We start from the raw sequence: 56203 nt of genomic DNA, 5'->3' as shown, positions 1-56203 counted from the left end.
ACCCGGGCGCAGCATCGGCTCTTGTGGGTGGTGCGGGCGCGGCTGGCGCGGCCCTCGGCGCCGCTGACCATTGACGATCTGCCGAAAGGCGGCGGTAAGCTGGAACTGAAAGCCGAACCGCAGGACGGATAGGGCAGGAGCCTCCGGCGGGGATATTTGAGCCAAGGCGAAGGAGGGGCGAGATGGGCGTGATGGTGGTGACCGGGGCGAGCGCCGGGATCGGGCGCGCGGTGGCAGAGGCCGCGCTGGCCGAAGGCTGGCAGGTCGCCTGTCTGGCGCGCTCGGAGGACAAGCTGGCGGAGGTCGCCGCGCAAGGCGACGGGCTGGCCGTGGCCTGCGACGTGAGCGATGCAGCAGCGGTGGAGCGCGCCTTCGCCGAGGTGGTCGCCAGGTTCGGCCGGATCGACGTGCTGTTCAACAATGCCGGGATGTTCCCGCCTGCGGCCTTGCCCGACGAGGTTACGCTGGAGGATTGGGACGCCTGTATCGCGGTGAACCTGACGGGGAAGTTTCTCTGCGCCCGGGCCGCTTTCGCGCAGATGCGCAAGCAGGCGCCGCGCGGCGGGCGGATCATCAATAACGGCTCGATCTCGGGGCAGGTGCCGCGCGCGAAATCGCTCGCCTATACGACCACCAAGCACGCGATCAACGGCATGACCAAGCAGATCGCGCTGGATGGGCGCGATTTCGACATCGCCTGCGGGCAGATCGACGTCGGCAATGCGCGCACGGGGCTTCTGGCCAACATGGATTCGGCGGCGACCAAGACGGCGGAGCCCACGATGGACGTGGCCAATGTCGCGCGCTCGGTGCTGCATATGGCCTCGTTGCCGCTCGAGGCGAATGTGCTCAACATGACGGTGATGGCGAGCGCGATGCCCTTCGTCGGGCGCGGTTAACGCACGAAACGGAAGATCGCGGCGGCGGCCCAGCCTGCGAAGACCGCAAGCGCCAGCGACAGCAGCCCGTAAAGCGCCGCATTCTCGTGCGCGAGCGTGTAGAGCCAGCGCTCCAGCCCGACTTTGCGCACCTCGATCGCGGATTGGTATTTGTCCACCAGCTTGCCGTCGCGCAGCAGGAAGATACGCGTCTTGTAATCGCCCTCGGTGAGGTTCGCAGGCAGCGCGAAATCGGCGCGGAACAGCGTGTTGTCCACGATATGCACGCCGCCGGTCTCGAGTTTGTAGAGCCCCTGTTCCTTTCGGATATCGACGAGCGCCTCGGTGAAGGGGATCGAATCGTCGACGGTGATCGGACCGGAGAAGGCGCGCATCGCGAGCGGAATCGAGATCCGCTGCTGGATGTCGGTGCGCCGATTGAGGATATCGCCGAGCGGGCCGGAAGTGGCGACGGCGTAATAGCTGGGGGCAGCGGCGACGCCGACCGAAGCCGTGTTCACCCAGATCCCGAATTCACGCGATTTCTTGCGGATGGTGACCGGGCCGAGCGGCCCTTCGAGCGTCACGATCACCGCGAGTTTCTGCCCTTCGGGCTCCGGCGTCTCGCGCTTGATCGCGCCATAGATCAGGATTTGCGACCCGTCGAAAGAGGTCGTGATCCCGATATTGTCGCGGCTGAGGCCCGCCACGATCTGCTCGTCGGGTTCGGGGCGATTGGTGATCGGCATGCCCGGACGCGCAGGCAGAACCTGTTGATCCTGTGCCAGAGCGGGCAGGGCGACGGCGCAGAGGCCGAGAGCGAGGAGGGCGGTGCGGATCATCATTCGCCCCCCGTCGCGATGGAGTAGAGGTTGCTTGGATGCAGCACGAGATCGAGGCCGAGCTTGCCCGCGACGATTATCACGAGAAGCGCCAGCAGGATGCGCAGCTGTTCTGCCTTGAGGCGCGCGCCGAGACGCGAGCCGATCTGCGCGCCGATCACGCCGCCGACGATCAGCAGGAGCGCCAGCATCACGTCCACCGTCTGGTTGGTGATCGCGTGCATCAGCGTGGTGAAGGCCGACACGAACAGGATCTGGAACAGCGAGGTGCCGATCACGACCTTGGTCGGCATGTTCAGCAGATAGATCATCGCCGGGACCATGATGAAGCCGCCGCCGACGCCCATGATCGCCGCGAGGATACCGACCGCGACCCCGACCAGCAGCGGCGGGATCACTGAGATATAGAGGCCCGAGGCGCGGAACTTGAACTTGAAGGGCAGCTTGTGGACCCAGGTGTGCTGCACGCGCTTCTTGCGCACGCCACCGCCCTTGCGCTGCTTTTGGATGGTGCGGATGCCCTCTTGCAGCATCAGAAGGCCGATCAGGCCGAGGAAGACAACGTAGCAAAGCTGCACCGCGAGGTCGATCTGGCCCAGCTCGGTCAGCAGATTGAAGACGTAGATGCCGCTTGCCGAGCCGAGCAGGCCGCCCACCAGCAGCACGAGACCCATCGGAATGTCGACCGCCTTGCGCTTGAGCTGCGCCAGAACGCCCGACACGGACGAGGCGACGACCTGGTTCGCGCCGGTGGCCACGGCGACGGAAGGCGGGATGCCGATGAAGAACAGAAGCGGGGTGATCAGGAAGCCGCCGCCCACGCCGAACAGGCCCGAGAGCAGCCCCACGATGCCGCCGAGCCCCAGCAGGGTGAAGATATTGACCGAGACTTCGGCGATGGGCAGGTAGATCTGCATGGACTGCACCCGCTGAGGAGGTTGCATCGTTAGTGTCCCCGAAGGGCAGGCGAAGTCAAACCCCGCCGTGCCGCAGGGTTACAACTGTTGCAGATATCGTCGCAAAACCTGTTCGAGCTTGGCCGCACCCATCGGCGCGATCGCTTTGGTCTGCTCGTGGCTGATATTTTCCTGCGCCATGCCCGCCCCCATATTGGTGATGACGGAAACGGCGGCCACGCGCAGCCCGAGGAACCGGGCGAGGATCACTTCCGGCACGGTCGACATGCCCACCGCATCGGCGCCGAAGACTTTCGCGGCGCGGATTTCGGCGGGGGTCTCGAAGGTCGGGCCGGAGAACCAGCAATAGACGCCTTCGGGCAGTTCGACCCCTTCGGCCTTCGCCGCGGCTTTGAGCCCGGCGCGGATGTCCGGGTCATGCGCCTCGGTCAGCGGCACGAAACGCGCATCCGAGGGCTCGCCGATCAGGGGATTGTTGCCCGAGAAATTGATGTGATCGTTCAGCATCATCAGCCCGCCGGGCTGGATGTCCTCGCGCAGGCTGCCAGCCGCATTGGTCAGCAGCAGGCTCTCGCAGCCGAGCTCCTTGAGGATTTCCAGCGGCAGGCGCATCTCGGCGGGGTTGCCGTGTTCATAATAGTGAACCCGACCGCCGAAGACGGCGACGCGAACGCCTTCGAGCGTGCCGATCACCAGCTTCGGATTGTGGCCCGAGACGCCCGCATGGGGAAAGCCCGGAAGCTCCGAATAGGGGATCGCCACGCCCTCGATCTCCTCGGCCAGATGGCCGAGGCCGGAGCCGAGGATCAGGCCGAGGCGCGGGGCCTCGTCGCCTGCGCGGTCCCGGATGAGGGCAGCAAGTTCAGCGCTCTTTGACATAGGGCTGCCCCCCTGCACGCGGCGGGATCGCCTTGCCGATGAAGCCCGCGAGAATGATCACGGTGAGGATGTAGGGCACCGCCTGCATGAACTGGATCGGCAGGGTGATGACGCCCAGATCGATATTCGGATAGCGGTTCGAGATCGCCTCCAACAGGCCGAACAGCATCGTCGCCCCAAGTGCCGGAACAGGCCGCCATTTCGCGAAAATCAGAGCCGCGAGAGCGATATAGCCGCGCCCGGCGGTCATTTCCTTCACGAAGCCAGCCGCGAGGCCGGTTGCCAGATAGACGCCGCCCAGACCCGCTAGCACGCCGGTGATGGCGACGGCGGTGTAGCGCATCCGAATGACCGAGATACCCGCTGTGTCGACCGATTCCGGGTTCTCGCCCACCGCGCGCAGGCGCAGGCCGAAGCGGGTGCGGAACAGCACCCACCAGGTGATCGGCACCATCGCGAAGGCGACATAGACGAGGATCGAGTGGCCCGAGATCAGGTTCGAGTAGATCGGACCGAGGAAGGGCACATCCTTCACCGCCTCGGCGCCGGGCAGGGTGATCGGATCGAAGCGCCCGTTGCCCGAGAGTTGCGGCGTGCGGCCGCCCTGATGGAACCAGCTTTGCGCGATCAGAACGGTAAAGCCCGAGGCAAGGAAGTTTACCGCGACGCCGGAAATCAGCTGATTGCCGCGGAAGGTGATCGAGGCGAGGCCATGCACGAAGGCGAGGCTCATCGAGCCCCCGACACCCGCAAGAAGGCCGAGCCACGCATTGCCCGTCACCGCCGCGACCGCGCCGGAGAAGAAGGCGGCCATCAGCATCTTGCCCTCGAGGCCGATGTCGAAGATGCCCGCGCGTTCCGAGAACAGACCCGCGAGGCAGGCGAGCAGCAGCGGCGTGCCGAGGCGAACGGCGCTATCGAGAATTTCGATGATCGTTCCGAAATCCATCTCAGGCCTCCTTCCGGGCGTTGGCGCGCGCGACGAAGAAGCTCTCGATCGGTGCGCGCAGCATGTTGTCGAAGGCCCCGGTGAACAGGATCACGAGCGCCTGGATCACGGTGATCAGCTCGCGCGGGATCGTGGTTTCCAGCGCCAGCTCGCCGCCGCCCTGGTAGAGGAAGCCGAAGAGAAGTGCCGCGAGGAACACGCCGAACGGGTGGTTGCGGCCCATCAGGGCCACTGCGATCCCGATGAAGCCCGCGCCCTCGACCGAGTTGAGCACGAGGCGATGTGCCTCGCCCATCACGTTGTTGATCGCCATCAGGCCGGCGAGGCCGCCCGAGATCAGCATCGCCGCCATCACGATCTTCACTGGCGAGATGCCGGCATAGCGCGCCGCCGACTCCGACCGCCCGAAGGCGCGGATCTCGAAGCCCAGTTTGGTGCGCCAGATCAGCACCCAGACGAGGTAGCAGGCGAGGATCGCCACAAAGAACGACACGTTCGCCGGGACCGATTTCGAGAAGAACTGACCGACGAGCGGGAAGTCATGGAAGGTCGGCAGATGGGTCGCAGGCCCGAAGCGCGCGGTGGCCGGGTCCATCGAGCCGCGCGGACGCAGCACGTTGACCAGCATGTAGTTCAGCACCGCCGCGCCGATGAAGTTGAACATGATCGTGGTGATCACGATATGGCTGCCGCGCTTGGCCTGCAGATAGGCCGGGATCGCCGCCCATGCCGCGCCGAAGATCGCGCCGCCCGCCATCGCCGCAATCAGCGCGATGGTCCAATGCGGCCACGGGAAGGCCAGCAGCACCAGCGCCACGCCAAGCCCGCCGAGCGTCGCCTGACCCTCGCCGCCGATATTGAACTGGCTGGCGTGATAGGCAACGGCGACCGCGAGGCCGGTGAAGATGAAGTTGGTCGCGTAGTACAGCGTGTAGCCCCAGCCATAGGGCGAGCCGAGCGCGCCCGAGACCATGACCTTGATCGCCTTGATCGGATCTTCGCCGATCAGCAGCACCACGATCCCCGAGATCACGAAGGCGATCAGCAGGTTGAGGAGCGGGATCAGGGCCACGTCGACCCATTTCGGTGTCTTTTCCATTATTGGCTCTCCTCGGGCGCGGCGATCGTCCAGCCGTCCATGCCGCGCACGTCCTCGCCGCCCATGCCCGCCATCAGGCAGCCCATGCCGGTCTGCGTGGCGGTCTCGACGGGGCCGATGCCCATGACCTGCCCGTCGAACATGACTGCGACCCGGTCCGAGAGCGCCCGGATCTCGTCAAGCTCGACCGATACCAGCAGGATCGCAGCGCCTTGGTCGCGCAGTTCGATGATGCGTTTGTGGATGAATTCGATCGCGCCGATATCGACGCCGCGGGTGGGTTGGCCGACCAGCAGCAGCGCCGGGCTTCGTTCGATCTCGCGGGCCAGCACGATCTTTTGCTGGTTGCCGCCCGAGAAGCTTTTCGCGGGCAGGGTCGGGATCGGCGGGCGCACGTCGAAGCGTTCCATCGCCTCGGCCGTGTGGGCCACGATCCCCGCATTGTCCATCACGAAGCGGTTCTTCTGATAGGCCGGATCGGAGTGATAGCCGAAGACCATGTTCTCCCACGCAGCGAAATCGAGGATCAGGCCGAGGCTGTGGCGGTCTTCGGGGACGTGCGAGATGCCCCGGCGGCGGCGCGACTGACCGTCGCTATGCTTGCCGGTGAGGTCGATCTCTTCGCCGTTGATGCGAATGTTGCCGGTGCCCTTGGCGAAACCGCCGAGGATTTCCAGCAGTTCGGACTGGCCGTTGCCCGCCACGCCCGCGATGCCGAGAATCTCGCCCGCGCGGATTTCAAGATTGATGCCCTTGAGGCGCTCGATCCCGTCTTCGTCTTTCACGCGGAGGTTCTCGACCTCCAGCACGGTTTTGCCGGGCTGTGCGGCGGTCTTGTCGACGTTGAGCAGAACCTTGCGGCCGACCATCAGCTCGGCCAGTTGCTCGGGCGAGGTCTCGGCGGTCTTCACCGTCGCCGTCATCTCGCCGCGGCGCATCACGCTGACCGTGTCGGTGATCTCCATGATCTCACGCAGCTTGTGGGTGATCAGGATGATCGTCTTCCCTTCCTTGCGGAGGAAATCGAGGATGCGGAACAGGTGGTCGGCCTCGGCGGGCGTCAGCACCCCCGTCGGCTCGTCGAGGATCAGGATATCCGCCTGACGATAGAGCGCCTTGAGGATTTCCACGCGCTGCTGGTGGCCGACGGATAGCTCTTCGATCTTCTCGTCGGGATCGACGTTGAGCTCGTATTCCTCGGCGAGGCGCTTGAGTTCCTTGCGGGCCTTGGAGAGCGAGGGGCGCAGCAGCGCGCCATCCTCGGCACCAAGGATGATGTTCTCGAGCACGGTGAAATTCTGCACCAGCTTGAAGTGCTGGAAGACCATGCCGATGCCGGCGCTGATCGCGGCCTGGCTGTCGGGGATATGGGTGTGCTTGCCTTTGATCCAGATCTCGCCCGCATCCGCCTTGTAGAAGCCGTACAGGATCGACATCAGCGTGGATTTCCCCGCGCCGTTCTCGCCGATGATGCCGTGGATCGTACCGGGCATGACCCGGATCGAAATGTCCTTGTTGGCCTGCACCGTGCCGAAGGCTTTCGAGATGCCTTTCAGCTCGATCGCGGGCGCGCCCGTGGGCGTGGCGGCAGCGTGGGCCGCTTCGGCCGCATCGCTGGCGTTTTCAGTGGCAAGGGCGGCAGTTGCCTGCCGCCCCGCGTTGTTCGACTCTGTTGTGCTCATCACTCGACCGGGCAGCTGTCGTCCGACATGTAGTCATGCACTTCGATCTTGCCCGACGCGATGTCGGCTTTCGCCTGCTCAACGGCTTTTTCCATCTCGGGCGTGACGAGCGACTTGTTGTTGTCGTCCATCGCGACGCCGACGCCGTTCTGGGCCAGACCCATCACCTTGATGCCCGGCTTCAGATCGGGGCCCGCCGAGAACGCGTCATAGACGGCGTTGTCGACGCGCTTGAGCATCGAGGTCAGGACCTTGCCCGGGTGCAGGTAGTTCTGGTTGCTGTCCACGCCGATCGACAGGACGTCGCCATCCGCGGCTGCCTGCAGAACGCCGATGCCGGTGCCGCCGGCGGCTGCGTAGATCACGTCCGCGCCCTGGCTGATCTGGGCCTTGGCGATCTCGCCGCCCTTCACCGGGTCGTTCCACGCCGCCGGGGTGGTGCCGGTCATGTTCTGGATGACTTTCGCGTCGGGGTTCACGGCTTTCACACCCTGAACGTAACCGCAGGCGAATTTGCGGATCAGCGGGATGTCCATGCCGCCGACGAAGCCGACGGTGCCGGTTTTCGACGCCATCGCGGCCATCATGCCGACGAGGTAGGAGCCTTGCTCTTCCTTGAAGACGATCGACTCGACGTTGGGCTGGTCGACGACCATGTCGACGATCGCGAATTTGGTGTCGGGGTAGTCGGGAGCGACGGTGTTGAGCGTGTCGCCGAAGGCGAAGCCGGTCATCACGATCGGGTTGGCGCCCGACTCGGCGAGTTTGCGCAGGGCCTGCTCACGCTGAGCTTCCGACTGCATTTCCAGTTCCTTGTAGGAGCCGCCGGTCTCTTCGGCCCAACGCTTGGCGCCGTTGAAGGCGGCCTCGTTGAAGCTCTTGTCGTATTTGCCGCCCAGATCGTAAATGATCGCGGGATCGGCCAGCGCGGCCCCGGCGCTCAGCGCGAGCGCGGTCGCGGCGCCAAGGAACTTGGTGAAATAGGTCATGGATTACTCCCGAACGTTATGGCCCTGTTGGATAAGCCTGTTGGCGCGCTCGGTTCAGCGCGCGGACAGGCCGATTTGGGCAGAGCTTGCCAAGGGGGTCAAGCGTCAAGTTGTGGATGACGCGAGGTCGCAAGACAAATTTGATTGAACGGTCAGCTTGTCGCTCTAGCGAGCGGCAAAGTGAGAACCAGCGCGTCGATGCGCTCGCCGTCCGGGCTGCGGTAATACCCCTTGCGACGCCCCGATTCCTTCCAGCCGGTCGCAGCATAAAGCGCACGTGCGGCGTCGTTCTCGGCGGAGACTTCGAGGAAGGCGCTTTCGGCCCCCAGCGCTTCGGCTTCCTGTGCGAACCGCTCCACCAGCGCGCGGCCGGTGCCGTTGCGGCGGCCTTTCGGGTCGACCGCGAGGGTCAGTAGCTCGGCTTCGCCCGCGATGACGCGTCCCAGCAGGAAGCCTCGATTTTCGTTCAACAGGAAGGTGCCGGGGCCGCGCATCAGATCCCGGAATTCGGCCTCGTTCCACGGGCGCGGTGTGGTGAAGCAGGCGGCATGCAGCTCGGCGAGGGCTTCGGCGCGCATCAGTCGAGGATCCTCGGCGGCGGGTCGGAGGGCGGAGCGGCATCGGCCGCGCGCAGGTAAAGCGGGGCGGGGCGCTCTCCGGGGATGAATTCGCGAGAGGCTGCGATCCGTGCGATGGCTTCGGCCGGTGCGAAGGCTGCAGGCGCGGCAGTGGAGCCGATCCGCTGGGCGACCTCTTCGGCGGCGGAGCCGATGCAGGTCAGACCGGGTTCGGCCAGACCTTCGGGCAGCGCGTCGAGCTCATGCAGATCCAGCGGGATGGCCTGTGCGGTGCGGAACCCATCGAGATAGACGCGTTCCCGAGGTGCTGCGACGGCGGCAAGCACCGGACCTTCGCTGCCGAATTGTGCGGCGTCGGTGATCGAGACGCCGAGCGCCGGGGCCCGCAGGCTCAGCGACAATCCACGCGCGGCGGAGACGGCGATGCGGACACCGGTGAAATTTCCCGGCCCGATCCCGACGCCGATCCGCGTCAGGTCGCGCCAGCCGACGCCCGCCTCTGCGAGCACCTCTTCGAGAAGCGGCATCAGCCGTTCGGCCTGTCCGCGTCCCATTTCCTCGTGTCGCGAAACGAGGCAGTCATCACCCGACAGCAAAGCGGCCGCGCAATGCGCGGCCGATGTGTCGAAGCCTAGCGTCAGATCAGGCATTGACCGGACGGACCTCTGAAACCTCGGGGATGTAGTGTCTGAGCAAGTTCTCGATCCCCATCTTGAGCGTCAGTGTCGACGAGGGGCAACCGGCGCAAGCGCCCTGCATGTGCAGGTAGACCACGCCACGCTCGAACCCGTGGAAGGTGATGTCGCCGCCGTCCTGCGCCACGGCCGGGCGCACGCGGGTGTCGAGCAGTTCCTTGATCTGCGAGACGATCGCGCCGTCCTCGCCGTCATGCTCGGCATGGCCCGAGGGCGCGGCTTCGCCTTCGATCACCGGGGCGCCGGATTGGAAATGCTCCATGATCGCGCCGAGGATCGCCGGTTTCGCGTGATCCCAGCTGGTCGCATCGTCCTTCGTCACGGTCACGAAATCCGAGCCGAAGAACACGCCGGTCACGCCGGGCACTGCGAAAACGCGCTTGGCCAGCGGCGATTTGGCCGCCGTCTCGGCGGTGGGAAAATCAGCGGTGCCGGTCTCCAGCACGGTCTGGCCGGGCAGGAATTTCAGCGTCGCGGGGTTCGGGGTCGTCTCGGTCTGAATAAACATCGCGTGCCTCCTTGGCTTGCCGCTCATATGCGCCTTCCGACAGAAATAATCAAGTAATCGCGGCTATGCGCTAGATGATGCGCGGCGCGATCTGGGCGGGATCGGTGACCTCCGGGCGCCAGAATGCCTCCGCGTCCGGCCCGATCCCCGCGAGAGCGGCCTCGAAGTCACGATGATTGACATGGCGCCAGAGCGCAAAGGCAGTGGCCTCGATGGCGTTATCGGGGGTCAGGTTGTGATGCGGGCGCAACGCCTGCGCTTCGCGGGTCATCTCGGTCCGGCTGCCGAAAGGGCGCGGCGTCGCCATCACATCCCAGTGATACAGGAAGATCGCGCGCAACACGGCAGGCAGGCAATCGGCGAAGGCGATGGCCTCGACAGGGCGCAGCCGCGCGCGGAAGGTTACAAAGACGCCCTCGATCGCCGTGTAGGTCATGTTGTCGGAGTCGAGGCCCATCCGATCGCGCGCATCGGCGAGGAAGGACGAGAACTCCTTCTGCGCATGGCGATAGGTCCAGGGCATCGGCATCGGTCAGGTGATCTGTTCGAGCTTTTCCTTCGACATCTCGCCCGGCACGATGGTCAGCGGGCAGGGCAGGGTTCCCGCCTGCTTGACCATCTGCGTGACCAACGGCCCCGCACCGCCTTTGCCGGAGCCTGCGCCGAGAACCAGCACGCCGATCTCGGGATGTTCGTCCATCACGCCGATGATCTCGGGCACCGGTTCGCCCTCGCGGATCACCAGTTCCGGCTCCACGCCCTGACGGTCGCGCATCCATTTCGCGAAGACCTCGAAATGCGCCTCGATCCGCTCGCGGGCTTCTTCGCGCATGATCTCGGCCACGCCGATCCAGTGCTGGTATTCGTCGGGCGGGATCACCGAGAGGATGATCACGCCGCCGCCGGTATGGTTCGCGCGCATCGCCGCGAAACGCATCGCGTTGAGGCATTCGCGGGTATCGTCGAGCACAACCAGAAACTTGCGCATGGCTCCTCCGGGACGGGGTGTCTGCGGATCATCGCCCGGCGCGAGGTCTTTGGCAACCGCGGGGGTGTCGAGGCTCAAAGCGGCGACCCTTGTGCCCAGTCCATATAGGCCTCGCGCGCCCGCTGCGTGCCCTTGCCGGGCGTGTAGCTGATATCGTCGAAGCCCGCGACCGGCGTGACCTTGGCGAAGTTGCCGGTCAGGAAGACCTCGTCGGCATTGCGGAAATCGTCGAGCGTCAGCACCGCTTCATGCACCGTCTCGCCGCCCTCGCGCAGCAGGCCCATGATCCGCTTGCGCGTGAGACCCGCGAGGAAGGTGCCGTTCGGCATGGGCGTGAAATACTCGCCATCCTTCACCATCCAGACATTCGCCGTCGCGCTTTCGGCGACATTGCCCATCGCATCTTGCACCAGCGCGTTGCCGAAGCCCTTGCGCTGAGCCTCGACCAGCATCCGCGCGTTGTTCGGATAGAGACAGCCCGCCTTCGCGTCTGTGACGTTATCGGCCAGAACGGGGCGGCGGAATTGCGTGGTGGTCAGCGTCGTCGACTTGCCGGGGTCGGGCATCGCCACCTCTTCGAGGCACAGCGCGAATCCGGTCTCGCCGGGCTTCGGCGCCACTCCCAGATCGGAACCCGCAATCGCCCAATACATCGGGCGCACGTAAACGGCGGCACCCTTGTCGTATTTCCGCAGGCCCTCGCGCGCAATCTCGACAATCTCCTCGGCGGCGAGGGTCGGCGTGATCATCAGCGCCTCGGCGGAGCGGTTGGTGCGCGCGCAATGCGCGTCGAGATCGGGAACGACCCCATCGAAAAGCCGCGCCCCGTCAAAGACTGAGCTGCCTTGCCAAAGCCCGTGATCGGCGGCGCGCATGACGGCGATATCGCCCTCGTGCCATGCGCCTTCGAACCATGTGCGGATGTTTTTGCCGAATGCCATCGGTGCCTCCTTCGTATCGGGCGCGATCCAACCACTCGCGCCTCGCGAAGTCCATACGACCGATTGTATCGGTGTCAGGTGTCGTGAGGTCCGGTCATGGGAGCGGGGCTGCGTTAACCGCATCGCAACTGCGACCTGCCTAGGCTTGCGGAAGTTTCGCCCCTTGCGGCTACCCGTAACTGGAGATTTGGCATGACCCCGGCCCGGCGCAGGCGTAAACGTCTCTTCGATCTGACGCTGGCGGTGCTGGCGCTGCCCGTGGTCTTGCCGCTGATCGTGCTGGTCTGGTTGGCGGTTGCACTGGTGCAGGGGCGACCGTGGTTCTACGGCGGCGAACGGATGCACAGTCCCACGCGCAGCTTTCGGATGTGTAAGTTCCGCACGATGGAGGCGGAGGCGGGCGATCACGGCGTCACCGCCGGACATAAGCGCGTGCGGATCACCCCGCTTGGGCAGATCCTGCGCCGGTGCCACGCGGATGAGTTGCCGCAAATCTGGAACGTACTTCGCGGCGATATGAGCTTCGTCGGACCGCGCCCTCCGCTGCGCGAGGTGGTGGAGCGTTTCCCACAGCTCTACGCGCAGGTGCTCGCAAGCCCGCCGGGGATCACCGGCCTCGCGAGCGTGCAGTTTGCGCAAAAAGAGGCGCGGCTGCTGGCGCGATGTCGGACGGCGGATGAGGCGCGGCGGATCTACGATCAGGCTTGCGTCCCCGAGAAAGCCCGGCTCGATCTGCTTTACCAAAGGCAGGCCTCGTGGCGGCTCGATCTGGCGCTGATCTGGCAAACTCTGCGCGGAGGGATTGCGTGAGGGAAGCGCTCACCGACAAGATCGCGACGCGCCTGATCGCGCTGTCGCGCCCGCGCAAGGCGGTCGTCATCGCGACGCTCGATGCGCTGCTCGCGATGGCGTGCCTTGCGCTGGTGTTGCAGCTCGCGCCTGCCTTGAGCCGCGGGGGCCTCGGGGGGAATGCCTGGCTCCTGGTCCTGACCGGGAGTGGTCTTGCCGCAGTGGCAAGCCTTGGCACCGGCTTGGCGCGCCTGCCCCTGAAGGACTTCGCCATGCTAGGGGCGGGAAAGGCGGTCGTCCTCTCCTGCCTCCTTGCACTCGCCCTCTGGGCCGTCCTCGGGTGGCAGGGCGGCGACACTGCGCTCTTCTTTGGTTGCGCATTTCTATCGGGCATCGTGGTCCAGCGCCGGGCGCTTCTGGCGCTGACGGGATGGCTATATCGACGCTCGAACGTCGTCTCGCGCATCGCGATCTACGGTGCTACGCCGGAGGGGATCGCGCTGGCACGGGCGTTGCGCGACCGATCCGGGTTTTTGACCTGCGCCTATCTCGACGACAGCCCGGTCTTGCGCGGCGCGACGTTGGACGGGGTGCCGGTTCTTGGCCCAGCGGTGCGCGAGACGCTGATCCGCAAATTCAATGTCGATCGCGTCGTCCTCGCCGATCCGCGCCTGCCCGAGCCGCGCAAGGCCGCGCTGGCGCGTGACCTCTCGCGCCTTGTATTGCGCTGCGAGGCGCTGCCGGATTTCGCCCTGCTGGTCGGCGGCGCGGATCTTGCCGCGCGGCTCGAACCGGTGCGCCCCGAGCGCTGGCTGGGCCGCTGCGAGATCACCGGGGGCGACCCGCCCGAGGCGGAGTTCTACCGCGGAAAATCCGTGCTCATCTCGGGGGCGGGTGGCTCCATCGGGGCAGAGCTCTGTCGTCAGATTCTCGTCTGTGGCCCGGCGAAACTCGTCCTGCTCGAACTCTCGGAGCCCGCGCTGTTCGCCCTCCTGTCCGACCTGACGCCGCTTGCCGCCCGCGCGGGTGTCGACCTCGTCACCCGGCTCGGCTCCGCCGGGGACACGGCGCTGGTTCGGGAGATCTTCGCGCAAGAGGCGATCGATGCGGTGTTCCACGCCGCCGCCTACAAGCACGTCGCTCTGGTGGAGGAAAACCCGCTTTCCGGATTCGCGAATAACGTCACCGCCACAGTCTGTCTCGCACGGGGGGCGCGGGCCGCGAAAGTTGCGCGGTTCGTGCTGATTTCCAGCGACAAGGCGATTGCACCAAGCTCGGCCATGGGCGCGTCGAAACGAATGGCCGAGCTGGTCGTGCAGGATCTTTCTACCCGCGCGGGCGCGACGGTTTTCTCGATCGTGCGCTTCGGCAATGTGATCGGCTCGTCCGGATCGGTCGTGCCGATTTTCGAGCGGCAGATCGCCCAAGGCGGGCCGCTCACGCTCACCGATCCTGACGCCACACGCTATTTCATGACCATCGCCGAAGCGGCGCGGCTCGTGCTGATAGCCGGACGCTGGGAGATCTCGGGGCGGGTCTATGCGCTCGATATGGGCGCACCGATCCGGATCGGCGATCTCGCCCGGCAGATGGTCGAGGCGCGCGGGTTACGGCTGCGCGGGCCCGACTGCCCCGACGGCGAGATCGAGCTGTTGCGGATCGGTTTGCGGAGGGGGGAGAAGTTGCACGAGGCCCCCGTGACCGGCGCGCATGGTCGCGTGACCGCGCATCCGAAAATCAGGCATGCCCCCGTTGCCCATCTCTCGGAGCGCGAGACCGCCCTGCTTTTGCGTGATCTAGATGTGGCAGTGGCGCAGCGTTGCCGAGAGCGGCTTGAGGAACTCATATCGACGCTGCGGCGAATTGAGGGCGATGCCCTAGCGCCGCTCGTTTTGGACGAAGCGTCGCGTCTACAAAGCGCGGACGCGCGGGAAATCGATGTCACCGCGAAGGGCTGGCGCCGGCAAAACGGAACGCCCGGAAGCGAAGTGGCAAGCGCCGTGAATGAGGACGCGGCGTTCGTCCCTGCTGAAACGCGCGGCGTCGCCGTGCCAACACGAATGCCGTTTCTTCCCGCCCCGCCCGGCGCGCGGGGCGCGTCAGGCGAAGGGGTCGCTCGGATAGCCGACCGCGCTTAGATAGAGCCCCTGCGGCGGGCAGACCGGTCCGCAAGCGGCGCGGTCGCGCGCGGCGAGCGCTTCGCCCACGCGCTCGGGCGGCCAGGACCCGGCGCCGACGCGCTCCAGCGTGCCGACGATCGAGCGGACCTGATTGTGCAGGAAGCTGCGCGCGCGCAGGTGAAACCGGACCTCGCGCCCATGCGGGATGTCGATCGCCTCGACCCTGATCTCGTCGAGCGTTTTGACCGGCGAGTTCGACTGGCACATTGTCGAGCGGAAGGTGGTGAAGTCATGATGCCCGATCAGATGCGCGGCCCCTTCGCGCATCGCCTCGATATCGAGCGGGTTGAGGACCTGCCAGACCAGTCCGCGGTCATGGGTTGCCGGCGCGCGGCGTTGCACGAGCCGGAACAGGTAGCGCCGCTCCTGCGCCGAGAATCGAGAGTGGAATTCGTCTTCGACCCGGGCACAGGTGAGGATCGCGACCGGCGCGGGGCGCAGGTGATAGTTCAGCGCCTCCGACAGCCGGAACGGGTCCCAATCCTTCGTCAGATCGGCATGGGCGACCTGCCCCGTCGCGTGAACACCCGCATCGGTGCGACCGGCCGCCGCGATCGTGTGGGGGCCGGGTTCGAGCTTCGCCAAAGCGGCCTCGACCGCGCCCTGCACCGAAGGCTGATCGGCCTGACGCTGCCACCCGGCAAAGGGGCCCCCGTGATATTCGATTTTGAACGCGTATCTCGGCATGGAGCGGCCATAGCCCGAGCGCGCCCCGTTTCGCAATCCCCTCCGGGCCACGCGCCGCGATTGCGGGCCCATGCACGGGGCGGCTTGCCCTCGTCATGGCCCGGAGCTACCGATGGCCGGTCGGGAAGAGAAGGGCGCGGATATGAGTTTGACGATCATGGCGGCGGTGCTGGGCGCGGCCTTCCTGCATGCCCTGTGGAACGCGCTGATCCGTCTGGGCGGCTCGAAAATCCGCGCCATGGTGATGCTGTCCATTGCCGAGGCTCTGATCGGGCTTGTCGTCGCTTTGTCGCGGCCCATGCCGGACAGCGCCGCGCTGGGCTGGATCCTTGCCGCGGGGGTGATCCATTTCGGCTACAAGTTCTTCCTCGCCCATGCCTATGAGCAGGGCGATCTGAGCCGGGTCTACCCGATCGCGCGCGGAACCGCGCCGATGATGGTGGCGATCGTCTCCGCCGCACTGGCGATCGATGCGATCAGCGGGCTCGAATATGCGGGGATCGCGGTGCTGGGGCTCGGGATCGCCCTGATGGCGCGCGGGGTGTTCACCGATGGCGAAAGCCGCCGCCTGCTGCCCTATGCGCTGGGCTCGGCGCTGGCGACCGCGAGCTATACGCTGGTCGACGGGATGGGCGCGCGCATCTCGGGCGAGCCCGTGGGCTATGTCGGATGGATCATGGTGCTGGGCGGGGTGTTCTTCGCGACGGGCATGCTCGGGCTGCGCGGGACCGCGATGTTGCGCGCCGCGCCACGCGAATGGGGGATCGCGACGCTAGGGGCAGCGGCTTCCTACGGGGCTTATGCGATCTCTATCTGGGCGATGACCCGCGCGCCGATCGCGCTGGTCGCAACCCTGCGCGAGACCTCGATCCTGTTCGCGGTGCTGATCGGCTGGCTCGTCTTCGGCGAGAAAATGCGGATGACGAAGGCGCTGGCGGCTTTGTTGATCGTCTCAGGCGTGGTGCTGACGCGGGTCTGAGCGATTAAAATCGCGGCTGGCCTTGGTCGTCGCAGCTGGTAGGCATGGCATCGTCCGCCGGGCGCGCGATCAGGTGTCCCGTCACGATTTGCAGCGGCGTGAAGGGCGGTTCCTGAATCGCGGGCTGGATCTGGCGGGTCACATAGCAGCCGCCGAAGCTCTCGGTTTTGCCGTCACCCGTCCGGGCGCTCACCGTCACCCCGAGCGTGGTGTAGATCGAGCCTGCCGCGCCTTCCGATGTCACCGGGCCGATCGTGACCGAAGCCTCGGCGGTGTCTGCATAGCCTTTCGCGAAATCCGCATAATCGCCGTTCTTTTCGGGATCGGCGAAATAGCTCCAGGCGCGGGCGTAGTGATGCAGCGAGATCGCGTTATAGAGCGAGCGGATCAGCGCGGACGGGGTCGAGCGGTCGTCGAGATAATCCGGCGCGGCCATGGCTGCTTGCGCGGAAAACACGAGAGCCAGAAGTGCGAGACTGCGGCGCATGCGACCTCCGTTTCGCGGCCCGTGCGGCATGGGGCGCCGCGCCGGGGCCGCAGTTCGAGTCAGCTTCGCTCGGGCACGAGTTGTTGCACGATGCCGACGAGCAGCAGGTAGATGGACGTGACCACCAGCCCCCAATGCGCCCAGCTTGCCGGATCGAAATCGACCCATGCGGCCCAGCCCGCGAAGAAGGTCCACAAAAGCGCCATCGGCAAGGAGACTACGCGCCAGCGCTTCGTGCGCACCGGGTGAATGAACTTGAGGGGCAGGAACATCGCGATGGCGAGCGCCACGACGACGAGCAGGATTGTCCAATAGCCGGGCTTGAGTGCGAACAGCACCAGTACCAGCATGTTCCACGCCCCCGGGAAGCCCTGGAACGAGTTGTCCTTCGTCTTCATCCGGGTGTCGGAGAAATAGACGACGCTGCCATAGGTGATCGCGATGATCGCGAGCCAGCCCGTCCATCCCGGCAGCAGGCTCGACTGGAACAGCGCGAAGGCGGGGATGAAGACATAGGTCAGATAGTCGATGATCAGGTCCATAAGGACGCCGTCATAGAGCGGGAAATTCGCCTTCACATCGTAGCGCCGCGCGAGCGGGCCATCGATCCCGTCGACGAAGAATGCGGTGACGAGCCAGAGGAACATCAGCGCCCATTCGCCCTCTGCGGCCGCGAGAAGCGCGAGCATCGACAGCACGGCGCCGGTGGCGGTCAGGAGGTGAACGAACAGGGCTTTGATGCGGATATCCATCTGCCCGTGATGCCGGATTTGCGACGCAGGGGCAAGCGAACTTCAGGCGCGCGGATGGCTCTTGTCGTAGATTTCCATCAGCCGCGCGGCATCGACGGCGGTGTAGATCTGGGTGGTGCCGAGGCTCGCATGGCCCAGCAGTTCCTGAATGGCGCGCAGGTCGCCTCCAGCGGCCAGCAGATGGGTCGCGAAGCTGTGGCGCATTGCGTGCGGCGTCGCGGTCGAGGGCAGCCCGAGCGACATGCGCGCCCGCTCCATCGCCTTGGAAATCATGCGCGGATTGAGCGGCTTTCCGCGTGCGCCGTAGAACAAGGGCGCACCCGGCTCGGCGGGGTAGGGGCACAGGCGCATGTACTCCGCTACGGCATCGCGGGCGGCGGGCACGACCGGCACAAGCCGCTCCTTGTCGCCCTTGCCGCGGATGCGCAGCACCTCGGGCAGAGGATGAGCCTCGGCGCGTAGGGCGAGCGCTTCGGAGATTCGCAGCCCGCAGCCATAAAGCAGGGTCAGCACGGCGGCGTCGCGCGCGGCGATCCACGGTTCCATCGCCTGCGTGTCGACCTGTTCGATCATCCCGGCCGCGGCGTCCTCGTTCAGCGGGCGCGGCAGTTTGCGCTGATATTTCGGGCTGCGGGTCGAGAGAATATGGCTCGCGTCGAACCCGTCGCGATCGGCGAGCCAGCGGATGAAGCTTTTCACCGAAGAAAGCGCGCGGGCGAGCGAGCGCGACGAGACCTCTCGGCCGCGTTCATGCGCCATCCAGGCCCGCATATCGGAGGGGCCAAGTTCTGCGATCCGGGCGGTGCCCAGGCTCTCGCCATGATGGGTTTGCAGAAAACCCAAGAAGCTCGCCACGTCGTGCCGGTAGGCGGTGATAGTGTGATCGGAGGCGTCGCGCAGCCCGCGCAAATGGCTCAGCCATTCGGCGAGCGCGTCTTGCAACCCTGCGGACGGCTCCGCCATCAATCCAGCCAGCGGCGCATCGTGCGTTCGAATACGCCTGCGAAGAAGGCCAGAAGGTCGGTGCCTTGCGACGGTTTGAACTGATGCGGGTCCTCGGCGGCCATGACCAGCATGCCGGGCAGGCGGCCTTCGCCCAGATCGAGTTGCATCAGCGCCTCGGAGCGCACCCAGTTCGCCGTCTCGCCGAAGATCGCCTCGGAGCCCGGCACGGTCTGGCGCAGCACGACCTGTCGCGGTTGCCCGCCACGCCCGCCGCGCATGTATTCGGTGATGAAGCCGGGTTCGGCCACGCAGAGCACCTCGCCCAGCTGGCGCAGCGCCGGGTCGTTCTCGTTCTGGTGGCTTTCCAGCACGAGGCGCACCGCGTCGACGCGCAGGATCTCGGCCACTTCGGTCGCGAGGTTGGACAGGAAGGACTGGAAGTCATGCGGGTCGAGCATCCGCAGCACCGCGCGGTGAATCTGGTTCGTGCCCGCGAGGTTCTCATAGGCCGCCGCGATGACAGACCGGTGGGTGTCTTCCAGCCGGTCGAGCCGCGCCTCCAGCCGGGACATGGCCGCGCCGCGCAGGTCGACGATATTGCCGCCCATCGCGGCCTCGTTCGCAGCGATCAGCGCCCGCATCAGGTCGCGGTCCTCGAGAATCACGTCGGGGTCGGAAATGATCTTGTCGCGGAGTTGCTCCACGAGGGCCGGTTCGGTCATGCCTGTCTCGTCGCTGGTCGATGCATCATTTTTTCCAAGCATACACGATGCATCCCGCGACGCAGTCCAAAAAACGGCCCGTTCGACGAAAAAGGCCCGCCGGAGAGGCGGGCCTTTGCTATATCGGACTCACGCGAGAAGATCAGATCTTCTGGCCGGTCGCTTCCCAGTCCTTGAGGAACTGGGCCAGACCCTTATCGGTCAGCGGGTGGTTGACCATCGACTTGATGACCGCCGGCGGTGCGGTGATCACGTCGGCGCCGATGCGGGCAGCATCGCTGATGTGGTTCACCGAACGGATCGACGCGGCGAGGATCTGGGTCGTGAAGTCGTAGTTGTCATAGACCGTGCGGATGTCCTCGATCAGGTTCATCCCGTCGAGGTTGATGTCGTCGAGACGGCCGATGAAGGGCGAGATGAAGGTCGCACCCGCCTTCGCGGCGAGGATCGCCTGCGCGGTCGAGAAGCACAGCGTGACATTGACCATGTGGCCTTCGGATGCGAAAGCCTTGCATGCGGTCAGGCCGTCCCAGGTCAGCGGAACCTTGATCGCGATATTGGGGGCGATCTTGGCGAGCTTCATACCTTCTTCGATCATGTCCTTGGCTTCGGTGGCCACGACCTCGGCCGAGACCGGCCCGTGGACCATGTCGCAGATTTCTTTGGTGACTTCGAGAATGTCGCGGCCCGATTTCAGGATCAGCGACGGGTTGGTGGTCACGCCATCGACCATGCCCAGATCGTTGAGTTCCTTGATCGCGGCGGTGTCGGCGGTATCGACGAAGAATTTCATGGCAGCTCTCCTTGGCAGCAGTCGCGAGCGTGTTAGCGCAAAAGCGGCGAGGGTGAAAGAGGTCGCAACGGGAGAGGGGCTCCGCCCCGCGGCGTCGCCGCTCCCCGGGATATTTAGTGCAGTTGGAAGGCAGGGCGATGTCTGAGCCCGGTTGGTTCGAAGAGGGCGCGCGGGTCGCGGTGCTGACGGCGGAGCCGATCGGGCGGCCGCTCGATTATCGCGCGCCGGAGGGTGGCTGCTACAACGGGGCCTTCGTCGAAGTGCCGCTGGGGCCGCGCAAGGTGCTCGGCGTGGTCTGGGGGACGGGCGAGGGCGGTTTCGATGCCGCCAAGCTGCGTGCGGTGAACCGGGTCTTCGACGTGCCGCCGATGCGCGACGAGCTGCGCGTCTTCCTCGAGCGGATGGCGGAGTACACGATGACGCCGCTGCCGCAGGTGCTGCGTCTGGCGACGCGTGCGCCGGGCTTGGGCGACCCGCCGGGGATGCGAACGATTTACCGGCTGGGCGACCGGGAGCCGTCGCGGATGACCGATGCGCGGGCGCGGGTGCTCGAGGTGCTCGAAGAGCATGGCGGTGCGGGTTTCTACCTGAGCGAGTTGGCGCATCTGGCCGGGGTGACGACGCAGGTCGTGAAAGGGCTGGTGAAGACCGGCGCGCTGATCGAGGCGGAGGTGCCGCGCGATCAGCCCTTCCCGCGGCTCGATCCGGCGCGGCCCGGCAAGGCGCTGTCGGAGGCGCAGACTGCTGCGGCGGAGGCTTTGCGCGCGGGCTCCGGGGCCTATTCGACGACGCTTCTGAAGGGCGTGACCGGATCGGGCAAGACGGAGGTCTATCTGGAGGCGGTCGCGGAATGTCTGCGCAAGGGGCGGCAGGCTTTGGTGCTGCTGCCCGAGATCGCGCTGAGTTCGGAATTTCTCTCGCGGGTCGAGGCGCGGTTCGGCGCGCGTCCCGGCGAGTGGCATTCCGGGGTCACGCAAAGCGAGCGGCGCAGGCTGTGGAAGGCCTGCGGTGCGGGCGAAGTGCAGCTTGTCGTCGGCGCGCGCTCGGCCCTGTTCCTGCCGTTCCGCGATCTGGGGCTGATCGTGGTCGATGAGGAGCATGACAGCTCCTACAAACAGGAGGAGGGCGTTCTTTATAACGCCCGCGACATGGCGGTGCTGCGTGCCTCGGGCTGTTCGGCGCAGGTGGTGCTGGCCTCGGCGACGCCCAGCCTAGAGACATGGGCGAATGCAGAGGCCGGGAAATATCAGCGGCTCGATCTGGGCGCGCGCTTCGGGACGGCAGAACTGCCTGAGATGGGCACGATCGATATGCGCGACGAGGCGATCGAAAGCGCGCATTGGATCGGGCCGACGCTGGCGAAGGAGGTTCTGGCGCGGGTGGCCGAGGGGCAGCAGGCGATGCTGTTTCTCAATCGTCGCGGCTATGCGCCGGTCACGATCTGCCGGGCCTGCGGGCATCAGATCGGCTGCGACCATTGCGACGCGCGGATGGTGGAGCACCGTTTCCTCAAGCGGCTCGTCTGTCACCAATGCGGCGAGACCAAGCCGATCCCGGTGAAATGTCCGAGCTGCGAGGTGGAGGGGAAACTCGCGCCTGTCGGGCCGGGGGTGGAGCGGCTGGCCGAGGAGGTCGCGGAGCGCTTTCCCGAGGCGCGTCTGGCGGTGCTGTCTTCGGACCTCTTCGGCTCGGCCCGCGCGCTGAAGGAAAAGATCGCGGAGATCGCGCAGGGCGAGGCGGATATCATCATCGGCACGCAGATCGTGGCGAAGGGGCATAACTTCCCGCGGCTGACGCTGGTGGGGGTGATCGACGCCGATCTGGGCCTGCAGGGCTCGGACCTGCGCGCGGCGGAGAAGACGTTCCAGCTGATGCGGCAGGTGGCGGGCCGGGCGGGCCGCGCCGAGGAGAAGGGTGCGGCGCTGTTGCAGACCTATCAGCCCGAGCATCCGGTGATCCGCGCGATTCTGGGCGGCGACGAGGAGGCGTTCTGGGCGCAGGAGGCCGCCGCGCGGCAGGCGCAAGGCGTGCCGCCTTACGGGCGGATGGCGGGGATCATCCTGTCGGGGCCGGATTTGCAGCCGCTGTTTGAGGTGGGCAACCACCTCGCGCGCAACGATGCCGCGCTGCGCCGGATCAGGGCGCAGGTCTTCGGGCCCGCGCCTGCACCGATCGCACGGGTGCGCGGGCGGCACCGGGTGCGGATGCTCGTGAAGGCAGAGAAAAGCGCGCCGCTACAGGGCGCGCTCAAGGCTTGGCTCAAGGGGCTGAAGCTGCCGACGAATGCGCGGCTCGCGGTCGATATCGATCCGCAGAGCTTTCTGTAGGGGGCGCTTAGCGGCTCCCGCTTCCCTTCGCCGGTGCTTCCACCGGAAGCCCCGCCACTGACTTCGTCAGCGGTTCGCTCCGGGAACCCACAACACATCGTCCTTGCCGTCGTCATTCGCGATCCGGGCAGCGACGAAGAACCAGTCGGACAGGCGGTTGAGATATTTCACCGCCCATTCGTTGACGCCCTCGATCGCGGCCAGCGACACGGCCTCACGCTCGGCACGCCGTGCCACGGTGCGCGACACGTGCAGGTGCGCGGCAAGCGGCGTGCCGCCCGGCAGGATGAAGCTGCGCAGCGGCTCCAACTTCTTGTTCATCGCATCGATCTCGGTCTCGAGCCGGGTCACCTGGGACTCGACCATGCGCAGGACCGGGTAGCCCGCCTCGTCGTCATGCTCCATATCGGGGCGCGCCAGATCGGCGCCCAGATCGAAGAGGTCGTTCTGGATCACGGAGAGCTGCTTTTGCAGCGCCTCATCCGCCTGCAGGCGCGCAATGCCCACGGTCGCATTCAGCTCGTCCACAGTGCCATAGGCAGTCACGCGTGCGGAATGTTTGGCGACGCGCACCCCGTTCGAGAGCGCGGTTTCCCCGGCATCGCCGGTGCGCGTGTAGATGCGATTGAGAACGACCATCAGCCACCCCTTCTTAGATAAACGAACAACAGGATCAGCGCGATCGCGACCGCCTGGGCGGCAATGCGCAACCGCATCAGCTTGTTGGCATGTTTCTTGTTGAAATCGCCCCCGCGTCCGAAGCCCGCGATGCCGATCATCAAGATCACCAGAACCGCCAAACTCGCCAGAGCGACGACATAAAATAACGGGTCGTTGCGCATGTAGTCTCTCTCCCTCTGGGCTCAAGACATAGCTGGAGATCACGAAAATGCGAAAGGATTTTCAGCCCTTGTCCAGCACCCAGTCGAGCATCCGGTCCGGCAGGAAGCGGCGCACGACGCTGATCGCCTTGGTCGGCGTGGTGATCTTGTAGCGCGGCTTCGGGTTCGGGGCCTCGAGCGCCTTGAGGATCGCCTTGGTCACCTCGGAGGGGGGCAGTTCGAACGTGTCGGGCTTGCCGCGGCTTTGGTAGAGGCGCTTGAGCAGGCTGCCCTCGTACTGCGCGCGGCGGGCGGAATTCTCCCAATCCACCCATTTCTCGAAAGGCGGGATCGAATTGACCCGGATTTTCGAGGTGATCGGGCCGGGCTGGATCAGCACGATCTTGATATTCGTATCGGCCATTTCGAGCCGCATCACATCGGTCAGCCCTTCCAGCGCGAATTTCGTCGAGGCATAGGCTGCGCGCCATTTCAGCCCGACGAAGCCCAGCACCGAGGAGCATTGCAGGATGCGCCCCTCGCCATTGTCGCCCTGCGCGCGCATCACCTTGATCGCGCGGGTCGTCAGGTCGTGAAGGCCGAACAGGTTGGTCTCGAAGATCTCGCGCAGTGCGCCGGGGGGGATGTCCTCCGCGGCGCCGGGGCAGGCGAAAGCGGCGTTGTTGTAGAGCGCGTCGAGCCGACCGTGCCCGCGCGCCAGCGCCTCGTTGAAGCCCGCCTCGATGCTTTCGGGATCGGCCACGTCGAGCTGGAAGGAGATCAGCCCCTCGGAGCGCAGGCGCTCGCAATCCTCTTCACGGCGGCAGGTGGCGAAGACTTTCCAGCCTGCGGCTTTCAGCCCGTGGGCTGCGTCATAGCCGATGCCCGAGGAGCATCCAGTGATCAGGATCGTCTTGGCCATGCGCGCGCCTTCCCTCTGATCCGGCGACGCAAAGAAAAACCCGCCGGAGATTTGCCTCCGACGGGGGTATTTCGAGCCATTTGAAAAGGCAAGATTTTAGCGGCTGGCAGGCCGGTTTAGGTCAATTTGCCGGGCGCAGGTACTTCTTGGAGACCCAGCCTTCGGTGCCGTCGCCCTCGATCTTTACATTCGCCCAACCGCCGATTTCGGCCACGACGAGCACTTCGTCGTTCTTGCGGACGCGGTCGATCACGCTGTCGCTGGTGGACGGGCCGGAGCGCACGTTGAGCGCATTGGCAGACACGCTCCAGAGCGTGCCGCCCTCGACTTTCGGCGCCGAGGTGTCGCGATATTCCGGCGACGGTTTGAGCTCGGGGCCCGGCATCCGCGCGTTCGGCGTGACGCGGGTGATCAACGAGGCTTTCTCGATCTTCGGCGTGTTGGCTTGCGATGCGGCGGCAGCCTTCGCGACAATTTGAGGAGCTTCGCTGGCCGAAAGCTCTTGATTATCGCTCGCGGCGCGTGAGACCTGTACGGTGTCATTCGACGTGGCCGCAGAGGCCTGTTCGACGTTCCCGGGAACGTCGCGTCCGGCGATGGCCATAACGGCGTAAATACCCGCCAAAGTGGTCAGCAACAACTTGCCCATGATCAACCCCCTGATTCCGATTGGCAGCTGGGGAAGCGTGAAAATATTAACACGATTCTCTCTGCTCTAGGTCGGTGAAATTCCGCCGACGGGGGAAAAGTTCCATGGAAATTCCTATTCCTGCTTTTCCCGCTGGACCGGGATCGGGCGCGGCTTTAGTAAATCCGCATGAGCAGTGACGAAGAAAATCCCCTCTCCACCAGTTCCGAACCGCTGAGCCGCGCGATCGGCGAGCGCTATCTGACCTATGCGCTCTCGACGATTATGCACCGGGCGCTGCCCGATGCGCGCGACGGGTTGAAGCCGGTGCATCGGCGCATCCTCTTCGCGATGCGCGAGCTGAAGCTGTCGCCGACCGGCGGTTTCCGGAAATCCGCGAAAATCTCGGGCGACGTGATGGGGAACTACCACCCCCATGGCGATGCCGCGATTTACGATGCGATGGCGCGTCTCGCGCAGGATTTCGCGATGCGCTACAAGCTCGTCGATGGGCAGGGCAATTTCGGCAATATCGACGGCGATAACCCGGCAGCCTCGCGTTATACCGAGGCGCGTCTGGCCTCTCCGTCCGAGTCGCTTCTGCAAGGTCTTGCCGAGGATGCGGTCGATTTCCGTCCGAATTACGACGGCACGCTGACCGAGCCGGTCGTGTTGCCCGCCGCCTTCCCGAACCTGCTGGCCAATGGCGCAAGCGGCATCGCGGTCGGCATGGCGACGAACATCCCGCCTCACAATCTCGGCGAGCTGGTCGAGGCGCTTTTGGAGATGATCAAGCGTCCTGACATCACCGATGACGAGCTGGTCGAGCATATCCCCGGCCCCGATTTCCCGACCGGCGGCGTGCTGGTCGAGCCGCCCGAAAATATCCGCGACGCCTATCGCACCGGCCGCGGCGCGTTCCGCCTGCGGGCGCGTTGGGAGAAAGAGGAACTGGGCCGCGGTCAATGGCAGATCGTCGTCACCGAGATCCCCTATCAGGTACAGAAATCGAAGCTGATCGAGCGTCTGGCCGAGGTCATTCAGACCCGCAAGGTGCCCGCGCTGGCCGATGTGCGCGACGAGAGCGCCGACGATATCCGCATCGTGCTGGAGCCGAAATCGCGCACCGTCGAGCCCGAGATGCTCATGGGGATGCTGTTCAAGAACTCCGATCTGGAGGTCCGGTTCTCGCTCAACATGAACGTGCTGATCGACGGGCGGGTGCCGAAGGTCTGCTCGCTCAAGGAGGTGCTGCGTGCCTTCCTCGATCACCGGCGCGAGGTGCTGCTGCGCCGCTCGCAGCACCGGATGGACAAGATCGACGCGCGTCTCGAAGTGCTCGAAGGCTATATCATCGCCTTCCTGAACCTCGACCGGGTGATTGAGATCATCCGCTACGAGGACGAGCCCAAGGCGATGCTGATGGCCGAGTTCGAGCTGTCCGACGTGCAGGCCGAAGCGATCCTCAACATGCGCCTGCGCAGTCTGCGCAAGCTCGAGGAAATGGAGCTCAAGCGCGAGCGTGATGCGCTGATCGAAGAGCGCTCGGGGCTCGAAGACCTGCTCGCCTCCGAAAAGCTGCAATGGAAGACGATCGGCGGTGAGCTGAAGGACATCGACAAGAAATTCGGCCGCAATGCCGAAGGCGGCGCGCGGCGCACCGGCTTCGCCGAGGCCGGCGAGGTCGAGGAAGTGCCGATCGAGGCGATGATCGAGCGCGAACCGATCACCGTTATCCTGTCGAAGATGGGTTGGATCCGGGCGATGAAGGGCCATAACGCGCTCGATGCCGAGGTGAAGTTCAAGGATGGCGACGGGCCGATGTTCGCCATGCATGCCGAGACCACGGACCGGATCGTCGCTATGGGCTCGAACGGTCGTGCTTATACCGTGCTGGGCGCGAACCTGCCCGGCGGGCGCGGCATGGGCGAGCCGCTGCGGCTGATGGTCGACCTGCCCAACGAGGCGGAGGTGACCCATCTGCTGCTACCGAAAGCGGGCGAGAAATACCTGCTGGCCTCCTCGGATGGCGACGGGTTCATCTGCCCGGGCGAGGAACTCGTGGCGCAGACCAAATCGGGCAAGCAGGTTCTGAACATGAAGGGCGCGGCGAAAACCACCGTCTGCTCGAAGATCGATGGCGATACGGTCGCCTGCGTCGGGCAGAACCGCAAGCTGCTGGTCTTCTCGCTGGAGGAGCTGCCCGAGATGGCGCGCGGCAAGGGCGTCCGGCTGCAGAAATACAAGGACGGGGGCCTGAGCGACGCGAAGACCTTTACCTTGGCCGATGGTCTGAGCTGGAAGGACCCGGCGGGCCGCACCCGGACCGAGACCGACCTCGCCGAATGGACCGGCAAGCGGGCCTCGGCGGGCCGTATGGCGCCGCGCGGCTTCCCGCGGGATAACAGGTTCACCTGAGGCTTTGCCTGAGGGATCGTCCGGGCAGGCCCGGGCGATCCGGCAGGGGGCGCTGCCCCCTCTTGCCCTGTCGGGCAATTCACCCCCGGGATATTTTTGCCAAGGCGAAGGGCGCGTGTTTGCGCGCGCCCGTCACGCGCGCTCCGCTGTCAGCCAGATGCCGCCCTTGGGGCGTGTCGTCAGGATCATCTCCGGCACAGGCTCGCGTCCCGGCACGGCGGTGAAGCGGAACCGGGCGAGGAGCGTGGCGAGGATGATCTGTGCCTCCTGCATCGCGAAGCCCGCGCCGATGCAGATCCGTGGCCCGGCCCCGAAGGGCAGGAAGGCGAAGCGGTCATGCGTCGGATTGGCGAAACGGTCCGGGCGGAAGGCATGCGGGTCGTCCCACAGCGCGTGGTGGCGGTGGAGCGCGTAGATCGGCAGCATCACCGTGTCGCCCGCGCGCACCTCGCGCCCCAGAAGCGTTTCGGGTTTGCGCGCCGTGCGCGACAGGAAGCCCGCAGGCGGGTAGAGGCGCAGGCTCTCGTTCACGATCTGCGCGATGAGGGGCATGCGGGGGAGGTCGTCGACGGTCGCCGCGCGCGCGCCGAGCGCGGCCTGCGCCTCGCTGCGGGCGGCCTGCTGCACCTCGGGGTCGAAAGCGCAGAGGTAGAGCGCCCAGGCGAGCGTCAGAGCGGTCGTCTCGTGGCCTGCGACGATGAAGGTCAGCAGGTTGTCGCGCAGCTCGGCAGGGCTCATCTCGCGGCCGGTTTCGGGGTCCTGCGCGCCGTCGAGCAGGTCCAGAAGGTCGGGCACCGCTTTCGCCTCGCCCGCGCGCCGGGCCTCGATCGCGCGGTCGGCATGGCGCTTGAGGTCGCGCACGACGCCCGAGGAGATCACCCGATGCGGGCGCGGCACCCAGGCGGGCAGGGCGAAGAGGTCGAGAAGCGAGACCTTCGCCGTCTGCGCGATATAGGCGTCGATCGCCCGATGGATCGCGGCGCGGTCGAAACCCTCGTCGCCGGAGAAGGTCACGTCCGAGATCACCTCGAAGGTCGCGGCCACCATTTCCTGATGCAGGTCCACCGCGCGGCCGGTATCGGCGGCGGTGCTGATGCGTGCGGCAGAGGCCTCCGCTGCGGCGCCCATGACGGGGGCGAGCGCCTCCATGTTGCGCGCGGCGAAGACCGGAGAGGCGGCGCGGCGCTGCCAGCGCCATTCGGCCCCTTCTGCGACGAACAGCCCTTCCCCTACGGCAGGGCCGAGAATGAGTTTGGTCACCACCGATTTCGGATAATCCTCGACGCGTGTCTTGAGGATGTGGCGCAGGCTGTCGGGGTCCATCACCATATGCCAGCGCGCCCCGGTATTGCCCGAGATGATCGGTGCATGGGTCGCCAGTTCCGGTATGATTTCCAACAGGTTGCGCCGCGCGGCGCGGAAGCTCGCGAAGATGCCCAGCGGATGCTCGGCAAGGGGCGCGCGGGCCGGAAGGCGGTGGGTGTCGTCTGTCGCAGCGTAATCCATGAAGAGATGGTAGTGCGGTGCCGGTCGCTGCCCAAGCGAAACCGCGAACACAGACAGGGGAAACCCTGCATTCCGGGCTTGATTTTTCCCCGCCAGCGCAATAGGTAGCGCGCGATATTGACTCGGGCTCGCTGCTAGCGGCCCCCTAACCAGAGGCGCCCCGCGAGATGGCAAAGGAAAAGTTTGAACGTAACAAACCGCACGTCAACATCGGCACGATTGGCCACGTTGACCACGGCAAGACGACGCTGACGGCTGCGATCACGAAGTATTTCGGTGATTTCCGCGCGTATGACCAGATCGACGGCGCGCCGGAAGAGAAGGCCCGCGGGATCACGATCTCGACCGCGCACGTGGAGTACGAGACCGAGTCGCGTCACTACGCGCACGTCGACTGCCCCGGCCACGCCGACTACGTGAAGAACATGATCACGGGTGCAGCGCAGATGGACGGCGCGATCCTGGTTGTGAACGCAGCTGACGGCCCGATGCCGCAGACCCGCGAGCACATTCTGCTCGGCCGTCAGGTCGGCATCCCGGCGATGGTCGTGTACCTCAACAAGGTTGACCAGGTCGACGACGAGGAGCTGCTCGAGCTCGTGGAAATGGAAGTTCGCGAACTTCTGTCGTCCTACGACTTCCCCGGCGACGATATCCCGATCATCAAGGGTTCGGCTCTGGCCGCGATGGAAGGCCGTGATCCGGAAATCGGCGAGAACTCGATCCGCGCGCTGATGGAAGCTGTCGACAGCTATATCCCGACGCCGGAGCGCGCCGTGGACCAGCCCTTCCTGATGCCGATCGAAGACGTGTTCTCGATCTCGGGCCGTGGTACGGTTGTGACCGGCCGCGTCGAGCGTGGCGTGATCAACGTCGGCGACGAACTGGAAATCGTGGGTATCCGCGACACCTCGAAGACGACCTGCACGGGCGTCGAGATGTTCCGCAAGCTGCTGGACCGTGGTGAAGCTGGCGACAACATCGGCGCGCTGCTGCGCGGTGTGGACCGTGACGGCGTTGAGCGTGGTCAGGTTCTGTGTAAGCCGGGTTCGGTGAAGCCGCACACCAAGTTCGAGGCAGAAGCCTACATCCTCACCAAAGAGGAAGGTGGCCGTCACACCCCGTTCTTCGCGAACTACCGTCCGCAGTTCTACTTCCGCACGACGGACGTGACCGGCACCGTGACGCTGCCCGAGGGCACCGAGATGGTGATGCCGGGCGACAACCTGAAGTTCGAAGTCGAACTGATCGCCCCGATCGCGATGGAAGACGGTCTGCGCTTCGCAATCCGCGAAGGCGGCCGCACCGTCGGCGCCGGCGTCGTCTCCAAAATCATCGCGTGATCCTCGGATCATAGCGATTTGCGAAGGGCCGCCCGGTTGGGCGGCCCTTTTGCTTTGCGTGAAGGGCCTGTGCGGGTGGTCGTAATCGCGGGCGTGTCGCGCTAGGTCTTCTGCAGGGCGGACCATGGGGGAGGATGCGGGACATGGCAGAGGCAACTGCGGCACGCGAGTGCCATTGGGATGTGGACGGGCTGCGGATCTCTGGGCGGGCCTGGGGGCCCGAGGACGGTCTTCCGGTCTTGGCACTGCATGGCTGGATGGATCATGCGGACAGCTTTGCCGCGCTCGCGCCGCGGCTCGAGGGTTGCCACGTCGTCGCGCTCGATCTGAGCGGGCAGGGCCTGAGCGGGCATCGCGCGGCCCATGCGAGCTACAATATCTGGGACGACCTGCCGCAGATCCAGCGGGTGCTCGACGCTCTGGGCTGGGAGGACTGCGTGCTGCTGGGCCATTCGCGCGGCGCCAATATCTCGGCGCTGCTGGCGGCGGCGATGCCGGAGCGGGTGCGCGGGGTCATCGCGCTCGATTCGCTGGTCCCCGAGCCGGTGGCGCAGGATTTCGTCACAACCCTGCGCGCCTATCTGACCGAGGTGCCAACGCAGGCGGCGCGGCCCGCGCGCAGTTTCCCGACGCGTGAGGACTATATCGCGCGCCGCGCGGGGCAGGGCAATGCGCGCGCGGTGGCCGAGGCGCTGGCGGAGCGTGCGCTGGAAGAAGGTCCGGAGGGCTGGCATCTGCGCGGCGACCGGCGGCTGTTCGCGAGCTCGGCGGTGAAGCTCGACCGCGACGATGTGGAGGCGGTGCTGCGGGCGATCCGGGCGCCGGTCCTTAACATCTGGGCCGGGGACGGGATCCGGGCGCAGCGCGAGGGCACGGCGGAGCTGGCGCAGTGGGGGGGCGAGCTCATCGCCGATTACGAGAGCAACGAGATCGCGGGCGACCACCATTTCCACCTCGACCCGGAGGCGGCGGAGCAGATCGCGGAGGCGGTGAAGGGCTGGCTTGCGCGCAAGCTGTAAGCGGGCGGCTGGCGCGGCCCCGTCGCTTGCGCTAGACTGATGAAGCGCATGATGGAGGCTCCGATGGACAAGACCCTTTTCTGATCCCGTTTCCCTGAAACTCTGATCGAGAGAGGTCTCTCCATGTCTGCCCATCCGCTGCCGCGGCGCTTTCCTGCGCCCGATACCCGCAATCCTGTCCTGCTGCCCGATGGCACCCCGCATGAACCGACTGTGTTTCTGCAGGCGGTGATCGATCATCTCAATATCGAGGTCGGTCGCTATGCCTATTACAGCCCGCTTGCCCCCGTGACGGACGCGGCGGCGGAGCTGGCGCCTTACCTTTATCCCGGCTGCCCCGAGCGGCTGGTGATCGGGGCTTTCGCGCAGATCGCGCATGGAGTGCGCTTCATCACCGCGTCGGCCAATCACCCGATGGGCGGGATCACCACCTATCCGTTTCGGATTTTCGACATGGAGACGGCCGGGAAATATCTCGAGGAGAATGCCGCGATCGGCAACACCGTGATCGGGCCGGATGTCTGGCTCGGCTTCAATGCGATGGTGATGCCCGGTGTGCGCATCGGGGCGGGGGCGATCGTGGCGGCTGGCTCGGTTGTCGCGCAGGATGTGCCGCCCTTTGCCATCGTCGCGGGCAATCCGGCGCGCGTGGTGCGGTCCCGGTTCAACCCCGATGAGATTGCACGATTGCTCGATCTGGCGTGGTGGGACTGGCCGGTCGAAGCGATCCAGAGGGCGCTTCCGGCGCTGGAAGCGGGTGATGTCGCGGCGCTGGCCGAACACGCGCCTTGAGCGAGAGGCTTGCCGCTGCGCGCAACGACGCTAGGCTCTGGGCAACGCGACGAACTCTCCCGGAGCCCGGATGACCAACAGCCCGATCCTCTTCTCGCATATCCTGTCGGGGGCGCCCGATCCCGACGGGCCTGCCGATATCGTCGAGGCGTTGCGGGACGAGCGGCTCGCTTGGGCGCATCTGGACGGGACGCATCCGCAGGCGCAGCGCTGGATTCGCGAAGAGCTGGATTACCTCGACCCGCAGGCGGTGGAGGCCTTGCTCGACGTCGACACGCGCCCGCGTATGAGCCAGATCGGCGAAGGACTTCTGGTGATCCTGCGCGCGATCAACTTCAACGAGGGCGAAGACCCCGAAGATATGGTCTCGCTGCGGATGTATCTCGACCGGCAGCGCATCCTGACGATTTCGCGCAAGCGGGTGCGCGCGATCGAAGGGATGAATGCGGCGATCCGCGACGGCAAAGGGCCCAGCGATGCGGGAACCTTCCTCGTGCGACTGACCGAGGATATCGTCGGCAATATCGGGGTGTTCCAGACCGAGTTGGACGAGCGCGCCGAGGCGCTGGAAGATCAGGTCTATGGCGGGCAGGCCGATCACATGCGCCACGACGTTCTGGATTTGCGGCTGCAGGTGATCGCGGCGCGGCGGTACCTCGCGCCGCAACGCGAGGCGTTGATCCGTCTGACACAGGCGGAGAGCCCGATCATCGACGAGGTCACGCGGCGCGAGATCGAGGAAGAAGCGCTGAAGATGACGCGGATTTCGGAAGATATGGACGAGCTGCGCGATCAGGCGCAGGTGCTTCGCGAAGAACTGTCGAGCCAACTCTCGGACCGGGTCAACCGCAACACCTTCGTGCTGTCGGTCGTCTCCACGATCTTCCTGCCGCTCGGGTTTCTCACCGGTCTGTTCGGGGTCAATCTCGGCGGGATGCCGGGGCTGAACTCCCACAATGCGTTTAATTATTTGGTAATTGTCTGCGTGGTGATCGTCGCCGCGCAGTTGATGGTCATGGGCCTCCTGCGCCTCTATTCGAAGCGCAGGAAGCGATAGTCTCTCGAGATCAGGCGGCCTCGCGCATGTGGCGGCCTTCCTGAATCTCTTCGATGATCTTGGCGACGAAATCGTCCAGATCGTTCGGGTTGCGCGACGTGACGACGCCATTGTCGGACACCACGGATTCGTTCACCCAGTCGCCGCCGGCGTTTTCGACATCGGTGCGCACCGAATGATACGAGGTCATCTTGCGCCCTTTGGCGATGCCGGTCTCGATCAGGAGCCACGGCGCGTGGCAGATCGCGGCGACCACCTTGCCTTGGTCGTAGAAGCTGCGCAGCAAGTCCAGTGCGCTTTTCTCGACACGAAGAAGGTCTGGATTGATCTGACCGCCGGGGAGAACGATCGCATCGTAGTTGGAGGCGACGACGTCGGAGATCTTGCATTGGACCGAAACGGTCTCGCCCCAGTCGGTCTCGTCCCAGCCGCGAATGTCTTCACCATCGAGAGAGGCGAGGTCAATTTGCGCGCCAGCGTCGGTCAGCTTCTCGCGCGGAACGGTCAACTCGGCTTGCTCGAAACCGTTGGTGGCCATGATCAGAATACGGGCTTCGGTAATCTTGGGCATTTGCTTTCCTTTCCTAAGGCGCAGCTTGCGCAGGTTCGGAAGAAAAACGATCTGCCCCCGGCATGCGTTCCACGGCGATTTCTTCGGCGGGGAAATGCGAAAGATCGGTGGAAAGGCACTTGATTTCGGTCGCGTGAGACTTTAGCACCCACGCCACGGCCTAGGGGTATAGCTCAGTTGGTAGAGCATCGGTCTCCAAAACCGAGGGTCGCGGGTTCGAGTCCCTCTGCCCCTGCCAGCCGTTTCCTGAAAATTTACGTTCGTTCGCGTAACGTTCCCGAAGTGGCGTCCTCTGACGCCGGTTTTGGGCGCTGTCGCGAGGAACCGTCGTGCTTGGCAGAATTTTCCGGGTCTTTCAGCGATATGTGGATGCGAATCTCCGGATTTCGCGGAGGGTGCCGGATCTGGGGCCGCGCGCGGCGGCCCGGCGGGTGCAAGTCACGCGCTACGATTTCCGAGGCAACCGCCTTCGTCTCGAAGGCCGAATCGATGCGCGCGAGGTGATTTTACGCCTGGGGGGCGTGGCGCAGCGCTGCGCGCTCGAGGCCGATCCTTCCGGGTCGGCGAAGTTCGCCTTTGACGTGCCTTTCTGGCCCGACAAGGTGGAACTGGCCATTCCCGATACGGATGCCGATGGGCAGGGTGAGGAAAGCTGGGTTTTGCCGCCGATCGGCAGGGTTCGCCTCGCATGGGGGAAGCTGCGCCTCGCCCCGGTGTTCCTGTGGCGAATCGCCCGGCATGCTCGCGATATCTGGCGCTGGCGAAACCACGACGACGGTGCCGCGGGGATTCGCGTGAAATCCGCGCTCGGTTTCGTGGGGCTGTCGCGGGGCGTGACCCTGCCGTCCGACCTTCTCCGCGGCTCGTCGCCGACTGAGCCGCCCACGTTCCCCGGGATCGTGATCGTGTTGCCGGTGTTCAACGCGCGGGCGCTGCTGCGCGAGGCGCTCGCCCGCGTCGTGCAGCACACCGATCTCGACTGGCATCTGATCGTGATCGAGGATCGCTCGACCGATCCCGAGATGCGGCCTTTTCTACGCAATTGGTGTGACGGTCGGGCGAACGTGACGCTTCTGGAAAATGGCACAAATCTCGGCTTTGTCGCGTCGGTCAATCGCGGGTTTGAGGTGGCGCTCAGGTGCTTTCCCGATCGCCCCGTAGTATTACTGAATTCCGATGCCCTCGTGCCTGCAGGCTGGGCGTCGCGGCTTGTTGCTCCGCTTTCCGATCCGCAGGTCGCAAGCGTTACGCCAATGTCGAATGACGCGCAGATATTGTCCGTGCCGACAGCCGGAGCGCGGAGCGATCTGCCGCCCGGTGCCGTCGATCAGATCGACGCCGTCGCCGCGCGCATGAACCCGGTGCAGGCGCGCGCCGAACTGCCGACAGGGATCGGCTTTTGTATGGCGCTCGCACCGCGCTTTCTTGCAAAGTTCCCGCAGTTCGATCCCGTGTTCGGGCGTGGCTACGGCGAAGAGACAGATTGGTGTCAGAAGGTAGGGCGGCTCGGGGGGCGGCATATCGGGATCGGCTCGCTCTTCGTTGAGCATCGCGGTAGCGCCTCCTTCGGTGCGGCGACGCGGCGAAAGCTTCTGGATGCCAATCAGGCGAAGATCGAGAGGCGCTATCCAGGCTATCCGCGCGCCGTTGATCGTTTTCTCGCCAGTGATCCGCTCGCGGCCCCGCGTTTCGCGCTCGCCCTAGCCCGAGCGGGTGCGCTGCAAGGCGAGCCGATCAAGTTATGGCTCGGACATTCCCTCGGGGGTGGGGCGGAAATGTGGCTGCGCAAAGAAATCGCCTCGGAGCTTCGCGCCGGGCGGCGAGGCGTCGTCCTTCGCGTCGGTGGTGCCGTGCGCTGGTCGATAGAGCTTCACGACCCGTTCGGTCTAAGCACGATCGAGACAATGGATCGTGCGGTGGTGCTATCCCTGCTGAAGCTTCTGCCGGATCGCCAAGTCATCTATTCCTGCGGCGTCGGACATCCGGACCCACTTGAGATTCCTGCGTTGCTGACGGACCTATCCGCGGGGCAGCGGCTCGATATCCTGTTTCACGACTACTTGCCCCTGAGCGAGGCCTACACGCTCCTGCGTGCGCCAAACAGCTTGCGCGAGATCCCCGAATACAACGGCCCTCGGCCTATGTCGCGAAAGCCGTCTCAGCGCTCTTCAACCGACGATCTGTCGGACTGGGAAAGCGCGTGGGGCGCGGCACTGACCAGCGCAACGCGATTGCAAGTATTCTCCCGCAGCTCCGCAGAGATTGTGGCCTCGGCCCGCCCCGACGTTGCGCAGAAGCTCGACTGCAAACCGCATCATGTGGTCCGGCCTGCAGTTCTCATCCGTCCGCCTACGGGGCCCCACGCAGGCGCCCGCGCCGCGGGCTCTGTTCTTGGCGTGCTTGGCCACATCGGCGTCCACAAAGGCGCCGCGGTTGTCGAGGCCTTAGGTGGGACCTTCGCTGCGGACGGTCGCGCGCGGCTGGTCCTGTTGGGAAGTCTCGATCCGCGGTTTCATTTGAGCGCGCCGAACCACGTCCACGGCCCGTTTGAGCCCACAGATTTGCAGATGCTGATCGCACGGTACGGAATTGAGCGATGGCTGATCCCATCGCTCTGGCCGGAGACCTTTTCCTTTACCACGCATGAGGCGCTCGCCACCGGCCTGCCAGTGTACTGTTTCGACCTCGGCGCTCAAGCTGAAGCGGTCAGAGCTGCAGGCGCACAGGGGGATGTCTTGCCGGGGCCACGGTGGCCATCGGATATAGACATCGATCGTCTCCTCGGGGCGCCCGCTATGCAGAGGTGGGTGGCATGACGTTCGAAGACAGTCATGCGATCTTCCATATAGGCGCCCCGAAATGCGGCAGTTCGGCCCTTCAAGCAGCATGGAGCGCGGAACCGGACCGACCATCGCGCACCGGTTTGCGTGTGCGCTATATCGGCGCGGTGCGGGTGGGCGGCAAACTCATGCCGTTGCGTGGGAGGGCCGTGCGCCGCGCCGCAGCGCTATCTCTCTATGGCTATGTCTCGATGCCCGATCCCGGCCGCGAGGTCGCGGTGAAATCTTTCGGCGATTTCGTTTTTCGCGAGATCGCACGCGCGCGGCGGCGCGGCTACATCCCGTTCTTCTCGAATGAGGGCTGGATTCGTCGGCCCGATTTCTTCACGCGGTTACTTTCTGACCTCGGCCATCCGCCCGTGACCGTGCTGGCCTTTCTGCGTCCGCCCCTAACGTGGATGAACGCGGCGTTCTGGCAATGGGGTGTCTGGAGCCGGCCCCGCTTCGACGATTGGCTTTCGTCCCGCCGTGTCCCGTTCAGCTTTGGCGGAGATCTCGCAGCCTGGGCGCGCATTCCCAACGTAGGATTGCAGGTCGCGCCGGCAAAGCAGGATGTGGTCACCTTCGCCGACGCTTTGCTGGGAACGCCGGGCAACGCAATCGGACCGTGCCACAGCACGGGCAGCGCAGCACAGTTTGGTTTTCTGCTGCGCAATCGCCGTTTTCGGCCGGATAGCCATCGCGCAGAGATCGAGTTCGTATTGCAACGGCACATGGTGGAGGGCCCCACGCTGCGTCGCGCATGGGCGATCGCGCCACATCACGTCGAGACACTGCAGCGGCTTGCGCAGAGCCATCGTCGAGAGCTCGAGCGCGTCTTACCCGCCGTTCAAGCGGAGGAAATATTCGACGACCCACTCTGGACGGCGCCATATCCGTATCATCCTGAAATCGAGCGCGGCCCGGCGCCGCTCGATGATCTCGGTGAATTGCGCGCGTTTGCGGGATGGCTTCTTTCAAAACCGTTGTCCGAGGGTGCCGAGCTCGGTGCACTCGACGCGTTTATAGCGGAGCGGCTCGATGTCCTTCTGCGCGCGGACCGTTCCCTTCGGTGGCGGACCGCGCTCCTTGGAGCGCCGCGAGATCAAACGCCGCGGCCCAGATCGTTCACCTTGCGAGGAGAACCCGGTAGCTCCTCCTGAGGGCTAAAAGGCCAAGGGCCAGGGCCACGAGTGACACGCCGATGACGTAGAACGCAGAGAGATAGTCGGGCTGATAGGTCGGGAAAAAGCTGCGCCGCAGATAGCCGATCACATGGACCAGCGGGTTGAACCAAAGGGTATCCACGGCCCAGCGCGGCAATTGGTCGGTGAGAAAAAAGACTCCGGAAATCAGGAACATCGGTCTCATCAGGATCGACCATATCTGCTGCCAGACCGGCGCGCGCAGAAAGAGGTAGCAGTTCAGGGTGCCGATTCCGAACGACAGCAGTACGGCGAGACCTGCTGCTTCGAAGATACGCAGCGGATCCGGGCTCGCGCGGGTGTCGAACATCAGGAGGCATCCGTGAAGGACGAGGTAGGAAACGACAAGTTTCGTCAGCGCATTCAGGGCGAGCCGTGCGATGAGCGCGTCGACAAAGCTCACAGTCGGATAAGCGAGGAGCGCGCGCGAGTAGGTGAGGGCGTTGGCGACCTTCGACTGAACGTCTGAAAACAACATGAAAGGCAGTAACCCCGTCGCGTAGAACAGGGCGAAACTGGCCCCGAGCGGCGGGGCGTGGAAGGTCAGCGAAAAGAACAGCGTCAACAGGGCGACGCCGCCGATCGGCTCGAGCAACGCCCAAAGATAGCCCCCCGGGGAGCGACCGTAGCTTGCCGACATCTCGCGCAGAATGAGCGCGCCGATGGCACGAAGCGCCGGAAAGGACCGGGCCGGGATGCGCGCCGCGCGGGAGGAGAACATTTCGAGCCTCGTTTACCGGTTTTCAATTCGGATCGTGTTCACTGGACCCTGACGCGACCGATAGTGGAGCCAATTGTGAAACACGCGGTTAACGAGCCTGCGCAGGCGACGCCCGTCCTCGCAAAGGGGGCTGGGTTGCGCGAAGTGCCTTTACCGCTCCGGCCGGTGCCGAGCGCATACGCGACCCCCGCACGCAAGGCGCGCTGGCGGCGGCGGCACCAGACTGTGGCGTTAAGCTTCCTGACGCTGGTGATCGCGCCGGTTCTGGTGGCGGCCTATTATCTTTATGCGCAGGCGGCGGATCAGTTCGTTTCACGCGTCGGCTTCACGGTGCAGCGGGAGGAAATGGCGCCGGCGCTCGATCTTTTCGGCGGTCTGTCCAGTCTGTCGGGCGCGTCTTCGAGCGACACCGACATTCTCTATGAATTCATTCAAAGCCCGAGCCTTGTTGCGCAGATCGACGATGCGCTCGATCTGAGGGCCATCTGGTCGCGCGACCGTTCCGATCCGGTGTTCGGGCTTCCTGGCGACGCCACTCTGGAGGAGCTTGTCGCCTATTGGAATCGCATGGTTCATGTGCGGCACGGGGCGGGCGCGGGGCTGCTCGACATCGAGGTGCGCGCTTTCGATCCCGGTGCGGCACAGCGGATCGCGCAGACCTTGATGGCACAAAGCTCTGCGATGATTAACCGGCTCAGCAACGCGGCGCGCGAGGATGCGATTCGCCATGCGCGCGGAGAGTTGCGGCGCGCCGAGGCGCGTCTGACGACGGCGCGCACGGCGCTCACCACTTTCCGCAATCGCCACCAACTGATCAGTCCGGAGATGGATTTGCAGAGTCAGGCGGGCGTGCTGGGGTCGTTGCTCGAACAGCAGGCGCAGGTGATGATCGAGAGTGATCTGCTGCGCGGCACGGTGCGCAGCGGGACGGACCCGCGGTTGAAGCAGGCGGAGCGGAGGCTTGCGGTGATCGAGGACAGAATCGGGGCGGAGCGACGCAAGCTCGGGATCGATGGCGGCTCCCAGGAAGAGGCTTTCGCGAGCATCGTCGGCGAATACGAGCGGCTTATGGCGGAGCGCGAATTCGCAGAGCGTGCGTATGCGGCGACGCGCGCAAGCTATGACGCGGCTCAGGCCGAGGCGCGCCGGAAAAGCCGGTTTCTTGCAACATTCATGGCGCCGACCCTTGCCGAAAGTGCCGAATATCCACGGCGGGAGACGCTTCTGGCGCTGATCGCGGGTAGCCTCGTTTTGCTTTGGGCGATTGGCATCCTGGTGGGCTACGCGATCCGGGACCGTCGGTAACGGCGATGATCCGGCTGCAAAACCTCAGCAAGAGTTTCCGCGTCCCCGGTGGCGAGAAGGTCGTGGCGCGCGATATTTGCGCGAGCTTTCCAAGCGGCCGATCCGTCGCCTTGCTAGGGCGAAACGGGGCCGGAAAGTCGACGCTGCTGCAGATGATCGCAGGCACCGCGCGGCCCGATCGGGGACGGGTGATCACGCGGGGCAGCGTGTCGTTCCCGGTGGGCTTCGCAGGGTCGTTTCACAATGATCTGACGGGCGCGCAGAATTGCCGCTTCATCGCGCGGATCTACGGGGTGGACACCGATGAGATGGTGGCTTTCGTAGAGGCGACCGCCGAGCTTGGGGCGCATTTCCGGATGCCGCTGCGCAGCTATTCTTCCGGGATGCGCGCGCGATTGGCGTTTGCGGCGTCGATGGCGATCAGCTTCGACACCTATCTCGTCGACGAGATTACGGCGGTCGGCGATGCCGCGTTTCGCGAGAAGAGCGCAGCCCTGTTTCGCGACCGGCTGAAAGATGCCGGGGCGGTTGTGGTCAGCCACTCGATGAACCAGTTGCGCGAGATTTGCGATTGCGGCGCGGTGCTGGAGCGTGGGCGGCTTGAGTTTTTCGACGATCTCAACGCCGCGATTGCCTGCCACGCACGCAACATGCTTTGAGTTGGGCGCTGTGAGCCGTCGCATTCTATTAAAATATTGAGAGAAAACCCTTTTTAGGCCGCTTTTCCTCCGCGCTCCGTGCCCAGCCGCGCCTCACAGTCGAGACAGTGTGAACATGGAAAGCGGAGGTGACTATGCCTCAATTGACGCCGGTCGCGACTGTTACGAATGGCGCGGAAAACTTCCTGACGTCGATCACCGACCTGCTTCTCGTGCAGGGCGAGACGGGGCCGACGCTCTATTCGATTTCGAATGCGCCGGGCGGTATCTCGCAGATTCCGCTGACTGCGCGGCTGAATTCGAGCGATCTGGCTTATCTGAGCGAGAGTGCGGGGCTGGATGCAGCCGGGACGCTGACCGAGATTTCGATCGACGGCAGCCCCGCCTTGATGGTGACGGGTTCGGCGTCGGGCGCGTTTCAGGCGGTCTGGCTGAACCAGAATGACGGCGGAGTCAGCGATGTGTTCACGCTGCCGGGGGCGGTCGCGCCCGGTGCGGTGCTTGCGATCGCGCCGCTGCAACCGGGCGCGCAGAGCTTTTTCGTCGGGGCCCTGTCGCATGGCAGCGGGCTGCATGTCTGGCAGATGGGGGCCGGAGGCCGGATCACCGAGATCGCGCAGGGCATCGCGGGCGAGGTCTGGTCAGAGAATGACGTCCATGCGCTCGACACGGTCGAGATCGCGGGTGCGCAATATGTCGTCGCGGCTTCGGTGACGGATAATTCGCTGACCACGCTCGCGCTCGATACGCAGGGACAGCTGCAAATCGCCAGTCAGATCGATGCGCGCGACGGCCTCTTCATCAACGCACCGAATTCGATCGAGACGATCCAGCTGGGCGGACAGGCCTACGCGCTTCTGGGGGCCGCGGGCACAAGCTCGATCTCCGTCGTGGCGCTTGGTCCGGGCGGGCGGATGGAGGTCACCGATCAGATCAATGACGATCTGGGCACGCGGTTCGACGGCGTGACGACGCTCGAAACCGTGACGATGGGCGATCAGGTCTATGTGCTGGCCGGAGGCGCCGATGACGGGGTCAGCCTGCTTACGCTGCTGCCCGGCGGCAAACTGGTCCAGATCGGGACGCTGGCGGACGGGCTAGAGACCGCGCTGTCCGATCCGGCTGCGGCGGCGATGATCGCCGATGCGACCGGGCTCGATATTTTCGTGGCGGGCGACGTGCCCGCGAGCGTGAGCGATCAGGGGATGGGGATTAGCCATATCAAGGTGGAGTTGGGCCCCGCCGGTCTGGCGCTGAAGCTTGGCGATGGCGGCGAAACCGGAGACGGAGGCGTCGAGAACGATCAGATTTCCGGTGGCGCTGGCGATGACCAAATCCGTGGCGGGGCGGGGCGGACATCCTGCAAGACGGCGGTGGCGCGGATTCCCTCTGGGGCGGCGAGGGGCAGGATCTGTTCGTGCTCGACGCGGACGGGCGCACCGATTTCATCATGGATTACGAGCCCGGCATCGACCGGCTCGACCTCTCGAGCATGGCGTGGTTCTACACCAAGGAGGCTTTGGACATCGCCCCGACCGCGACGGGGGCGGATATCCGGGTCGGCGATGAGCGAGTGATCGTGAATACCGCGGACGGCTCAAGCCTGAGCGCCGCGGATTTCGAAACCTCGGAGCTGCGCGATCTGTGGCATTCCGCGATCAACCCGCTCGAAGTCGGCGATATCCACAAGGAAGGTACCGCGCAGGGCGATCTGATCGACGGGCGCGGCGGCGATGATCTTCTCGTCGGCAATGACGGGTCGGATATTCTGCAAGGCATGGCTGGGGACGATCTGCTCAATGGCGGGCGGATCGATCGCAGTTACGACCCGTTCGCGGCACAGGTGTTCCGGGTCTATCAGGCGACGCTTGACCGGGCGCCGGATGGGAACGGTCTGCACTATTGGACGGACCTTCTGTCGAGCGGCGCGGTCGAACTGCAGGAGGTCGCGGATCGGTTCATCAACTCGCCGGAATTCCAGTCGAACTACGCGGAGACGAGCGACGCGGAGTTCCTGACGCTGCTTTACCAGAACGTGCTGGATCGGGACCCCGATGACGGGGGGCTGACCTATTGGCTCGACCAGCTGGATCAGGGGGTAAAAAGTCGGGAGGAGGTTGTTTTGGGATTTTCGGAAAGCCCGGAATTTCGGGATTCGACAGAGATCGACACGCTCATGCTGAGCCATGCCAGCGCGCAGACGGATTTCACCGATGACGTGTTCCGTTTGTATCAAGCGACGCTGGGGCGCGAGCCGAACCTTGGCGGGATGATGTATTGGAGCGAGATGCAGGCGGACGGGATGGAGTTCCTCGATGTCGTCTCGGGCTTCGTCAATTCGCCCGAATTCACGTCGACCTATGGCAATCTCGACGATGCCGGTTTCGTCTCGCTTCTCTATCAGAACGTCTTGGGGCGCGCACCGGATAGCGAGGGGCTGACATGGTGGGTCGATCAGCTCGACAGCGGGGGCTACACCCGCGAGAAAGTGGTCGCCTCATTTGCGCAAAGCCCCGAGATGATCACCCAGACGGCGCAGCCTCAGATCGATTGGTTCCGCTCTTTCGGCTTTGAGGATCAGCTCGATGGCGGCGAGGGGTACAATCTGCTGCAGGGCGGTGCGATGGCGGATCAGTTCGTCTTTCGCGCGGATGAGGACGGGCACCACGTCATTATCGATATCGAGCCCTGGGATCGGCTGAGCTTCGATGGCTTCAACTACAGCTCTGCTGCCGAAGCTCGCAGCCATATGGTCGAGGCGGGCTCCGGCGTGACCTTCACCGATCAGGGTGTCACGGTCGAATTCATCGATGCCGATCTCGGCCTGTTCACCGACGGAATGTTCGATGTCTCGGGCTAGGCGAGTTCAGTTCGTAGCGCCGCAAGATAGCGCGCCACGAGGGCCTGTGCGCGCTCCGGTGTCGAGGCTTCGGCGTAGCAACGGCATTCGGGCGCGTTGCCCGAGGGGCGCAGATGGACGATCTCGCCCGAGGGGAAGGTCAGGCGCAGCCCATCGGTGCGGTCGATCTGTTCGACCGGGGCGAAATCGCTGAAGAATTCCGCCCGGGCGGCGGGGTCGTCGGCAAGGCGGTCAATGAAGGCGCGCGAGCGGTCCGTCGGGACTTCGGCGACCCGGTCGGCTGCGGTGAAACGGGCGGGAAGCTGGGCGACAAGGCCGCTGAGGGCGGTGCCGGCCTGTTTCGCCGCAACAAGCGGCGCGACGATCGGCAGCAGGCAATCGCGAGTCGCGAGCGGCGCAATCGGCCCCGCAGGGCCCGTCGTGGTGAAGCCCAGGAGGAAGCCGCCATTGGGCTCATACCCCACGACCTTCGCGGCGGGATCGGCATCGCGCGCTGCCTCCATCGCGGCGATCACGAAGGGCGAGCCGATCTTCGTGCGATGGATGCTGTCGAATTCGGGCATCGCATCGACCATCGTATTGGCGGAGACCGGCGTGCAGAGGATTCTCGCCCCGAGAAGCCGTGCGGTCAGCGCGCCCAGAACGTCGCCGGGGATCAGCGTGCCGGTCTCGTCGCTCAGCATCGGACGGTCGGCATCGCCATCGGTCGAGATAACCGCATCGAGCCCATGTTCAGTGCACCAGCCTTGCAGGGTTTTGCGGGTCTCGGGATCGACCGCCTCGGTGTCGACGGGGATGAAAACGTCAGAGCGGGCGAGTGGCACCGCGGTCGCGCCCATCGCCTCTACCGCGGTGACGAGGATGTCGCGCGCGACCGAGCTGTGTTGATAGACGCCGATACGCAGCCCTGCGAGGGCGTCCGCCCCGAACCCGTCGACATAGCGCGCGATGTAGCGCGCCGCGCTGTCCGTCCCCGGGATTTCGGAGCCGGGCTTCTCGGTTGCGGGTTGGTCCCGACCGAGCCGGTCGAGGATCGCGGCCTCGTCCTCCTTCGCGATCTCGCCATGCGGGACGTAGAATTTCAGCCCGTTGCGATCCGCGGGAATGTGGCTGCCGGTGATCATGATCGCCGAATTGCCCGCCCCCATCGAGGCCAGCGCCAGAGCGGGCGTAGGCAGCGCGCCTTCGCGAATGGCGGTGAGGCCCGCGGCGCGGATCGCGGCGATGACGGTCTCGGCGATTGCGGGAGAGGAGGGGCGCAGGTCCCAACCGACGTGAACGGCTTCGCCTTGCGGGCAGGCCGAAATGAAAGCGCGGGTGTAATCGGTGACCAGCGCGTCGGTCAGTTCGGTGACGAGGCCACGCAGGCCGCTGGTGCCAAATTTCGGTGCCATATGTCCTCGAATGCTGCGCCGTTGAAATTGGGCCGAACCTAGGGGGAGGGGGGCGGACAGGCAAGCACCGTGCGCCGCTCTCAAACACGGTTAACGCCGGGTTCCTATCGTCGGCCTCCATCGCAACCCAGCGTAGGAACTCCCGATGTCCGATCAAACCGCCAATCTCGCGCTGCCGCTCATCCTTGGCAGCCAGGCCCAGAAACACGTCACCCATAACGAGGCGCTGCAACGGCTCGATGCGCTCGTGCAGCTTGCGGTGATTTCGCGCAGCGTGACCGAATCGCCGATCGGTCCGCCGGAGGGGGCGCGGTATGTGCTGCCGACCGGGGCGCTGGGCGCATGGGCAGGGCAGGACGGGGCGCTTGCGATCTTTGCGGCCGGGGCGTGGCAATTCCTGACCCCGCGTGAGGGCTGGCGCGCTTTCGTGCTGGATGAGGCGGTGGAGCTGGTCTTCGCCGCGGGCGCTTGGGACGTGCCGCCGTTGCCGGAGTTGAGCCAGCTCGACGGGGTCGGGATCATGACCGGCTATGACGCGGTGAACCGGCTTTCCGTCGCGGCGGAGGCCACGCTTCTGAGCCATGCCGGGGCAGGCCATCAACTCAAGCTGAACAAGGCGGCGGCGGGCGAGACGGCAAGCCTTCTGTTCCAGTCGAACTGGTCGGGCCGGGCCGAGATGGGGTTGGCAGGCAGCGACGATTTCGCGATCAAGGCGAGCGCGGACGGCGTGATTTGGTTCGAGGGGCTGCGCATCGACGCGGCCACCGGGCGCGCGACGTTGCCGCAAGGCGCGGTGATCGACGGGGCGCTGACGGGAAGCGGTGTCGTCGGCACGGTCGCGCAGGTTGGTGGCATGTCGACGGGCGCCGTGATCGAGCAGGGCAGCACCGCTTCGGGCGATTACATCCGCTTTGCCGATGGCACGCAGATTTGCTCGGCGCAGGTGAGTCTTGCTTACGTCGCGGATTGGGCACTCAAGCAGGATTGGGCCTATCCGGCGCAATTCGCGCAGGCGCCCTCTCTGAGTGTCGCGCTCGATGCGGACAGCCTCGCGGCGGGCAGCGCCATCGGTGCGGGCGCGATCTCCTTCGCGGGGGTCGAGGGCGTCACAAGCTCGGGCGCGCGCGCCGTGGTCTATGCCGCGAATGGCGCGAGTTTCCTCAGCGGTGAAAGCTGCGATCTGAGCGTCACCGCGATCGGACGCTGGGTGTGACGCTTACTCGGCGGGGCGGGCGAGCGGTTGGCGCGCCCCGTCGAGCCGGGTGAAGATCTCGGACAGGCGGGCACTGTAGCGCGCGGCAATCGCATCGGCGGAGAAGTGGCGGCGCACGAAGGCTTCGGCCTGCGCCGCCTTTTTTATGCGCGCGTCCGGGTCGCTGCGTGCCGCGCGGAACTGGGCGACCGCGGCGGCGTGATCCGGCTCGCCCCAGTGCATTCCGGGCTCGACATAGAGATAATCCTGCGGCGCGACTTCGATCTCGGACGCGGGCACGAGCCACGCAGTGACCTCGTTGCAAAATTCCAGATTGCCGGAATAGCCCGTGCACAGGACCGGCACGCCTAGCGCCATCGCCTCCAGCATGCCGAACCCCCAGCCCTCGGATCGATGCAGCGAAACGTAGAGGTCCGCGCCGGCCATCAGCTCCAGCACCCCTGCGTGATCGAGCGTCTCGTCGAGCAAAGCGATGCGCGGATCGGCTGCGACGAGCCGGTCGATTTCGGCCCAGAGCGTGGCCTGCGCTGCATCGCAGACATGGCCGCGATTTTGCGTCTTGATCAGCAGGCGCGCCTCCGCGTCCTCGGCGAAGGCTTCACGGAAGGCGTGGATCGTGCCGAGCGGGTTCTTCCGTTGCACGAAGGAGAAGCTGTCGAAACTGGCGAGGCAGACGAAGCTTTCCTCGGGCCAATCGTTGCGTTGGCGCAGGGCGCTGCGCGCGTGGGCGCGGTCGATGGCGGGCGGTTCGGGATAGCACATCCCGACATTCACCACCGGCGTGTCGGTTTCTTTGCGGTAAATCTCGGCGCAGTATTCCGAGGGCACCCAGACCTCGTCGACAAGGTCGAGCGCGAGGTGGTGACACGCCGGGGCGCGGTCCAACTCCCAATGCATATAGGCGATATTGTAAGCGCCAGAGTAGCTGTCGGCGTCGAAGGCGTAGGCCGGGGGGGGCGCGTCGCCATTCAGGTGCAGCAGGTTGATGCGCGCGGGGCGCGGCGCACCGGTCTTGGCGCCGTCTTGCGCGGGCGTCGGATTGTCGCGCGCGCTTTCCACCGCGTTGAGCGTGACGTCGCAGCGGGACAAAATGTCATGCGACAGCCGCGTCGATTGGCCCAACCCGGAGGCTTTCGCGAAGGGGCCGTGGATTTGGACATCGACGGGGGTGCCGTCGGGGATGGGGCGCGTGGCGGCGGCGATCCGATGGCCTTCGGGGGCGCGCAGGAAGGACATGCTCTCGAGGTCGAAACCCTTCGCGCGCAGCGCCGCAGCATAGCGCGCGCGGGTGATCGGCGGGCCGGGATGCAGTTGCGAGCAGACATCCGAGAGGCGGCCACCTTCGAGCAGCGTCTTCGTTTCGCTGCGGGGCAGGAAAAGCAGGATCTCGGGCCGTTCGACCGCGAGGATCATCGCGAGCACATGCAGCATCCGGCGGTGGCGCTCGGTCTTCGGCGAGAATTGCGCGAGCGGCGGGATCGCCTCGCGCAGGGTCAGAAGCCCGCGGGTCATCGGCCAGGGGCTGGAGCCTTTCGTCTCTGCCAGGGTCTCGATGAGGCTGTCGGGGAGGAGGCAATCGCCGAGCCCGAGCGACGGGGCGTCGCGGAGCGCCCATGCGGTCGCGTCGTCCGGGTCGCCGGTCTTGCCAAAGAGGTCCATCGCGCGGCTCGGTCCGCCGGGGTGGGGCTGCGCATTGAGCCAATCGATCGCGGCGCGGCTCAGCGGGATTTGCTGCGACGGATGCTGCGCGGCGTAGCTGTCGAGATACCAGCGCAGAATGTCCGCCACCGCCGCGTCGCTGCCATCGACGGGGAACTGCTCTGCCATGCCCGCGCGATGGCGCGCGTAATCGATGTAGGAAAAGAGAGGCGCGGGCAGGTCTTCGCCCTGCGCGGACCGCGACGCGAAAAGCGGTTGCTGCGCGGTCAGATCGGGCGTGTCCGCCTGCGCGGTGGACGCGGCGCGCAACGTGATGATCGGGCCATGCATATAGCGATGCAGGGCGTCTTTCTCTTTCGGAAGCGGCGTCGCGTCGGGGTCGAAGCACAGAGTGGCGATTGGGCCGCTGCCGGGAATGTAGAGGCTGATCTCGCCGCCTGCGGCCTCTTGCAGGGTCGCCGACAGCGGCAAGGCGAAACCGTGATTGCCCGCGCCGATGCCAGCCTGTGCAAGGTCGGCGCGAAACATCGCCGCGCGCCCCGAGATGAGCCGCCCGGCATTGCAATGAATTTCGATATCGAGCGGGGTGCCGTCGCCTTTTTTCGCGATCCAGCCGATCACCCTCCCGTTCTCGATCCGCTCCAGCGCGCCGCGATAGCCGCGCAGGCGATGGAGCAGTGAGATGGCTGACGGCGGCGGAACGAAAGTCGACATGCAATTCCTTGATGAAAAACAACCCTTGGTAGAGTTACCCTAGTCGATTGCGTGACAGTCGCAACCGCCTTGCCCCGCACGGCGCGACGGGCCGTTATTGCGGCTGCCCCATCAGTTGCTGGGCAAGCGTCGCGGCGGAGCTTTCGCGCGCCGAGGCGATTTCCGTCAGGCTTTGCGTCACATCGGCGTCCAGCTTGGCGGCGGCATCGGTGCCCGAGAGGCCGAGCACGGGTGCGGCCTCCGACAAAGGCGCGTCGAACAGCGCCTGCGCGATCGCGAATTGCGGAGGACCACCGCGCGCGCCGCTTTGAGAGCTCGTCGCGGCGGGAAGGACGAAGGCCAGCGCCGCCACGACCGAAAGCGCGAGCGCCAGCCCCATCGGCGCGCGTTTGAAGTAGTTGGTCATCGGTCGCCAGTTCTTCCAGATATGCAGCGCGAAGGGCACGATCAGCACCATCGAGAGCCATTCATGCATCCCGTGGAACCACGCGCTGCCCCAATGGAAGAACAAGGCGATTCCTGAAATCAAAGAGACGAGGAAAAGGCCGGTGATGAACGGCGTGGCGTAGCGGTTGAGGATGGCGGGCATCGATGGCTCCTGTCGAATCGCGGCTGTGCTGACCGCGCGGGTTGTCGGATGTTAAGTTGCACGTGCATCGATGGATTTTCCGTTATCAAAGCCGGCTTGCAGTGGGCGCATGGCGCCTGCGCGCGCGCAGAGCGCTGCAACAGCCTTGAAATCCGCGAGGGGAGCAAGTATCTGGCGGCAGTTGCGCCGAAAGCGGCGCGGTATTTTCGGCTCAAGGGCGCCGCATTGGGCGCGTAAGGAACGACGACGATGGCAAACCCACTCCAGTTTCTCCAGCAGGTGCGCTCGGAAGCGGGCAAAGTGGCTTGGCCGAGCCGCCGCGAAGTTCTGCTGACGACCGGCATGGTGCTGGCGATGGCTGCGCTGACGGCAATCTTCTTCTCGCTCGTGGACTGGGTCATCCGTCTCGGCGTGACGCAGGTGATCGGGAGCTGATAGGCTTCCGGCGCTCTCCGCCAGACCTCATTCGCAGTTGCGGCAAGGAAGTGATCGCGCTCCGGCCTTACGCTCTTGAAATCACAGGGCTCCGGCGGTAAAGGGGCGGGACTTTCCCAGAGGCGGCGTGCATCGATTCGCGTGGTGCGCGCTGTTTTTTATTCTGGGAGACACGGGTAATCCCGTGAAATAACAGGAATTTTCGGCGCTCCGGCGTCGTCGGCAAGGGGCAAAGAATCGGCATGGCGAAGCGTTGGTATTCGGTGAGCGTTCTCTCGAACTTCGAGAAGAAAGTGGCCGAGCAAATCCGTCAGGCCGTGATCGATCAAGGTCTGGAAGACCAGATCGAGGAAGTTCTGGTGCCGACCGAGGAAGTGATCGAGGTGCGTCGCGGCAAGAAAGTGACCTCCGAGCGTCGCTTCATGCCGGGCTACGTGCTGGTGCGGATGGAGATGACCGACAAGGGTTATCACCTGATCAACTCGACGAACCGGGTCACCGGTTTCCTCGGGCCGCAGGGCCGGCCGATGCCGATGGGCGATGCGGAAGTGAACCGCATCCTCAGCCGTGTCGACGAATCGGGTGAGCAGGCCGCGCCGCGCAGCCTCATCACCTTCGAGGTCGGCGAGAACGTGAATGTGACCGACGGGCCCTTCGAGGGCTTCTCGGGCATGGTCGAGGAAGTGGACGAGGCGGCGAGCCGCCTGAAAGTCACCGTCTCGATCTTCGGTCGGCCGACGCCGGTCGAACTGGAATACACGCAGGTGCAGAAAACCGCCTGAGTGTGAGCCGTGGGAGGCGAGGGGCCCTGCACGACAGGGACGCCCGGACCGAACCACTAAACTTCGCGACTCCCTAGGGGCGTGACAGTGATAAGGAGAGGGCCACATGGCCAAGAAAGTTGTTGGGCAGCTCAAGCTGCAAATTCCGGCAGGCGGCGCAAACCCGTCCCCGCCGGTCGGTCCGGCGCTGGGTCAGCGCGGGATCAACATCATGGAATTCTGCAAGGCGTTCAACGCCAAGACGCAGGAAATGGACAAGCAGGCGAAGATCCCGACGATCATCACCTACTACGCCGACAAGTCGTTCACCTTCGAGATCAAGCAGCCCACGGCTAGCTTCATGATCAAGCAGGCAGCCGGCCTCAAGCCGGTCGGCAAGCGTAACCGTCCGAAGGGTTCGGAAGCTCCGGGCCGCGTCGTCGCCGCGACCATCACCGCCGCTCAGGTACGTGAGATCGCCGAAGCGAAGATGAAGGACCTGAACGCCAACGACATCGAAGGCGCGATGAACATCATCCTCGGCTCCGCGAAGTCGATCGGTATCGAGGTGAAAGGCTAAGTCATGGCAAAGCTCGGTAAACGCACCAAAGCCGCCCGCGAAGCCTTCGCCGGCAAGTCCAACGTCTCCGTCGAGGAAGCCGTTTCGCTGATCAAGTCGAACGCGAACGCGAAATTCGACGAGACCCTCGAAATCGCAATGAACCTCGGTGTCGACCCCCGTCACGCCGACCAGATGGTTCGTGGCGTCGTCGCTCTGCCGAACGGCACCGGCAAGACCGTCCGCGTGGCTGTCTTCGCTCGTGGCGCGAAAGCGGATGAGGCCAAGGAAGCCGGGGCCGATATCGTCGGCGCCGAGGACCTGATGGAAACCATTCAGGGCGGCACGATCGAATTCGATCGCTGCATCGCGACCCCGGACATGATGCCGATCGTCGGCCGTCTGGGTAAGGTCCTGGGCCCGCGCAACCTGATGCCGAACCCGAAAGTCGGCACCGTGACGATGGACGTGAAAGCGGCTGTCGAAGCGGCGAAAGGTGGCCAGGTTCAGTTCAAGGTCGAGAAGGCCGGCGTCATTCATGGCGGCATCGGCAAGGTCTCCTTCTCCGAGGAGCAGCTGGCCGAAAACATCCGCGCCTTCGTGGATGCCGTGACCAAAGCCAGGCCCGCCGGCGCGAAAGGCACCTACATGAAGAAGGTGTCCCTGAGCTCGACGATGGGCCCGGGCGTCGCCGTCGACATCACGTCGGCGACCGGCAACTAAGAGAATTCCACCGGGGGAAACCTCGGTGGGTGGTAGGGCGGCGGCCTGACGCCTCCGCCCTGACCTGTCCGAGACGGAGGGTGCCTGATCCCGCAAAGGTGACGGCTTAATTTCCTTCCTGAGATGGGGATCGAGACCAATTCCGGGTTTGGGCCTTCGGGCCGATCTCGGGCGATCTGGCCTCGGGCCCTTCGGACCCGACCCCGGGAAACCGGGACAATGAGAGCCGGGGGGAAACCCCCATACTTGGAGTGTAACTGTGGATAGAGCCCAAAAAGAGAAAGTGGTCGAGGAACTCGGCCAGATCTTCGCAAGCTCTGGCGTCGTAGTGGTTGCTCACTACGAAGGCATGACGGTTGCTAACATGCAGGACCTCCGCGCACGCATGCGTGAAGCGGGTGGTTCGGTTCGTGTTGCCAAGAACAAGCTCGCCAAGATCGCCCTTGAAGGTCAGCCCTGCGAAAGCATCGCTGAATACCTGACGGGCATGACCGTGCTTTCCTATTCTGAGGATCCTGTCGCTGCGGCGAAAGTGGTCGTCAAATATGCCAAAGAGAACGAGAAACTCTCGATCCTCGGCGGCGCAATGGGAGACTCGGCACTCGACATCGCTGGTGTCAAAGCTGTCGCTGACATGCCGTCGCGTGAAGAGCTCATCGCTCAGATCGTGTCGCAGATCGGCGCACCCGCTTCGAACATCGCCGGTGCCGTTGGCGCGCCTGCTTCGAACATCGCGAGCATCCTTTCGACCATCGAGGAAAAGGCTGCGTAAGCAATCGACTTGTCCCGTAGCGGCTTGAAACCGCGACGTTGGAAACCCAAATCTAGGAACTGAAAAATGGCTGATCTAAAAAAACTCGCCGAAGAAATCGTGGGTCTGACCCTCCTGGAAGCCCAGGAACTGAAAACCATCCTGAAAGACGAATACGGCATCGAGCCCGCCGCTGGTGGCGCTGTCATGATGGCCGGTCCGGCTGCTGGTGGCGAAGAAGCTGCTGAAGAGAAAGACGAATTTGACGTCGTTCTCGTTGAAGCTGGCGCTCAGAAGATCAACGTGATCAAAGAAGTCCGCGGCATCACCGGCCTCGGCCTGAAAGAAGCCAAAGAGCTCGTTGAAGCTGGCGGCAAGGTCAAGGAAGGCGCTGCGAAAGCGGAAGCCGAAGAGATCAAGAAAAAGCTCGAAGACGCTGGCGCGAAAATCGAGCTCAAGTAAGCGAGCCGGATGCGACTGCATCCGATCTGAAAAAAGGGCTGGGTCCGGGGTTTTCCCGGGCCCAGCCGAACCTGTCTCGGAGAGGGCTTTGGCGCCCTGAAGCCCTCTCCAAGGCGGTGTTCGCGGTTCGGGAGCCTTTCGGTGGGACGAAAGGCAGGTATGGAACCGCCCCCCCTTCATTCGCCTTGCGGCGTGCAATGGGCCCCGACATTGCATGTGCCGCGAAGAGACGAAAGGTCACGCAGAGCATGGCTCAAGCTTACGTTGGTCAGAAACGCATCCGTCGCTATTACGGCAAAATCCACGAAGTCCTCGAAATGCCGAACCTCATCGAGGTTCAGAAATCCTCCTACGATCTGTTCCTGCGCTCCGGCGAAGTCGATCAGCCCACCGATGGCGAGGGTATCCAGGGCGTTTTCCAGTCGGTCTTCCCGATCAAGGATTTCAACGACAACGCCATCCTGGAGTTCGTGAAATACGAGCTCGAAAAACCGAAATACGATGTCGACGAGTGCCAGGCTCGCGACATGACCTATTCGGCGCCGCTGAAGGTTACCCTGCGCCTCATCGTGTTCGATGTGGACGAGGAAACCGGCGCGCGTTCGGTCAAGGACATCAAGGAACAAGACGTGTTCATGGGGGATATGCCCTTCATGACCAAGAACGGTACGTTCATCGTGAACGGCACCGAGCGGGTCATCGTGAGCCAGATGCACCGCTCGCCGGGCGTGTTCTTCGACCATGACCGCGGCAAGACCCACTCCTCGGGCAAGCTGCTCTTCGCCTGCCGCATCATTCCCTATCGCGGCTCGTGGCTGGACTTCGAATTTGACGCCAAGGACCTCGTCTTCGCGCGTATCGACCGTCGTCGGAAACTGCCGGTGACCACGCTGCTCTATGCGCTGGGTCTCGATCAGGAAGGCATCATGGATGCCTATTACGACACCGTCACCTACACCGCGAAGGGCAAGTCGGGCTGGGTCACCAAGTTCTTCCCCGACCGCGTGCGCGGCACCCGTCCGACCTTCGACCTCGTCGATGCGGCGTCGGGCGAAGTGATCCTGAAAGCGGGCGAGAAAGCGACCCCGCGCATGGTCAAGAAATGGCGTGACGACAACTCGGTCCCCGAGCTGCTCGTGCCGTTCGACCACATCATGGGCCGCTTCTGCGCCAAGGATATCGTCAACGACGAAACCGGCTTCATCTACATCGAAGCGGGCGACGAGCTGACGGCGGAATACGACAAGAACGGCGAGCTTTCGGGCGGTTCGATCAAGACGCTGATCGACAACGGCATCACCGAGATCCCGGTGCTCGACATCGATAACGTCAATGTCGGTCCCTACATCCGCAACACCATGGCGTCGGACAAGAACATGAACCGCGAAACCGCGCTCATGGATATCTACCGCGTCATGCGTCCGGGTGAGCCGCCGACCGTCGAGGCCGCGGACACCCTGTTCAACAGCCTGTTCTTCGACTCCGAGCGTTACGACCTCTCGGCCGTGGGCCGCGTGAAGATGAACATGCGTCTCGACCTCGATGCGCCGGACACCCAGCGCACGCTGCGCAAAGAGGACATCATCGCCTGCATCAAGGGCCTGGTGGAACTGCGCGACGGCAAGGGCGAGATCGACGACATCGACCACCTCGGCAACCGCCGTGTGCGTTCGGTCGGCGAACTGATGGAAAACCAGTATCGCGTCGGCCTGCTGCGCATGGAGCGCGCCATCAAGGAGCGTATGTCCTCGGTCGAGATCGACACGGTCATGCCGCAGGATCTGATCAACGCGAAACCGGCTGCGGCTGCGGTGCGTGAATTCTTCGGCTCCTCGCAGCTGTCGCAGTTCATGGACCAAACCAACCCGCTGTCGGAAGTCACGCACAAGCGTCGTCTCTCGGCGCTCGGCCCGGGCGGTCTGACCCGTGAGCGTGCCGGCTTCGAGGTGCGCGACGTTCACCCGACCCACTACGGTCGGATGTGTCCGATTGAGACGCCGGAAGGTCAGAACATCGGTCTGATCAACTCGCTGGCCACCTTCGCCCGCGTGAACAAGTACGGCTTCATCGAAACCCCGTATCGCAAGGTCAACGACGGTCAGGTCACCGACGAGGTGGTCTACATGTCCGCGACCGAGGAAATGCGTCACACCGTGGCGCAGGCGAACGCGACGCTCGATGAGAACGGCAAGTTCATCAACGATCTCGTCTCGACCCGCCAGTCGGGCGAATACGCGCTCAACCCGCCGGAAACGGTGGACCTGATCGACGTGTCGCCGAAGCAGCTGGTCTCGGTCGGTGCGGCGCTCATTCCGTTCCTCGAAAACGACGACGCGAACCGCGCTCTGATGGGTGCGAACATGCAACGTCAGGCCGTGCCGCTGCTGCGCTCGGAATCGCCCTATGTCGGTACCGGCATGGAAGCGACCGTCGCACGCGACTCCGGTGCTGCGATCATGGCGAACCGCGGCGGCATCATCGACCAGGTCGATGCGCAGCGTATCGTTATCCGCGTGACCGACGATCTCGAAGCGGGCGACGTGGGCGTGGACATCTACCGTCTGCGCAAGTTCAAGCGCTCGAACCAGTCCTCGACCATCAACCAGCGTCCGATCGTGAAAGTGGGCGACCGGGTGGTGAAGGGGCAGATCGTCGCTGACGGTCCGTCGACCGACATGGGCGAACTGGCTATCGGCCGTAACGTGGTCGTCGCCTTCATGCCGTGGAACGGCTACAACTACGAAGACTCGATCCTGATCTCCGAGCGGATCCACCGCGACGACGTGTTCACCTCGATCCATATCGACGAATACGAAGTGGCGGCCCGCGACACCAAGCTCGGCCCGGAAGAGATCACCCGTGACATCCCGAATGTCGGCGAGGAAGCCCTGCGCAACCTCGACGAAGCCGGGATCGTCTATATCGGCGCCGAAGTGGGGCCGGGTGACATCCTCGTCGGTAAGATCACGCCGAAGGGCGAAAGCCCGATGACGCCGGAAGAGAAACTCCTCCGCGCCATCTTCGGCGAGAAGGCATCGGACGTGCGCGACACCTCGCTGCGTCTGCCGCCGGGGGCCTACGGTACGATCGTGGAAGTCCGCGTCTTCAACCGTCACGGCGTCGACAAGGACGAGCGTGCGCTGCAGATCGAGCGTGAGGAAGTCGAGCGTCTGGCCCGTGACCGGGACGACGAGCTCGCCATTCTCGAGCGCAACATCTACGCGCGTCTCAAGACCCTGATCACCGGCAAGACTGCCGTGAAGGGGCCGAAAGGCGTCAAGGCTGGCTCGACCATCGACGAAGAACTGCTGGGCACCCTGTCGAAGGGCCAGTGGTGGCAGCTCGCGCTCGAAGACGAGGGCGACGCCAAGGAAGTCGAAGCCCTCAACGACCAGTTCGAGGCGCAGAAGCGCGCGCTCGACCTGCGTTTCGAGGACAAGGTCGAGAAGGTCCGTCAGGGCGACGATCTGCCTCCGGGCGTGATGAAGATGGTCAAGGTCTTCGTAGCTGTGAAGCGCAAGCTTCAGGCTGGCGACAAGATGGCTGGCCGTCACGGCAACAAGGGCGTTGTGTCGAAAGTCGTTCCGATGGAAGACATGCCGTTCCTCGCCGACGGCACCCCTGTCGATCTCGTGCTGAACCCGCTGGGCGTGCCGTCGCGCATGAACGTCGGTCAGATCCTCGAGACGCA

53 protein-coding genes and 1 tRNA gene (2 of these 54 only partly in view) are annotated in these 56203 nt (G+C 64.8%); 25 read left to right on the top strand and 29 right to left on the bottom strand.

Annotation, left to right across the window (positions count from 1 at the left end):
• On the top strand, positions 1–132 hold the 3' end of the coding sequence (locus tag AKL02_RS18635) for an ATP-dependent DNA helicase (RefSeq protein ID WP_083077971.1). The gene continues 1413 nt to the left of window position 1, outside the view; 132 of the gene's 1545 nt are visible here — the last part of the coding sequence; the start codon falls outside the window, past its left edge; it ends in the stop codon at positions 130–132.
• A gap of 50 nt (positions 133–182) precedes the next feature.
• The gene (locus tag AKL02_RS18630) at positions 183–899 is read left to right on the top strand and encodes an SDR family oxidoreductase (protein ID WP_083077970.1); all 717 of its coding nucleotides are present in this window, start codon (positions 183–185) and stop codon (positions 897–899) included.
• Here AKL02_RS18630 and AKL02_RS18625 read toward each other — a convergent pair.
• The 13 genes from AKL02_RS18625 to AKL02_RS18565 all read right to left on the bottom strand — a co-directional run bounded on the left by AKL02_RS18625 (position 896) and on the right by AKL02_RS18565 (position 11945).
• Positions 896–1720 (bottom strand): TIGR02186 family protein, encoded by an 825-nt coding sequence (locus tag AKL02_RS18625; RefSeq protein WP_165756980.1) that lies wholly within the window; start codon positions 1718–1720, stop codon positions 896–898. The genes AKL02_RS18630 and AKL02_RS18625 overlap by 4 nt on opposite strands.
• A complete protein-coding gene (locus tag AKL02_RS18620; protein ID WP_078521398.1) occupies positions 1720–2637 on the bottom strand; it encodes a sulfite exporter TauE/SafE family protein in 918 nt (305 codons plus the stop codon). The genes AKL02_RS18625 and AKL02_RS18620 overlap by 1 nt, the downstream gene beginning before the upstream one ends.
• 78 nt (positions 2638–2715) lie before the next feature.
• Positions 2716–3516 (bottom strand): purine-nucleoside phosphorylase, encoded by an 801-nt coding sequence (locus AKL02_RS18615; protein ID WP_083077968.1) that lies wholly within the window; start codon positions 3514–3516, stop codon positions 2716–2718.
• Positions 3500–4465, bottom strand: a complete 966-nt coding sequence (locus AKL02_RS18610; RefSeq protein WP_078542581.1) for an ABC transporter permease — start codon at positions 4463–4465, stop codon at positions 3500–3502. The genes AKL02_RS18615 and AKL02_RS18610 overlap by 17 nt, the downstream gene beginning before the upstream one ends.
• Before the next feature lies 1 nt (position 4466).
• Entirely contained in the window at positions 4467–5564 is a 1098-nt protein-coding gene (locus AKL02_RS18605; RefSeq protein ID WP_083077967.1) for an ABC transporter permease, read from the bottom strand.
• On the bottom strand, positions 5564–7246 hold the full coding sequence (locus AKL02_RS18600; RefSeq protein WP_083077966.1) for an ABC transporter ATP-binding protein: 1683 nt from the start codon (positions 7244–7246) through the stop codon (positions 5564–5566). Before AKL02_RS18600 ends, AKL02_RS18605 begins: the two co-directional genes overlap by 1 nt.
• Positions 7246–8235: a BMP family lipoprotein gene (locus AKL02_RS18595; RefSeq protein WP_078521388.1), complete on the bottom strand. Its 990-nt coding sequence runs from the start codon at positions 8233–8235 to the stop codon at positions 7246–7248. The genes AKL02_RS18600 and AKL02_RS18595 overlap by 1 nt, the downstream gene beginning before the upstream one ends.
• Positions 8236–8387: 152 nt before the next feature.
• Complete coding sequence (locus AKL02_RS18590) at positions 8388–8813, bottom strand: GNAT family N-acetyltransferase (protein WP_083077965.1); 426 nt, start codon at positions 8811–8813, stop codon at positions 8388–8390.
• On the bottom strand, positions 8813–9463 hold the full coding sequence (gene tsaB, locus AKL02_RS18585; protein ID WP_083077964.1) for a tRNA (adenosine(37)-N6)-threonylcarbamoyltransferase complex dimerization subunit type 1 TsaB: 651 nt from the start codon (positions 9461–9463) through the stop codon (positions 8813–8815). The genes AKL02_RS18590 and tsaB overlap by 1 nt, the downstream gene beginning before the upstream one ends.
• Entirely contained in the window at positions 9456–10016 is a 561-nt protein-coding gene (locus tag AKL02_RS18580) for a NifU family protein (protein ID WP_078521382.1), read from the bottom strand. Before AKL02_RS18580 ends, tsaB begins: the two co-directional genes overlap by 8 nt.
• Positions 10017–10086: 70 nt before the next feature.
• On the bottom strand, positions 10087–10545 hold the full coding sequence (locus AKL02_RS18575) for a DUF2267 domain-containing protein (RefSeq protein WP_083077963.1): 459 nt from the start codon (positions 10543–10545) through the stop codon (positions 10087–10089).
• 3 nt (positions 10546–10548) lie between these two features.
• Positions 10549–11004, bottom strand: a complete 456-nt coding sequence (locus AKL02_RS18570; RefSeq protein WP_083077962.1) for a universal stress protein — start codon at positions 11002–11004, stop codon at positions 10549–10551.
• A gap of 74 nt (positions 11005–11078) precedes the next feature.
• Positions 11079–11945, bottom strand: coding sequence for a branched-chain amino acid aminotransferase (locus AKL02_RS18565; protein WP_083077961.1), 867 nt, complete (start codon positions 11943–11945; stop codon positions 11079–11081).
• Between the two features lie 192 nt (positions 11946–12137).
• On the opposite strand from AKL02_RS18565, the gene AKL02_RS18560 reads away from it, so the two are divergent.
• Positions 12138–12755 (top strand): sugar transferase, encoded by a 618-nt coding sequence (locus AKL02_RS18560; protein ID WP_083077960.1) that lies wholly within the window; start codon positions 12138–12140, stop codon positions 12753–12755.
• Complete coding sequence (locus AKL02_RS18555) at positions 12752–14872, top strand: polysaccharide biosynthesis protein (protein WP_083077959.1); 2121 nt, start codon at positions 12752–12754, stop codon at positions 14870–14872. The genes AKL02_RS18560 and AKL02_RS18555 overlap by 4 nt, the downstream gene beginning before the upstream one ends.
• Here AKL02_RS18555 and truA read toward each other — a convergent pair.
• A complete protein-coding gene (gene truA, locus AKL02_RS18550) occupies positions 14834–15601 on the bottom strand; it encodes a tRNA pseudouridine(38-40) synthase TruA (protein WP_083078093.1) in 768 nt (255 codons plus the stop codon). The genes AKL02_RS18555 and truA overlap by 39 nt on opposite strands.
• Before the next feature lie 142 nt (positions 15602–15743).
• Here truA and AKL02_RS18545 point away from each other — a divergent pair, with 142 nt between their 5' ends.
• Complete coding sequence (locus AKL02_RS18545) at positions 15744–16580, top strand: EamA family transporter (protein ID WP_078601123.1); 837 nt, start codon at positions 15744–15746, stop codon at positions 16578–16580.
• Positions 16581–16584: 4 nt separating this feature from the next.
• Here the strand turns inward: AKL02_RS18545 and AKL02_RS18540 are convergent, their stop codons facing one another.
• The 5 genes from AKL02_RS18540 to fsa form a co-directional block, all read right to left on the bottom strand.
• Positions 16585–17067, bottom strand: a complete 483-nt coding sequence (locus AKL02_RS18540; protein ID WP_083077958.1) for a hypothetical protein — start codon at positions 17065–17067, stop codon at positions 16585–16587.
• 59 nt (positions 17068–17126) lie between these two features.
• Entirely contained in the window at positions 17127–17819 is a 693-nt protein-coding gene (locus AKL02_RS18535; RefSeq protein ID WP_108722379.1) for a CDP-alcohol phosphatidyltransferase family protein, read from the bottom strand.
• A gap of 42 nt (positions 17820–17861) precedes the next feature.
• Complete coding sequence (locus tag AKL02_RS18530) at positions 17862–18782, bottom strand: tyrosine recombinase XerC (RefSeq protein WP_083077957.1); 921 nt, start codon at positions 18780–18782, stop codon at positions 17862–17864.
• Positions 18782–19486 (bottom strand): DUF484 family protein, encoded by a 705-nt coding sequence (locus AKL02_RS18525; RefSeq protein ID WP_078521366.1) that lies wholly within the window; start codon positions 19484–19486, stop codon positions 18782–18784. The genes AKL02_RS18530 and AKL02_RS18525 overlap by 1 nt, the downstream gene beginning before the upstream one ends.
• Before the next feature lie 142 nt (positions 19487–19628).
• Positions 19629–20279 carry a fructose-6-phosphate aldolase gene (gene fsa / locus AKL02_RS18520; protein ID WP_078542596.1) on the bottom strand — a complete coding sequence of 217 codons (651 nt, stop codon included), beginning with the start codon at positions 20277–20279 and terminating at the stop codon, positions 19629–19631.
• Positions 20280–20416: 137 nt separating this feature from the next.
• Between fsa and AKL02_RS18515 the strand changes: the two genes are divergently transcribed.
• A complete protein-coding gene (locus AKL02_RS18515; protein WP_083077956.1) occupies positions 20417–22606 on the top strand; it encodes a primosomal protein N' in 2190 nt (729 codons plus the stop codon).
• Between the two features lie 66 nt (positions 22607–22672).
• Here AKL02_RS18515 and AKL02_RS18510 read toward each other — a convergent pair whose 3' ends face one another.
• The 4 genes from AKL02_RS18510 to AKL02_RS18495 form a co-directional block, all read right to left on the bottom strand.
• Positions 22673–23245 (bottom strand): cob(I)yrinic acid a,c-diamide adenosyltransferase, encoded by a 573-nt coding sequence (locus AKL02_RS18510; protein WP_083077955.1) that lies wholly within the window; start codon positions 23243–23245, stop codon positions 22673–22675.
• Positions 23245–23448, bottom strand: coding sequence for a twin transmembrane helix small protein (locus tag AKL02_RS18505; protein WP_078521361.1), 204 nt, complete (start codon positions 23446–23448; stop codon positions 23245–23247). The genes AKL02_RS18510 and AKL02_RS18505 overlap by 1 nt, the downstream gene beginning before the upstream one ends.
• A 61-nt stretch (positions 23449–23509) precedes the next feature.
• The gene (locus tag AKL02_RS18500; protein WP_078521360.1) at positions 23510–24349 is read right to left on the bottom strand and encodes an SDR family NAD(P)-dependent oxidoreductase; all 840 of its coding nucleotides are present in this window, start codon (positions 24347–24349) and stop codon (positions 23510–23512) included.
• Between the two features lie 121 nt (positions 24350–24470).
• Entirely contained in the window at positions 24471–24998 is a 528-nt protein-coding gene (locus AKL02_RS18495) for an SH3 domain-containing protein (RefSeq protein ID WP_078542599.1), read from the bottom strand.
• Between the two features lie 168 nt (positions 24999–25166).
• Between AKL02_RS18495 and parC the strand changes: the two genes are divergently transcribed.
• Complete coding sequence (gene parC / locus AKL02_RS18490; protein WP_083077954.1) at positions 25167–27395, top strand: DNA topoisomerase IV subunit A; 2229 nt, start codon at positions 25167–25169, stop codon at positions 27393–27395.
• Between the two features lie 132 nt (positions 27396–27527).
• Here the strand turns inward: parC and AKL02_RS18485 are convergent, their stop codons facing one another.
• Positions 27528–28901, bottom strand: coding sequence for a cytochrome P450 (locus AKL02_RS18485; RefSeq protein ID WP_083078092.1), 1374 nt, complete (start codon positions 28899–28901; stop codon positions 27528–27530).
• A gap of 167 nt (positions 28902–29068) precedes the next feature.
• On the opposite strand from AKL02_RS18485, the gene tuf reads away from it, so the two are divergent.
• The 4 genes from tuf to AKL02_RS18465 all read left to right on the top strand — a co-directional run bounded on the left by tuf (position 29069) and on the right by AKL02_RS18465 (position 33112).
• Entirely contained in the window at positions 29069–30244 is a 1176-nt protein-coding gene (gene tuf, locus AKL02_RS18480) for an elongation factor Tu (protein ID WP_078571262.1), read from the top strand.
• Positions 30245–30387: 143 nt separating this feature from the next.
• Positions 30388–31263, top strand: coding sequence for an alpha/beta fold hydrolase (locus AKL02_RS18475; protein WP_108722450.1), 876 nt, complete (start codon positions 30388–30390; stop codon positions 31261–31263).
• 123 nt (positions 31264–31386) lie between these two features.
• Positions 31387–32055 carry a CatB-related O-acetyltransferase gene (locus tag AKL02_RS18470; protein WP_083079867.1) on the top strand — a complete coding sequence of 223 codons (669 nt, stop codon included), beginning with the start codon at positions 31387–31389 and terminating at the stop codon, positions 32053–32055.
• A gap of 70 nt (positions 32056–32125) precedes the next feature.
• Complete coding sequence (locus AKL02_RS18465) at positions 32126–33112, top strand: zinc transporter ZntB (protein WP_083079869.1); 987 nt, start codon at positions 32126–32128, stop codon at positions 33110–33112.
• Positions 33113–33122: 10 nt separating this feature from the next.
• On the opposite strand, the gene AKL02_RS18460 is transcribed toward AKL02_RS18465, so the two are convergent.
• A complete protein-coding gene (locus tag AKL02_RS18460; protein ID WP_083079871.1) occupies positions 33123–33683 on the bottom strand; it encodes a DJ-1/PfpI/YhbO family deglycase/protease in 561 nt (186 codons plus the stop codon).
• 162 nt (positions 33684–33845) lie between these two features.
• On the opposite strand from AKL02_RS18460, the gene AKL02_RS18455 reads away from it, so the two are divergent.
• The 3 genes from AKL02_RS18455 to AKL02_RS18445 all read left to right on the top strand — a co-directional run bounded on the left by AKL02_RS18455 (position 33846) and on the right by AKL02_RS18445 (position 37665).
• Positions 33846–33921 (top strand) — tRNA-Trp (locus AKL02_RS18455).
• Positions 33922–34114: 193 nt separating this feature from the next.
• Positions 34115–36499, top strand: coding sequence for a glycosyltransferase (locus AKL02_RS18450; RefSeq protein ID WP_165757053.1), 2385 nt, complete (start codon positions 34115–34117; stop codon positions 36497–36499).
• The gene (locus AKL02_RS18445) at positions 36496–37665 is read left to right on the top strand and encodes a hypothetical protein (RefSeq protein ID WP_083079876.1); all 1170 of its coding nucleotides are present in this window, start codon (positions 36496–36498) and stop codon (positions 37663–37665) included. Before AKL02_RS18450 ends, AKL02_RS18445 begins: the two co-directional genes overlap by 4 nt.
• Here AKL02_RS18445 and AKL02_RS18440 read toward each other — a convergent pair.
• Positions 37631–38428, bottom strand: a complete 798-nt coding sequence (locus AKL02_RS18440) for an ABC transporter permease (protein WP_083079878.1) — start codon at positions 38426–38428, stop codon at positions 37631–37633. The two genes, AKL02_RS18445 and AKL02_RS18440, sit on opposite strands and share 35 nt — an antisense overlap.
• A 75-nt stretch (positions 38429–38503) precedes the next feature.
• On the opposite strand from AKL02_RS18440, the gene AKL02_RS18435 reads away from it, so the two are divergent.
• From AKL02_RS18435 to AKL02_RS18420, 3 genes are all read left to right on the top strand, one after another.
• Positions 38504–39733 carry a KpsE/RkpR family capsule polysaccharide export protein gene (locus tag AKL02_RS18435; RefSeq protein ID WP_133052007.1) on the top strand — a complete coding sequence of 410 codons (1230 nt, stop codon included), beginning with the start codon at positions 38504–38506 and terminating at the stop codon, positions 39731–39733.
• A gap of 5 nt (positions 39734–39738) precedes the next feature.
• The gene (locus AKL02_RS18430; RefSeq protein WP_083079882.1) at positions 39739–40392 is read left to right on the top strand and encodes an ABC transporter ATP-binding protein; all 654 of its coding nucleotides are present in this window, start codon (positions 39739–39741) and stop codon (positions 40390–40392) included.
• Between the two features lie 1417 nt (positions 40393–41809).
• Positions 41810–43252 (top strand): DUF4214 domain-containing protein, encoded by a 1443-nt coding sequence (locus tag AKL02_RS18420; protein ID WP_198453216.1) that lies wholly within the window; start codon positions 41810–41812, stop codon positions 43250–43252.
• Here AKL02_RS18420 and AKL02_RS18415 read toward each other — a convergent pair.
• A complete protein-coding gene (locus AKL02_RS18415) occupies positions 43249–44646 on the bottom strand; it encodes a phosphomannomutase (RefSeq protein WP_083079888.1) in 1398 nt (465 codons plus the stop codon). The genes AKL02_RS18420 and AKL02_RS18415 overlap by 4 nt on opposite strands.
• Before the next feature lie 145 nt (positions 44647–44791).
• Here AKL02_RS18415 and AKL02_RS18410 point away from each other — a divergent pair, with 145 nt between their 5' ends.
• Positions 44792–45859 carry a DUF2793 domain-containing protein gene (locus AKL02_RS18410; protein ID WP_083079890.1) on the top strand — a complete coding sequence of 356 codons (1068 nt, stop codon included), beginning with the start codon at positions 44792–44794 and terminating at the stop codon, positions 45857–45859.
• A gap of 3 nt (positions 45860–45862) precedes the next feature.
• Here the strand turns inward: AKL02_RS18410 and AKL02_RS18405 are convergent, their stop codons facing one another.
• Positions 45863–48232: a glycosyltransferase gene (locus AKL02_RS18405; RefSeq protein WP_083079892.1), complete on the bottom strand. Its 2370-nt coding sequence runs from the start codon at positions 48230–48232 to the stop codon at positions 45863–45865.
• Between the two features lie 94 nt (positions 48233–48326).
• Positions 48327–48821, bottom strand: a complete 495-nt coding sequence (locus tag AKL02_RS18400) for a DUF4405 domain-containing protein (RefSeq protein WP_078571256.1) — start codon at positions 48819–48821, stop codon at positions 48327–48329.
• Positions 48822–49070: 249 nt separating this feature from the next.
• Between AKL02_RS18400 and secE the strand changes: the two genes are divergently transcribed.
• From secE to rpoB, 7 genes are all read left to right on the top strand, one after another.
• Entirely contained in the window at positions 49071–49256 is a 186-nt protein-coding gene (secE, locus tag AKL02_RS18395) for a preprotein translocase subunit SecE (protein WP_075773824.1), read from the top strand.
• Between the two features lie 242 nt (positions 49257–49498).
• Positions 49499–50038 (top strand): transcription termination/antitermination protein NusG, encoded by a 540-nt coding sequence (gene nusG / locus AKL02_RS18390; protein ID WP_075773825.1) that lies wholly within the window; start codon positions 49499–49501, stop codon positions 50036–50038.
• Positions 50039–50144: 106 nt separating this feature from the next.
• Positions 50145–50597, top strand: coding sequence for a 50S ribosomal protein L11 (rplK, locus tag AKL02_RS18385; protein WP_078521322.1), 453 nt, complete (start codon positions 50145–50147; stop codon positions 50595–50597).
• 3 nt (positions 50598–50600) lie between these two features.
• Positions 50601–51299: a 50S ribosomal protein L1 gene (rplA, locus tag AKL02_RS18380; protein WP_083079894.1), complete on the top strand. Its 699-nt coding sequence runs from the start codon at positions 50601–50603 to the stop codon at positions 51297–51299.
• A 259-nt stretch (positions 51300–51558) separates the two neighbouring features.
• Complete coding sequence (rplJ, locus tag AKL02_RS18375; RefSeq protein WP_078521320.1) at positions 51559–52071, top strand: 50S ribosomal protein L10; 513 nt, start codon at positions 51559–51561, stop codon at positions 52069–52071.
• A 66-nt stretch (positions 52072–52137) separates the two neighbouring features.
• Positions 52138–52512, top strand: coding sequence for a 50S ribosomal protein L7/L12 (gene rplL / locus AKL02_RS18370; RefSeq protein ID WP_078521318.1), 375 nt, complete (start codon positions 52138–52140; stop codon positions 52510–52512).
• Between the two features lie 248 nt (positions 52513–52760).
• Positions 52761–56203: the 5' portion of a DNA-directed RNA polymerase subunit beta gene (rpoB, locus tag AKL02_RS18365; RefSeq protein WP_083079896.1), read on the top strand. The gene runs 694 nt beyond the window's last position; 3443 of the gene's 4137 nt are visible here — the first part of the coding sequence; it begins with the start codon at positions 52761–52763; the stop codon falls past the right edge of the window.

Origin of the sequence: Thioclava electrotropha, assembly GCF_002085925.2 — a bacterium.
In the GTDB taxonomy this organism is placed as follows: Bacteria; Pseudomonadota; Alphaproteobacteria; order Rhodobacterales; family Rhodobacteraceae; genus Thioclava; species Thioclava electrotropha.
The sequence above is the reverse complement of the archived record's forward strand: the minus strand, read 5'-3'. Positions and strand labels throughout refer to the sequence as shown.

Excerpts from the sequence above, each read along its gene's own strand:
- AKL02_RS18630 (WP_083077970.1), top strand. The coding sequence starts at position 183 with ATGGGCGTGATGGTGGTGACCGGGGCGAGCGCCGGGATCGGGCGCGCG.
- AKL02_RS18625 (WP_165756980.1), bottom strand. The coding sequence starts at position 1,720 with ATGATCCGCACCGCCCTCCTCGCTCTCGGCCTCTGCGCCGTCGCCCTG.
- AKL02_RS18620 (WP_078521398.1), bottom strand. The coding sequence starts at position 2,637 with ATGCAGATCTACCTGCCCATCGCCGAAGTCTCGGTCAATATCTTCACC.
- AKL02_RS18615 (WP_083077968.1), bottom strand. The coding sequence starts at position 3,516 with ATGTCAAAGAGCGCTGAACTTGCTGCCCTCATCCGGGACCGCGCAGGC.
- AKL02_RS18610 (WP_078542581.1), bottom strand. The coding sequence starts at position 4,465 with ATGGATTTCGGAACGATCATCGAAATTCTCGATAGCGCCGTTCGCCTC.
- AKL02_RS18605 (WP_083077967.1), bottom strand. The coding sequence starts at position 5,564 with ATGGAAAAGACACCGAAATGGGTCGACGTGGCCCTGATCCCGCTCCTC.
- AKL02_RS18600 (WP_083077966.1), bottom strand. The coding sequence starts at position 7,246 with ATGAGCACAACAGAGTCGAACAACGCGGGGCGGCAGGCAACTGCCGCC.
- AKL02_RS18595 (WP_078521388.1), bottom strand. The coding sequence starts at position 8,235 with ATGACCTATTTCACCAAGTTCCTTGGCGCCGCGACCGCGCTCGCGCTG.
- AKL02_RS18590 (WP_083077965.1), bottom strand. The coding sequence starts at position 8,813 with ATGCGCGCCGAAGCCCTCGCCGAGCTGCATGCCGCCTGCTTCACCACA.
- tsaB (WP_083077964.1), bottom strand. The coding sequence starts at position 9,463 with ATGCCTGATCTGACGCTAGGCTTCGACACATCGGCCGCGCATTGCGCG.
- AKL02_RS18580 (WP_078521382.1), bottom strand. The coding sequence starts at position 10,016 with ATGTTTATTCAGACCGAGACGACCCCGAACCCCGCGACGCTGAAATTC.
- AKL02_RS18575 (WP_083077963.1), bottom strand. The coding sequence starts at position 10,545 with ATGCCGATGCCCTGGACCTATCGCCATGCGCAGAAGGAGTTCTCGTCC.
- AKL02_RS18570 (WP_083077962.1), bottom strand. The coding sequence starts at position 11,004 with ATGCGCAAGTTTCTGGTTGTGCTCGACGATACCCGCGAATGCCTCAAC.
- AKL02_RS18565 (WP_083077961.1), bottom strand. The coding sequence starts at position 11,945 with ATGGCATTCGGCAAAAACATCCGCACATGGTTCGAAGGCGCATGGCAC.
- AKL02_RS18560 (WP_083077960.1), top strand. The coding sequence starts at position 12,138 with ATGACCCCGGCCCGGCGCAGGCGTAAACGTCTCTTCGATCTGACGCTG.
- truA (WP_083078093.1), bottom strand. The coding sequence starts at position 15,601 with ATGCCGAGATACGCGTTCAAAATCGAATATCACGGGGGCCCCTTTGCC.
- AKL02_RS18545 (WP_078601123.1), top strand. The coding sequence starts at position 15,744 with ATGAGTTTGACGATCATGGCGGCGGTGCTGGGCGCGGCCTTCCTGCAT.
- AKL02_RS18540 (WP_083077958.1), bottom strand. The coding sequence starts at position 17,067 with ATGCGCCGCAGTCTCGCACTTCTGGCTCTCGTGTTTTCCGCGCAAGCA.
- AKL02_RS18535 (WP_108722379.1), bottom strand. The coding sequence starts at position 17,819 with ATGGATATCCGCATCAAAGCCCTGTTCGTTCACCTCCTGACCGCCACC.
- AKL02_RS18530 (WP_083077957.1), bottom strand. The coding sequence starts at position 18,782 with ATGGCGGAGCCGTCCGCAGGGTTGCAAGACGCGCTCGCCGAATGGCTG.
- AKL02_RS18525 (WP_078521366.1), bottom strand. The coding sequence starts at position 19,486 with ATGACCGAACCGGCCCTCGTGGAGCAACTCCGCGACAAGATCATTTCC.
- fsa (WP_078542596.1), bottom strand. The coding sequence starts at position 20,279 with ATGAAATTCTTCGTCGATACCGCCGACACCGCCGCGATCAAGGAACTC.
- AKL02_RS18515 (WP_083077956.1), top strand. The coding sequence starts at position 20,417 with ATGTCTGAGCCCGGTTGGTTCGAAGAGGGCGCGCGGGTCGCGGTGCTG.
- AKL02_RS18510 (WP_083077955.1), bottom strand. The coding sequence starts at position 23,245 with ATGGTCGTTCTCAATCGCATCTACACGCGCACCGGCGATGCCGGGGAA.
- AKL02_RS18505 (WP_078521361.1), bottom strand. The coding sequence starts at position 23,448 with ATGCGCAACGACCCGTTATTTTATGTCGTCGCTCTGGCGAGTTTGGCG.
- AKL02_RS18500 (WP_078521360.1), bottom strand. The coding sequence starts at position 24,349 with ATGGCCAAGACGATCCTGATCACTGGATGCTCCTCGGGCATCGGCTAT.
- AKL02_RS18495 (WP_078542599.1), bottom strand. The coding sequence starts at position 24,998 with ATGGGCAAGTTGTTGCTGACCACTTTGGCGGGTATTTACGCCGTTATG.
- parC (WP_083077954.1), top strand. The coding sequence starts at position 25,167 with ATGAGCAGTGACGAAGAAAATCCCCTCTCCACCAGTTCCGAACCGCTG.
- AKL02_RS18485 (WP_083078092.1), bottom strand. The coding sequence starts at position 28,901 with ATGGATTACGCTGCGACAGACGACACCCACCGCCTTCCGGCCCGCGCG.
- tuf (WP_078571262.1), top strand. The coding sequence starts at position 29,069 with ATGGCAAAGGAAAAGTTTGAACGTAACAAACCGCACGTCAACATCGGC.
- AKL02_RS18475 (WP_108722450.1), top strand. The coding sequence starts at position 30,388 with ATGGCAGAGGCAACTGCGGCACGCGAGTGCCATTGGGATGTGGACGGG.
- AKL02_RS18470 (WP_083079867.1), top strand. The coding sequence starts at position 31,387 with ATGTCTGCCCATCCGCTGCCGCGGCGCTTTCCTGCGCCCGATACCCGC.
- AKL02_RS18465 (WP_083079869.1), top strand. The coding sequence starts at position 32,126 with ATGACCAACAGCCCGATCCTCTTCTCGCATATCCTGTCGGGGGCGCCC.
- AKL02_RS18460 (WP_083079871.1), bottom strand. The coding sequence starts at position 33,683 with ATGCCCAAGATTACCGAAGCCCGTATTCTGATCATGGCCACCAACGGT.
- AKL02_RS18445 (WP_083079876.1), top strand. The coding sequence starts at position 36,496 with ATGACGTTCGAAGACAGTCATGCGATCTTCCATATAGGCGCCCCGAAA.
- AKL02_RS18440 (WP_083079878.1), bottom strand. The coding sequence starts at position 38,428 with ATGTTCTCCTCCCGCGCGGCGCGCATCCCGGCCCGGTCCTTTCCGGCG.
- AKL02_RS18430 (WP_083079882.1), top strand. The coding sequence starts at position 39,739 with ATGATCCGGCTGCAAAACCTCAGCAAGAGTTTCCGCGTCCCCGGTGGC.
- AKL02_RS18415 (WP_083079888.1), bottom strand. The coding sequence starts at position 44,646 with ATGGCACCGAAATTTGGCACCAGCGGCCTGCGTGGCCTCGTCACCGAA.
- AKL02_RS18410 (WP_083079890.1), top strand. The coding sequence starts at position 44,792 with ATGTCCGATCAAACCGCCAATCTCGCGCTGCCGCTCATCCTTGGCAGC.
- AKL02_RS18405 (WP_083079892.1), bottom strand. The coding sequence starts at position 48,232 with ATGTCGACTTTCGTTCCGCCGCCGTCAGCCATCTCACTGCTCCATCGC.
- AKL02_RS18400 (WP_078571256.1), bottom strand. The coding sequence starts at position 48,821 with ATGCCCGCCATCCTCAACCGCTACGCCACGCCGTTCATCACCGGCCTT.
- secE (WP_075773824.1), top strand. The coding sequence starts at position 49,071 with ATGGCAAACCCACTCCAGTTTCTCCAGCAGGTGCGCTCGGAAGCGGGC.
- nusG (WP_075773825.1), top strand. The coding sequence starts at position 49,499 with ATGGCGAAGCGTTGGTATTCGGTGAGCGTTCTCTCGAACTTCGAGAAG.
- rplK (WP_078521322.1), top strand. The coding sequence starts at position 50,145 with ATGGCCAAGAAAGTTGTTGGGCAGCTCAAGCTGCAAATTCCGGCAGGC.
- rplA (WP_083079894.1), top strand. The coding sequence starts at position 50,601 with ATGGCAAAGCTCGGTAAACGCACCAAAGCCGCCCGCGAAGCCTTCGCC.
- rplL (WP_078521318.1), top strand. The coding sequence starts at position 52,138 with ATGGCTGATCTAAAAAAACTCGCCGAAGAAATCGTGGGTCTGACCCTC.